The sequence below is a fragment of the Pseudomonas sp. 3296 genome (assembly GCF_031456615.1).
Taxonomy (GTDB): domain Bacteria; phylum Pseudomonadota; class Gammaproteobacteria; order Pseudomonadales; family Pseudomonadaceae; genus Aquipseudomonas; species Aquipseudomonas mucoides.
In genome coordinates this window covers 1-55,311 of the sequence record NZ_JAVDUY010000010.1, presented here as the reverse complement: position 1 = coordinate 55,311, position 55,311 = coordinate 1, and the positions used below count along the sequence as shown (strand labels likewise).

The window sequence follows — 55,311 nt, the reverse complement described above, 5'->3', positions numbered from 1 at the left end:
GGCGGTGGCCGACATTCATCACTTCGCGCTGCTGCAATGCGGGCGCCCGGCCCGTGCCAAATACTGGTGGCAACGACGCCGGCAGCGGCGCTCGGAATTGGCCTTCAACGATCATGACGGTCAGGTTCGGCTGGTGTACCGCGACAACGGCGACCACCGTACCGACATCGAAGAGGTTTACCGACGGGTGCTGCGCACCGCCAAGCGTCGGGTGGTCATCGCCAACGCCTACTTCTTTCCCGGTTATCGCTTGCTGCGCGAGATCCGCAACGCGGCGCGCCGTGGCGTCGACGTACGGCTGATCCTGCAAGGGCAGCCGGACATGCTGGTGGCCAAGCTCGCGGCGCGCATGACCTACGACTATCTGCTCAAGTCAGGCGTGCAGATTCACGAGTATTGCGAGCGGCCGCTGCACGGCAAAGTCGCGCTGGTCGATGAGGACTGGAGCACCGTCGGTTCGAGCAACCTCGACCCGCTGAGCCTGTCGATGAACCTGGAAGCCAACGTGCTGATCCGCGACCGCGCGTTCAATCGCACGCTGTTCGAACGTCTTGAATACCTGAGCGACAACCACTGCAAAGCGATGTCCGTCGACACCGCCCCGCGCGGACGAGTCTGGCACATGACGGTCGGCTTTCTGGTGTTTCACTTCCTGCGGCATTTCCCGGCGTGGGCGGGTTGGCTGCCGGCCCACAAGCCGCGCCTGAAACCCTTTAGCCAACCTAACGGGAGTGATCACCATGTCCCGCGCTGAAGCTCATTCGACCCCACACACCGAGCACCCGGCGAAAACCCGTTGGAGCCGTTGGAAGCGTCCCTTGACGATGCTGTTTTTCCTGGCGCTGATCGTTCTGCTGACGATGCTCGCCCAGCGTCTCGAATGGAATGAAGTGTTCGACACCCTGGCGGATTTCAAGGTGCGCACGCTGGTCATCGCCTCTGGACTGACGCTGGTGAGTTTTCTGGTGTACGCCTGTTTCGACCTGATCGGCCGCACCTACATTCGCCAGGACCTGACGTGGAAACAGATCCTGCCGGTGGGGATCATCAGTTACGCCTTCAACCTCAATTTGAGTGCGTGGGTGGGCGGCATCGCCATGCGCTATCGGCTGTACTCACGGCTGGGCGTGAGTAAGGGCAACATCGCAAAAATCCTCGGCTTGAGCCTGGCGACTAACTGGTTCGGCTACATGGTGATTGCCGGCGCAGTGTTCAGCAGCGGCCTGGTGCGCATGCCGCCCGGCTGGAAACTCAGCAGCGATGCATTGCAAGGCGTCGGTGTGGTGCTGCTGTTGGTGAGTGCAGGTTATCTGGTCGCTTGCCGGTTTTCCAAGCGTCGGGAATGGGCGATTCGCGGGGTGGAAATCAACCTGCCATCGCTGCGCATGGCGGTGCTGCAACTGGCACTGGGGGCGCTGAACTGGTCGTTGATGGCGGCGGTGATTTTTACTTTGTTGCCGAGCAAGCTGGACTATCCGCTGGTGCTGGGTGTGCTGCTGATCAGCGCCATCGCCGGGGTCATCACGCATATCCCGGCAGGGCTTGGGGTGCTGGAGGCGGTGTTTGTGGCGCTGCTGCAACATGAGGTTTCGCGCGGGAGCCTGGTGGCGGGATTGCTGGCGTATCGGGCGATTTATTTCATCTTGCCGTTATTGATTACGTTGGTGATGTATCTGGTGGTGGAAGCCAAGGCGAAGTCGTTGCGGATCTCGAAGAAACCTTCTTGAGGGAGGCGGTGAGCCTGCTCGCGAATGGTCTAAAGGACATTGCAAATCTCAAGTCGATTGAATAATGCTCAACCGCTCACCCACCACCATCTCGGTAATCCAGTCCACCAATATCGAGGTGTACGCCTGTTGTGAAACGGGGTCGCTCAAGGCGTGATCGGCACCGTCGATAATCCGGTGGGTCAGCGAGTGTGTCTGCTGACACGCCGCGCGGTAACTCATGATGGCTGCGTGGGGCACATAGTCGTCAGTCTCGGATTCAACCAGCAGCACATCACCGGTGAATTGCGAGCAGGCATGCAGTGCCCGGTTGCTGTCGGCGCGGATCAACGTGCTGCGGTAATCGCGCAGATCGGTCTTGTCCAGCTCACGCTTGGGTGTGTGCCACTGATCGTCGCGATACAGCGCCGGCACCCGCAGCGCCAGCCAGCGCACCGGACGTAATGACGTCAGTATCGCGGCCAGGTAACCGCCATAACTGGTGCCGACCACGGCGATGGCCGAAGTGTCGAGCGCCGGGTGCGCGAGCAGCCGGTCATACGCCGCCAGCAGGTCGCGCAAATTGTCTTCACGGGTGACGCGCGTCAGCGGGATTCCGGTGCCGCCGGTGTGACCGCGCAAGTCGAACGTCAGGCACACGCACCCCAGACCGGCGATGCCTTTGGCCCGCTCCAGATCCCGCTCCTGACTACCGCCCCAACCGTGCACGAACAGCACGCCGGGGACCTTGGATTTGGGGCTGAGAAAAGTCCCGCTCATCTGTTCATCGTCGATGTCGATCTGAATGGTTTCGCTTCTAGCCGTCATAGGATTTGACCGTTACGTACTTGAGAAGAAAGTCACTGTTTTCCGCCGGGCCGCGATACACCTCGATGGCGTCCGCCGGCAGCGGCTGGTCGGTGTAGATTTCTACCGAGGACACACGAATTGCGCGCATCCGCGGATCGTTGACGAAGCTCTGTAACGCGGCCACTTCCGCGCTGCTGGCACCGCCCATGCGCCAGGACTGCTCCAGCACACCGCTGCGCTGTTTACCATTGCTGTCCAGGCCTTGAGCAATATCGTAGTTGCGCCGGGACGCATAGAAACCGGGATAGGCCTCATCGGCGGCGCTGTCAAACACTTGCGCTTGGCGGATCGCCAATCGCACGTCATCCGGCAACGGCAGCTTGAGCAGGTCCTCGTAATAACCCGGCACCACCAGCAGGTTGGAGCCGCCGTACACCAGCTCACCCTGCCCGTCTTCGATCAAGTATTGATCACCGCAGTAACTCAGCACGGTGTCGCCGATAAAACTCTGACCGACGCTATGGGTGATCACATTGCTCAGGTCCTGCTCCAACACTACGCCTTCGGTGAACAGTTTGCTGGCCTCGGGTCTGGCGAGGATGGCGTCGAACTGGTCAAGGCTCTCGATCACTTCCTGTCCACGTCCGGCGCAGGCATGTACCGGTTTGAGGCGGATCGGGCCGTTGTTGAGCAGGTGTTCGGCTGCAGGCCGCGCATCGCCTAGGGAGAACACGCTGAGGCCATCCAGCACCACATTGCGCACGCGCTCGGAAAACAGCGGTGACCAGCCGGGTGGCGCGTAAGCATTCTGGTTGAGCAAACCATGGCTGATGGCTTTGGTGCAGATGAAATCGTGGTCGACGTAGCCGCCCCACAAATCTTCCGGTCCCTTGACGCCCATTTGCCGGGCGGCAGCGGCGCCTATCAGGGTCTGCGTCGGCAGCAGGTAGAGATCGCGGCCGTTATGCAGTTCCTGATCAAAACTACCGCCATATTTAAGGCCCAGAATCTGCGCCAGCCAACGGGCAAGGGCGCGATTGGTTTCGACCTCATGCTGTGGCGCATTGGGGTGCACGGAATGGGCGACCACCAGTTTTTTGCGGCTTGTTGGGGTCATGCGTCCCCCTTCAATTGGCGCTTGATGAGTGTTGAGGGGAAGGTGCAGAGATCAGGCCAAGCGGTGGGCGCCGGGAACGACTTTTAAAACAGTTAGTTGCGCAAAGGGTAATGGCATCAGGCCTGTTTTATTCTGCACGACAGCCGATTCATCTCCTGCATTTTGCACGATGACCTTGTGGGAACGATGGCGTTCTGACATTCAACAGTGATGTGTCTGATACATCGCCATCGCGAGCAAGCTCGTCTCCCACAGGACTATGTTGTGATCTGGCTACCTTGGGGTTGCAGCCGTCGGCGACACACCAAACCGCGTCCGATAATCACTCGGCGCCAGTCCGGTAATTTTCTTGAATGTCGCCCGAAACGCACTCGGATCCTGATACCCCACGGTCCAGGCAATGTGATCAATGGTGCCGTTGGTAAACTCGAGCATTTCCCGCGCCTTGCCGACCCGCAGGTGCTGGCAGTATTCGGTCGGTTTGAGCCCGGTCGCCGCGCGAAAGCGACGCAGGAACGTGCGCTCCTCCAGCCCGGCCCGCTCGGCCATGGCGGTCAGCGACACATCGGTCGCACCGGTACTTTGCAGCCAATGCTGGACCTTGAGAATCGAAGCGTCCCCATGACTGAGAATCGGTGCAAAGTTACTGCCGCACTCGCTTGCGCTATCGCTGTGTTCCACCACCAGAAAGCGTGCGGTGCCGGTCGCAATGCTCGGCCCCAGCAAACGGTCCACCAGGCGCAGCCCCAACTCGGACCAGGCCATCAGCCCGGCCGTGGTGATCAGGTCGCCGTCGTCGACAATCGGCGTTTCAGCCTTGAGCTTGATCGCCGGGTAACGCTCGGCGAAGGTTTTGGCCGAGGTCCAGTGCGCGGTGGCGCTGCGGCCATCGAGCAGGCCACTTTCAGCCAAAAGAATCGAGCCCACACAGACGCCACCGAGGGTCGCGCCGTTCGCGTGCTGCTGACGAACCCACTGGAGCAATGCCTGCGGCACCTGACCGGCGTAAAAACTGGCGATCGACGGCGGGATCAATACCGCCACCAGGGCTGAGTCCGGCGCCGGATGGCTGTCGTAGACCCGAACCGGGGCCTGATCGCCCTCAACCTGCCAATGGCTGACCCGCAACAGCGGCAACCGCGCCGACTGATGCTCGGCGGCGATTCTGTTAGCCACATCGAACAGGTCCGTCAGCCCATGCACCGCCGCCATCTGCGCGCCGGGATAAATCAGCACGCCCAGTTCGGCGATTGCCCTTTCTGCGTCCATTGTCAGTTTTCCCCCTTCTATTGTCGGTGCGGCCAATCCTCGGACAGCCCGCCAGGCCCAATACTTCATTCCACACCCAAGCAGCATTTCGAGGAAACACTCATGGTCAAGCAAGCGCTCATCGTAGTTGATATCCAAAACGACTACTTCCCACAAGGCAAGTGGCCGCTGGTCGGCGCTGACGCCGCGGCAGATAACGCCGTACGTGTGCTCAAGGCCTTTCGTGAGGCTGGTGATTCAGTGGTGCACATCCGCCATGAATTCACCTCCGAAGAGGCACCGTTCTTTACCCCCGGTTCCGAAGGCGCAAAGCTGCACCCCAATGTGCTCAACCTCGACAATGAGCCCGTGGTCCTCAAGCACTTCGTCAACTCGTTCCGCGGAACCGAGCTGAAATCGATCCTCGATGAACAAGGAATCAAGGAATTGGTGGTGGTCGGCAGCATGAGCCACATGTGCATCGATGGCATCACCCGCGCGGCGGCGGATTTTGGCTACAACGTCACCGTGATTCATGACGCCTGTGCCACCCGAGACCTGGAATTCAACGGCGTTACCGTGCCGGCCGCCCATGTTCACGCGGCATTCATGTCGGCATTGGGCTTTGCCTACGCCAACGTGGTGTCCACTGATGAATTCCTTGCGTGACTAAACGCAGTAAATGTGTGCCGCCCAACCTTCATTAACGGTCGGGAAATACTTTGAAATACCACAGGGCCCGCCATGCAGCGGGCCTTTTGGCGCATGGCAGAAAAAACTCACGCGTGAGTCATTGATGACACTTAGGATTGGGCGTAGGGTTTCTCACGCGTGAGATTTTCACAACGGAGTCACTGCCATGCAAAGCCGCTCGAAACCGTCCGCGAAAAAACCATCGAGCTTCTACATGAAGCAGATGCGCGCAGGCTTGGCAGCCGCCGGTTATGTGAAACACGAATCTTGGGTGCTTCCCGAAAACCGAAGCTTGCTCAAGCAAATGGAGCAACAGTTACGCCAACCGATTCTGGCTGGCTCATTCATGTCGGAGAATTACATGAGCGCAGGCAACAACTGGAACATCGACAGCCTCTACAACGCCCTCAAGGCCCTTGATGAGGTGGCTTCGCAAGAGATCACGCTCTCCCTGATCCAGAGCGCCGAACCCAGCCTGAAGCTGGAGATGAACGAGTTTGGCGGTCTGCCGATTCACATCGCCGTGGCAGGTGAGCAAATCATCGTCGACACCGTTCTGGTCGACGTCGAGTCCATCCGCGACGTGCCAGCCTTCAACGATGCAGTGCTGCGCAGCCGGGAAATGTTCCCGCTGTCCTCGATCGGAATCGAGTCCATGCCCAACGGCCAGGTCGTTTACAACATGTTCGGCGCGCTGAGTTCCGACTCCAGCCTGACCAACGTGGTGACCGAGGTGAAAACCCTCGTCGACAACGTCCAGCGTGCCATCGAAGCCTTCGAACGCTTCTTCAAGTAATTATCAGGAAAGGAAAATCCAATGACTCAGTCCATCTGGAGCAAGTTGTTCACCGCACTGCGCGGCGGCGCCACTGAAGTGGGCGAATCCATCGTCGACCAGCAGGCCCTGCGCATCCTCGACCAGGAAATTCGCGATGCTGACAGCGCGCTGGCTAACGCCAAGCGTGAGCTGATCACCATCATGGCCAAGCACAAACTGTCGGCCGACCGCGTCAGCGAGTACAACGCCAAAATCAAGGACCTTGAATCCAAAGCTGTTGCCGCCCTGAATGCCGGCCGTGAAGACCTGGCGATGGAAGTGGCCGAAGCGATTTCGACCCTGACCAACGAACTCGATGTCGAGCAAAAGCAGGCCACCGAATTCGGCGGTTACGCCGAAAACATGCGCAAAGACATCACCAAGGCCGAAAACCGCATCAAGAGTCTGCGCCAACAAGTGGACATGGCCAAGGCCCGCGAAAGCGTGCAGAAAGCCCAGGTCAGCGCCTCCATCGCCAGCGGCGGCGCCAACGGCAAGCTGGAAACTGCCGTCGGCACCCTGAACCGTTTGCAGGCCAAGCAGCAGCAACGTGCCGCTGAACTGCAAGCTCAGGACGAACTGGCTGACGCATCGACCGGTACCGATCTGGAACGCAAACTGCGCGAAGCCGGCATCACGCCGAACGAAGGCAGCGCCAACGCGATCCTGGAACGCCTGAAGCAAAAATCGGCCGAGTAAAGCGGTCGGGGCAACACCAAAAACCCTGTGGGAGCGAGCTTGCTCCTCCCACAGGTGGGTTACCTGAACTGACTGAACTCATCGCCCTTATTTTTTGTAGAACCGAGGTCAAGGATGGATGCCCTGAAGGGTTTCAAGCTAATCGCCGGCCTGGCCATCTTCATGGTCGCATTGCAAGTGATCAACGCGGCGACCGGCTACAGCCTGGTGGCATTCGGCCTGATCCCGCGAAGCGTGCATGGACTGCTCGGCATCGTCACTTCACCTTTTTTACATGCGTCCTTCTCGCACCTGAGCGCCAACCTCGTGGCCTTTTTGGTCCTGGGCTCGCTGGTGATGGTCGAAGGGCTCAATCGGTTCATGGCGGTCAGCGCCATCATTATTCTGCTGGGCGGCTCGCTGGTCTGGCTGTTCGGTTTTGCAGGTGTACACATCGGTGCCAGCGGCTGGGTGTTCGGGCTGTGGGCGTACATTCTGGCGCGCGCCTGGTTCCAGAAGAGCTGGGGCAATGTGCTCACGGCGGGCGTCGTGGCGCTGTTATATGGCGGCCTGATCTTTGGCTTCCTGCCACGCCGGGGCATTTCCTTCGAAGGGCATCTGTTCGGGGCCTTCGCCGGATTTATCGCCGCCAAAGTACTGTTATCTGCACCACGCAGCAGGTTTAATGCCGCCCGGTAAGCGCAGTGAGCACTCAAGCGCCAACGCCATTACCTCGCAGGAACAAGTACCCCACGGAAGTCAGGGACCCCATGTCGATTTTTCTGTTATTGCGGATGTACGCCTCGTCCCTCTTCCACCGTTTTGGCTGGGCGGGCTTGCTGATTGCGCTGGGCGTACGCCGCCCCACCGCCCCGCCGCCCTCATCGGCTATCGCGTCAAAGGCGCGCAGCAACCTTCAATCAACCCGCCTTGCGCCACACGCGTTCAGGGCGGCGAACTCTTTTACATTGCCTCCACTCGCCTGAAGGAGATCTCCAATGGGATGGTTTAAACAGTTGATGGGGCTTGAGGCTCCGAACACGAACACAAACACCCCGTCGAAATGGACTGCCAACGAAACGCCGTCACCCGTCACTGGCCCATTGGGCCTGGCCTTGGGCAAAGGGGTGATGTTCGACACGACGCTGAAGTTGTTGCTCGACGGTAATTCCACGGTGACGATCCCGGGCTCCCAGCAAATCTGGAGCAACGGCACCATCGATCTCGGGCAGTCGACCTGGCTGTCGCGCTATTACATGAACGACGAAGAGTATTGGCTGCAAGTGCACACCACCGGCGATATCGCCGGCCAGGTCGAGTCGGTGATCCTGTTCAATTACCTCAGTTACATCACCATCAACAGCGAAGCAGAGCTGCGTCGGCTGGCCGGCCCGCAGAGCCTGATCGGGCTGCCGACCTACATCCACAACGGTGTCGAATACACCCGTGAATGGGGCACCGAGAACGGCCAGACGGAATTGGTCGAACTGAGCGAACAGCTGAAAAATCCGGAAGACAGCTACAGCATCGAGCACCGTTCAATGCTGTACGCCCGCGAAACCGGCCTGACAGACCGCCGGGAATTCCTGCTGTTTTCCGTCGAAGAAGACGCCGAAGGCACCATCAGCTTGAGCACCTCGCTGGGCGTCTCGCTGTACACCACTGACCTGAATACTTTTTAACAAGGAAGCCGTCCATGCTAGAAGCACTCTCCATCTCCCTGAACCCGGCGGCCGTACTCGGGTTTTTGTCGTACATCCTCGGCGCCGCCGTGCTGTTCGCGCTGTTCCAGTTCGTCTACACCCGCATCACCCCGCACAAGGAATTCGAACTGATCCGTTCAGGCAACGTGGCGGCTGCGATTGCCCTGGGTGGCGCGATCATCGGTTTCGCCATTCCAGCGAGCAATGTGATTGCCTATTCGATCAGCCTGCTGGACTTCGTCGTCTGGGCAGTCATTGCCGCGTTCGTGCAACTGCTGGCGTTCCTGATGACCAGCCTGGTGCTCAAAGGCACCTCGGAACGCATCAAGAAAGGTGAAATCGCGGCGGGCATTTATGTCGCGGCAGTGGCCATCAGCGTCGGCATGTTGAACGCCGCGTGCATGACCCCTTCCCAGAACTGATTGCGCAGCGGAGATCCTGATGAAACGAAGCAAGTACGTTCAGCTCTCGCTGGCCGCATCGGTCGCCATGGCGATATCCGGTTGCGGGCCAACGGAAAAAACCTACGCGGTGCAGAAGAAGTACAACTTCCAGTCCGTTCAACAATGCGCCGATGAAAAGCTCCCGGTGGACGTCTGCTCGGACGCCTACATGACAGCCATGACCGAACATCGCCGCATTGCGCCGGTGTACGACAACCAGGCCGATTGTGACGCCGACTTTGTCGCCGACTGGTGCCAGCAGGACTCGACCGGCAAGTTCATTCCCCGGCTCGGCGGCTTCGAGCTGAGCGCCGATGGCGAGGTGACGCAGTCCCAGGTCGACGCCGCCAAGGCGCAACTGCCGGCATCGGAAGCCAACACCGGCGGTTCGGGCTTCTCCACCAGCAGCCTGCTGACCGGACTGTTGATCGGCAACATGCTGAGCAACAACCGCAACAGCTATTACTCACAGCCGGTGTACCGCTACCGCGATGATCGCGGTAACTACGGCAACTCAACGCTCAGCCAGCGCGTCGCCAACGGTTCAACGTTTGGCCGCTCCAACCAGGCGCGATCCGGCAGCAGCTACAGCTCCACCATCAGCAAATCGGCCAGCAAGCCGGTTTCTTCCGTTGCCTCGTCGACGTCGCGTGGCGGCTTTGGCAGCAAGGCCAGTGCGCGCAGCGGCTGGGGCGGCGGGTCGAGCAGTTAAGGAAACCGGGCCATGAAGAAAATCCAATGCGCAGAGCGTCATGACTGGAAACAGACCGCCGAAGGTCTCGGCTTTCTGTTTCACACCATCGACAACGAACCCTACTGGGACGAGAGCGCGTATTACCAGTTCACGCTCAAGCAGATCGAAAACGATCTGGAAGACCCGACCACCGAGATCCATGAGATGTGCATGGACATGGTTGCCCGGGTGGTGCAGAACGAGCAATTGCTGGAGCGCCTGAGTATTCCCCCGGCGTTCTACGACATGATTCGCACGTCATGGCTCGAAGGCCACCCGCACCTGTATGGGCGCATGGATTTTTCCTACAACGGCACCGGGCCGGCCAAGTTGCTGGAACTCAACTACGACACCCCGACCAGCCTGTATGAGGCTGCGGCGTTTCAGTGGGGCTGGCTGGAGCAATGTATCGAACGCGGCTTGCTGCCCAAGCAGGCTGACCAGTTCAACAGCATCGACACCAAACTGCATCAGGCCTTCGCCCAGTTGCAGTTGAAGCAGCCGTTCTATTTCGCCTCGATGAAACACTCGGTCGAAGACAAGGGCACCACCGATTACCTGCGGCTGGTCGCGGAGAAGGTCGGCATCGAATCGCGGCACATCGACATAGAAGACATTGGCCTCACCAGTGACGGCCGCTTCGTCGATCTGGAAGATCGCTGGATTCCTCACCTGTTCAAGCTGCACGCCTGGGAGTTCATCTTCCATGAGCCCTTCGGTGCAGCGATTGCCCAGTGTGATACGCAGTTTTTTGAGCCCGCGTGGAAATCCATTATTTCCAACAAGGGCATCCTGCCGTTGCTGTGGGAATTCAATAAAGGTCACCCGAACCTGCTCGCTGCGCATCTGGACACGGATCCGAACAAAGCCGTGCCCAAGGGCTGGGTGCGCAAACCCTTCTTCTCCCGCGAAGGCGCCAACATCGAGCTGCAAACGGCCGACGGTCTGATCGTGAAAGAGGACGGCCCCTACACCGACGCGCCGTTTATCCTTCAGGAATTTGCGCCGCTGCCTAAATTTGGCGACAGCTATACGCTGATCGGCTCTTGGGTGATCGGCGATCAGGCGGCCGGGATTGGTGTGCGGGAAGACAACAGCTTGATCACCAAGGATTCGAGCCGCTTTTTGCCACACCTGATCCTCGACTGAGCAGCAGATCGCTCATTGAACGCCCGATACCGTGTATCGGGCGTCAGGTTGAAACAGGCGTAAACCAGGCTCTGGATCCGACAACGACAAGACATACGCCTGAAAAGCCGGATAATGGCGGCCAATTCGTCTAGCCCGTTATTCTGGTAATCCCCCATGGAAATCAAGGTCAACTTTCTCGACAACCTTCGGCTTGAAGCAAAGTTCGATGACTTCACCGTGGTCGCCGATCAACCTATCCGCTACAAGGGCGATGGCTCGGCACCGGGTCCGTTCGACTACTTCCTCGCTTCATCGGCGTTGTGTGCGGCCTATTTCGTGAAGTTGTACTGCGACACTCGCAGCATTCCCACCGAAAACATCCGCCTGTCGCAGAACAACATTGTTGACCCGGAAAACCGCTACAACCAGATTTTCAAGATCCAGGTCGAGTTGCCGGCGGACATTTCCGACAAGGACCGCCAGGGCATCCTGCGCTCCATCGACCGTTGCACCGTGAAAAAAGTGGTGCAGGCTGGCCCTGAGTTTGTGATCGAAGAAGTGGACAACCTCGACGCCGATGCCCAGGCGTTGCTGATGCCGGCCTCCAGTTCCGAGGCGCACACCTATATCGCGGGCAAGGATCTGCCGCTGGAGCAGACCATCGCCAACATGTCGGCCATTCTGGCGGACCTGGGCATGAAGATTGAAATCGCTTCGTGGCGCAATATCGTGCCCAACGTGTGGTCGCTGCACATCCGCGATGCGCACTCGCCGATGTGTTTCACCAACGGCAAAGGCGCCACCAAAGAAAGCGCGTTGGCATCGGCGCTGGGCGAGTTTATCGAGCGCCTGAACTGCAACTTCTTCTACAACGACCAGTTCTGGGGCGAAGACATCGCCAACGCGCCGTTTGTGCATTACCCGGACGAGCGCTGGTTCAAGCCTGGCCGCAAGGACGCGCTGCCCACGGAAATTCTCGACGAATATTGCCTGAAGATTTACAACCGCGACGGCGACCTGCGCGGCTCCCATCTGATCGACACCAACTCGGGCAATGAAGAGCGCGGAATCTGCTCACTGCCGTACGTGCGTCAGTCGGACGGCGAGGTGGTGTATTTCCCGTCCAACCTGATTGAAAACCTGTTCCTGAGCAACGGCATGAGCGCCGGTAACACGCTGGCCGAAGCCCAGGTTCAGTGCCTGTCGGAGATCTTCGAGCGCGCGGTCAAACGCGAAATCATCGAAGGCGAATTTGCCCTGCCGGATGTGCCGGCCGAGGTGCTGGCGAAGTACCCCGGCATACTGGCTGGTATTCAGGCGCTGGAAGAGCAAGGCTTCCCGGTGCTGGTGAAGGATGCGTCCCTGGGCGGTGAATTCCCGGTGATGTGCGTCACGCTGATGAACCCACGCACCGGCGGCGTGTTCGCCTCGTTCGGCGCGCACCCTAGCCTGGAAGTGGCACTGGAACGCAGCCTCACCGAATTGTTGCAGGGCCGCAGTTTCGAAGGCCTCAATGACCTGCCGCAGCCGACGTTTGAAGGGCATGCGGTGACCGAGCCGAACAACTTCGTCGAGCACTTTATCGACTCCAGCGGTGTGGTGTCGTGGCGCTTCTTCAGCTCCAGGTCGGATTACGAATTCGTCGAGTGGGACTTCTCCGGCCAGGGTGAAAACTCGAATGCCGAGGAAGCCGCGACCTTGTTCGGCATCCTCAAAGGCATGGGCAAAGAAGTGTACATGGCGGTCTACGAGCACATCGGCGCAACGGCATGCCGCATCCTCGTACCGGACTATTCGGAAATCTATCCGGCGGACGATCTGATCTGGGATAACACCAACAAGGCACTGTTCTTCCGCGCAGATATCCTCAACCTGCATCGTCTGGACGAAGAAGAATTGCAATCGCTGGTTGAGCGTCTGGTGGAAAGTGAACTGGACGACTACACCGACATTACCTCCTTGATTGGCATCGAGTTCGACGACAACACGGCGTGGGGTCAGTTGACGATCCTGGAGTTGAAACTGCTGATCTATCTCGCCTTGCAGCAATATGAAGAGGCGAAAGAGGCGGTAGAAATGTTCCTGCAGTACAACGACAACACGGTTGAACGTGGTTTGTTCTACCAGGCCGTCAATGTGGTGCTGGAGATGAAGCTGGACGAAGACCTGGAACTGGAAGACTACGAGGCCAATTTCCGTCGGATGTTTGGCAACGAGCGCACCGACGCCGCCATCGGATCGGTGGACGGCAGCGTGCGCTTCCATGGCTTGACGCCGACCAACATGAAACTGGAGGGGCTCGACAGGCACCTGCGGTTGATCGAAAGCTACAAGAAACTGCACTCGGCACGGGCCAACGTCACCACGTTATCCCGTTAATAGCGCCCACAAAAAAAGCGAAGCCTGATGGCTTCGCTTTTTTTATTACTGACTGGATCGCCGCTTTTTAGAACGGGATATCGTCATCAAAGCTGTCGAAATCCGGAGCCGGCTGAGGCGCGGCCTGCTGCTGTGGAGCCGGACGCGACTGCTGCGGTGCCGACGACTGCTGGGGACGTGGAGCCTGCTGGCGTGGAGCCGGGGCGGACTGCTGGTAGTTGTTGCCCCCGCCTTGTTGGTCGCCCTGTTGTGGACGGCCGCCCAGCAATTGCATGGTGCCTTGCATGTCGACCACGATTTCAGTGGTGTAACGCTTGATACCGTCTTTTTCCCACTCGCGGGTCTGCAGCTTGCCTTCGATGTACACCTGCGAACCTTTACGCAGGTATTCGCCGGCGATTTCCGCAACCTTGCCGAACATCGACACACGGTGCCATTCGGTCTTCTCGACCTTCTGACCGGTTTGCTTGTCGGTCCATTGTTCGCTGGTCGCCAGACTCAGGTTGGTCACGGCGTTACCGTTAGGCAAGTAGCGAACTTCGGGATCCTGGCCGCAAGTGCCGACCAATATGACTTTGTTAACCCCACGGGCCATAACGTTCTCCTAGGCTACGCACGCTGCCTCGGGCGGGTTGTTCACCAGGCGCTCGAGGGTGGTGCGATCCAATAGTTCGGTGTCCAATTTGATGTAAATAGCCGCTTCGTCTGCGACGATCACTGCATCTGTTACCCCTACGACAGCCTTCAGGCGCTCGACCAGACCCGCTTCGCGGATCGCCTCAGGCGACAGCGGCAAGCGCAGACTCGTCACGTAGGGAGGTTCGCGCATGGTAACAGCAAAGGCCAGCCAGAGGGCAGCCAGACCGGCGCATCCCAGGAACACAACCGACAGACCGCCATGCTGGAACATCCAGCCGCCGAGAATACCGCCGAGCGCAGAACCGAGGAACTGACTGGTGGAATAAACCCCCATCGCCGTGCCTTTGCCGCCTGCCGGTGAAACCTTGCTGATCAGCGAAGGCAACGAAGCCTCCAGCAGATTGAACGCGGTGAAAAACACCACCGTCCCGATCACCAGAGCCCGCAAGCTATCGCCGAACTGCCAGAAGAATAGCTCAGTGAGCATCAGCGTCAGCACGGCGCCCAATAAAACTCGTTTCATTTTGCGTTTCTTCTCGCCATAGATAATGAACGGGATCATGGCGAAGAAGGAGATCAGCAGCGCGGTGAGGTAGACCCACCAGTGCTGTTCTTTAGGCAGGCCGGCTTTTTCGACCAGCGCCAGGGGCAAGGCAACGAAGCTCGACATCAACATCGCGTGCAACACAAAAATGCCGAGGTCCAGGCGCAGCAGGTCCGGGTGCTTGAGCGTCGGGATCAGCGCCTGGCGCGCGACACCGGACTCGCGGTGCTGTAACGGCCCGGTGGATTTCGGCACCATGAACATCACAATCACGATACCGAACAGCGCCATGCCGCCAGTGGCGAGGAACAATCCGGACAGGCCGAAGGCACGGGTCAACAACGGTCCTACAACCATCGCGACCGCGAACGACAGACCAATCGTCATGCCGATCATGGCCATGGCTTTAGTCCGATGCTGTTCGCGGGTCAGGTCTGACAGCAAGGCCATGACGGCGGCAGAAATCGCCCCGGCGCCCTGCAGGATTCGTCCGGCGATCACCCCCCAGATCGAATCGGCATTGGCCGCCAGCACGCTACCGAGGGCGAAGATGATCAGCCCCAGGTAAATCACCGGGCGACGACCGATGCGGTCGGAAATGAAACCGAAAGGAATCTGGAAGATCGCCTGGGTCAGGCCGTAGGCGCCAATCGCCAGGCCGATGAGGGCCGGTGTCGCGCCTGCCAGATCCATCCCATAGGTCGCCAGAACCGGCAACACCATGAACATGCCAAGCATACGGAAGGCGAACACCAGGGCCAGACCGCTTGCTGCGCGGGTCTCACTGCCACTCATGCGTTCGCTGTGGGGATCGTGCATGGAAAAACCTCATGTGAACCGGCGGCGATTCTACCAGTCCCATCGATTGACAGGGTATATCGCGACGCTTTGACGCGCTCCGCTGACAGACTCTTCATGTAAGACATCAACCCGCTCGTTTGATAGTGTGCATCCATCCAGTATTTGGCCGTATACTCCTACGTTTTCGACGCCCGCCAAGCGAGGCCACTTTGGACAAGATCCTGATTCGTGGGGCCCGGACCCACAACCTGAAGAACATCGACCTGACCCTGCCACGGGACAAGCTGATCGTCATCACCGGCCTGTCCGGGTCGGGCAAATCGTCCCTGGCATTCGACACGCTGTACGCCGAAGGCCAGCGTCGCTATGTCGAATCGCTGTCGGCCTATGCCCGCCAGTTTCTGTCGATGATGGAAAAGCCTGACGTCGACACCATCGAAGGTTTGTCGCCCGCCATTTCGATCGAACAGAAGTCGACCTCGCACAACCCGCGTTCGACGGTCGGCACCATCACTGAAATCTACGACTACCTGCGCCTGCTATATGCACGCGTGGGTATTCCGCGCTGCCCGGATCACGACATTCCGCTGGAAGCGCAGACCGTCAGCCAGATGGTCGACCTGGTCCTCGCCCAACCGGAAGGCAGCAAACTGATGCTGCTGGCGCCGGTGATCCGCGAGCGCAAGGGCGAACATCTGTCGGTGTTCGAAGAATTGCGCGCGCAAGGTTTTGTGCGCGCCCGGGTCAATGGCCGGCTCTGCGAACTGGACGAGCTGCCGAAGCTGGATAAACAGAAGAAGCACTCGATCGATGTCGTGGTCGACCGTTTCAAGGTCCGCGCCGATCTGCAACAGCGTCTGGCTGAATCGTTCGAGACCGCGCTGAAGCTGGCGGACGGTATTGCACTGGTTGCACCGATGGACGACGAGCCGGGTGAAGAGATGATCTTCTCCGCCCGCTTCGCCTGCCCGATTTGCGGCCATGCCATCAGCGAGCTGGAACCCAAGCTGTTCTCCTTCAACAACCCGGCCGGCGCCTGCCCGACCTGCGATGGCCTGGGCGTGAAGCAGTTTTTCGACATCAAGCGCCTGGTCAATGGCGAGCTGACGCTGGCCGAGGGCGCGATTCGCGGATGGGACCGGCGCAACGTCTATTACTTCCAGATGCTCGGGTCGTTGGCGTCTCACTACAAATTCAGCCTGGAAGTGCCGTTCAACGAACTGCCGGCCGATCAGCAGAAGTTCATCCTGCACGGCAGCGGCTCGCAGAACGTCGATTTCAAATACCTGAACGACCGTGGCGACATCGTCAAACGCTCGCATCCGTTCGAAGGCATCGTGCCGAACCTTGAACGCCGCTACCGCGAAACCGAGTCCGCTTCGGTGCGTGAAGAGCTGGCCAAGTTTCTCAGCACGCAGCCTTGCCCGGATTGCCGTGGCACCCGCCTGCGTCGTGAGGCGCGGCATGTCTGGGTAGGCGAGAAAACCCTGCCAGCCGTCACCAATCTGCCGATTGGCGACGCCTGTGAATACTTCGGTGTGTTGAAGCTGACGGGCCGTCGTGGCGAGATCGCCGACAAGATTCTCAAGGAAATCCGCGAGCGCCTGCAGTTCCTGGTCAACGTGGGTCTCGACTACCTGTCACTGGATCGCAGTGCCGACACCCTGTCCGGCGGTGAAGCGCAGCGGATTCGTCTGGCCAGCCAGATTGGCGCCGGCCTCGTGGGCGTCCTGTACATCCTCGACGAACCATCGATTGGTCTGCACCAACGGGACAATGATCGACTGCTGGGCACGCTCAAGCACCTGCGCGACATCGGCAACACGGTAATTGTGGTCGAGCACGACGAGGACGCAATTCGCCTGGCGGACTACGTGGTGGATATCGGCCCGGGCGCCGGTGTACACGGCGGGCATATCGTCGCCGAAGGTACTCCGGCCGAGGTCATGGCTCACCCTGACTCGTTGACCGGCAAATACTTGTCGGGCCGGGTGAAGATCGCTGTTCCGGCCAAGCGCACCCCGCGTAACAAGAAGCTGTTGCTGTCCCTCAAGGGTGCTCGCGGTAACAACTTGCGCAACGTCGACCTGGAGATTCCCATCGGCCTGCTGACCTGCGTGACCGGCGTGTCCGGTTCCGGCAAGTCGACGCTGATCAACAACACGCTGTTCCCGTTGAGCGCGACGGCTCTCAACGGCGCCACGACGCTTGAGGCCGCCGCGCACGACAGCATCAAGGGCCTGGAGCATCTGGACAAGGTCGTCGACATCGACCAAAGCCCGATCGGCCGGACGCCGCGTTCCAACCCTGCCACCTACACCGGGCTGTTCACACCAATTCGCGAACTGTTCGCCGGCGTACCGGAGTCTCGCTCACGGGGTTATGGTCCGGGACGGTTCTCCTTCAACGTGAAGGGCGGACGGTGCGAAGCCTGCCAGGGCGATGGGTTGATCAAGGTGGAAATGCACTTCCTGCCAGACATCTACGTCCCGTGCGACGTCTGCAAGAGCAAGCGCTACAACCGTGAAACCCTTGAAATCAAGTACAAGGGCAAGAGTATCCATGAAACCCTCGAGATGACTATCGAGGAAGCCCGGGTGTTCTTCGACGCGGTTCCAGCGCTGGCACGCAAACTTCAGACGCTGATGGATGTTGGCTTGTCGTACATCAAGCTGGGGCAATCGGCGACCACGCTGTCCGGTGGTGAGGCACAACGGGTGAAACTGTCCCGTGAACTGTCCAAGCGCGATACCGGCAAGACCCTGTATATCCTCGATGAGCCAACGACTGGCCTGCACTTCGCGGATATTCAGCAACTGCTTGATGTACTGCATCGACTGCGCGACCACGGCAACACGGTGGTGGTGATCGAGCACAACCTGGACGTGATCAAGACCGCCGATTGGTTGGTGGACCTTGGACCAGAAGGCGGTTCCAAGGGCGGGCAGATTATTGCCGTCGGTACACCGGAAGAAGTATCGGAGATGAAGCAGTCTCATACCGGCTTCTACCTCAAGCCGCTGCTGGCTCGCGACAAGGCCTGAATCACGGCCATGAAAAAGCCCCTGTCACTTTCTCGGTGACAGGGGCTTTTTTGTCTTCATGGAATCAGGTGTGCGATTGCAGGTAATTTTCCAGACCGATCAGTTTGATCAGGCCTAGCTGCTTTTCGAGCCAGTAGGTGTGATCTTCTTCGGTGTCGTTCAATTGGATTCGCAGCATCTCACGGCTGACGTAATCTCCGTGCTGCTCGCAGAGTTCGATGCCTTTGCACAGAGCGGCCCGGACTTTGTATTCCAGTCGCAGGTCAGCGGCAAGCATGTCCGGCACGGTGGTGCCGACATCAAGGTCGTCCGCACGCATGCGCGGCGTGCCTTCGAGCATCAGAATCCGGCGCATCAAAGCATCAGCGTGCCCGGCTTCTTCTTCCATCTCGTGGTTGATACGTTCGTAGAGCTTGGTGAAACCCCAGTCCTCATACATCCGCGAATGGACGAAATATTGATCACGCGCCGCCAGTTCGCCGGTCAGCAACGTGTTGAGGTAATCGATTACGTCTGGGTGGCCTTGCATCGCCCTACATCTCCCTGCTTGAAAGTCTGTAGTTTGAACCACGAAGACTGATTGGTCACTCCGCTAGCGCGATAAAAGCGAAGATATTCCGAGAAAATTGGTTCAAATAACGCAAAAACCGCCCAATCGAGGGCGGTTCTGCTTCTCATTTAGACTTCGTTAAGCTGTACGTTGAGCAGCGTTGCGATTGCTTCTCCGTACGCCGGATCCGCTTTATAGAAATGCTGCAATTGACGGTCAACCACATCGCTGGATACTCCCGCCATGGCACCGGCAATGTTGCTGACCAGCAGCGCTTTCTGCTCGTCGCTCATCAAGCGGAATAACGCACCGGCGTGGCTGTAGTAGTCGGTATCTTCGCGGTGATCGTAACGATCAGCTGCACCGCTCAGTGCCAATGGCGGTTCCGCATAACGAGGCGCTTGCTTCGGCGCATCAACGTAGCTGTTCGGCTCGTAATTGGGAGCCGCACCGCCGTTACTGCCAAACGCCATCGAACCGTCGCGCTGGTAGCTGTTCACGGGGCTGCGAGGCGCGTTCACCGGCAATTGCTGGTGATTGGTGCCGATACGGTAGCGGTGAGCATCCGCGTAAGCAAAAACGCGACCTTGCAGCATGCGGTCAGGCGACAAGCCGACACCAGGGACCATGTTGCTCGGACCGAACGCCGCTTGCTCGACTTCAGCAAAGTAATTCAGCGGATTGCGATTGAGCTCCAGTTCACCGACTTCGATCAGTGGAAACTCTTTCTGCGACCAGGTTTTGGTGACATCGAAAGGATTCTCGTAGTGAGCCGCAGCTTGAGCCTCGCTCATGATCTGGATGCACACGCGCCATTTCGGGAAATCACCGCGTTCGATCGCGCTGAACAGATCGCGCTGAGCATAATCCGGATCGGTACCCGCCAGACGCGCCGCTTCTGCCGGAGCGAGGTTTTTGATTCCTTGCTTGGTTTTGTAGTGCCATTTCACCCAGTGCCGCTCGCCACTGGCGTTAATCAGGCTGTAGGTGTGGCTGCCAAAGCCGTGCATGTGACGGTAGCCATCAGGAATGCCGCGATCGGAAAACAGGATCGTGACCTGGTGCAGCGCCTCAGGCGAATGCGACCAGAAGTCCCACATCATCTGCGCACTTTTCAGGTTGCTTTGCGGCAGGCGCTTTTGCGTGTGGATAAAGTCCGGAAATTTCAACGGATCACGGATGAAGAACACGGGCGTGTTGTTGCCAACAATGTCCCAGTTGCCTTCTTCGGTGTAGAACTTCAGGGCAAAACCCCGTGGATCGCGCTCGGTATCGGCAGAACCACGCTCACCGCCAACGGTGGAGAACCGCAGGAAAGTGGAGGTTTGCTTGCCGACGGACTCAAACAGTTTGGCGCTAGTGTACTCGGTGATATCCCGCGTGACGGTGAACGTACCGTAAGCACCCGAGCCCTTGGCGTGTACACGGCGTTCCGGGATGTTTTCGCGGTTGAAGTGGGCAAGCTTCTCGATCAGGTGAAAGTCGTCGAGCAGCAGCGGGCCACGGGGGCCGGCGGAACGGGAATTCTGGTTATCGGCGACAGGAGCGCCACTGGCGGTGGTAAGCGTTTTACTTTGGCTCATGCGATCTCTTCCTTTGTCAGTCTATAGCTGCCGGCTAATCGGCTTGGGACGGAGTATTGACCATTGATCAAGAAGGCTACAAATTCATTAATTTGCAGAGATCAATAGAAAAATACTACCAACGAATGCCGTTAACAGAATGAAGGCATGAAACGCAGAAAAGCTTGTATAAACCGCGCGTTTCTTACAGGCACAAAAAACCGGGCACTAGGCCCGGTTTTTCGTTTCAGACTGACGTCTTACTCGGCGGATACAGCTTCGCCGGCAGTAGCACGATCAACCAACTCGACGTACGCCATAGGCGCGTTGTCGCCAGTGCGGAAGCCGCACTTGAGGATGCGCAGGTAGCCACCCTCACGGGTAGCGTAACGCTTGCCCAGGTCGTTGAAGAGCTTGCCAACGATAGCTTTCGAACGAGTACGGTCGAAAGCCAGACGGCGGTTAGCCAGGCTGTCTGTCTTGGCCAAAGTGATCAGCGGCTCAGCAACGCGACGCAGTTCTTTAGCTTTCGGCAGTGTAGTTTTGATCAGCTCGTGCTCGAACAGCGACACTGCCATGTTTTGAAACATGGCCTTGCGGTGCGAGCTAGTGCGGCTCAGGTGACGACCACTTTTACGATGACGCATGGTTCATTCCTTACCAAACACGACGTTCGGTGATTACGACGATCAGGCAGTCGCCTTGTCGTCCTTCTTAAGACTTGCAGGCGGCCAGTTGTCGAGGCGCATGCCGAGGGACAGACCGCGGGAGGCCAGAACGTCCTTGATTTCAGTCAAGGATTTCTTGCCAAGGTTCGGAGTCTTCAACAGCTCTACTTCGGTACGCTGAATCAGGTCACCGATGTAGTAGATGTTTTCCGCCTTAAGGCAGTTAGCCGAACGTACAGTCAGTTCCAGATCGTCAACCGGGCGAAGCAGGATCGGATCGATCTCGTCTTCCTGCTCGACAACCACTGGCTCACTGTCACCTTTGAGATCGACGAACGCAGCCAACTGCTGTTGCAGAATGGTTGCAGCGCGGCGGATAGCCTCTTCAGGATCCAGGGTACCGTTGGTTTCCAGATCAATAACCAGCTTGTCCAGGTTAGTACGCTGTTCGACACGGGCGTTTTCCACCACGTATGCGATACGGCGAACCGGGCTGAACGAAGAGTCAAGCTGCAAGCGACCGATGCTGCGGCTTTCGTCTTCATCGCTCTGACGCGAGTCTGCCGGTTCATAACCACGACCACGAGCTACGGTGAGCTTCATGTTCAGGGCGCCGTTAGACGCCAGGTTAGCGATTACGTGATCGGGGTTAACGATCTCGACATCATGATCCAGCTGAATATCGGCAGCGGTAACCACCCCCGAACCCTTCTTCGACAAGGTCAGCGTAACTTCGTCACGACCGTGCAGCTTGATAGCCAGACCTTTAAGGTTCAACAGGATTTCAATTACGTCTTCCTGTACGCCTTCGATGGCGCTGTACTCATGGAGTACACCGTCAATCTCGGCCTCGACTACTGCACAGCCGGGCATTGAGGACAACAGGATGCGGCGCAGCGCGTTGCCCAGGGTGTGGCCGAAACCACGCTCGAGAGGCTCGAGAGTGATCTTGGCGCGGGTTGGACTGACAACCTGCACATCAATGTGGCGGGGTGTCAGGAACTCATTTACCGAAATCTGCATGGATGCACCTATTTTCTAGCCCTTACTTGGAGTAGAGCTCGACAATCAGGCTTTCGTTGATGTCGGCGGACAGATCACTGCGAGCTGGAACGTTCTTGAAAACGCCCGACTTCTTCTCAGTGTCTACTTCTACCCATTCTACGCGGCCACGTTGGGCACACAGATCGAGAGCTTGGACAATGCGAAGTTGGTTCTTTGCTTTCTCGCGAATCGCGACCACGTCACCAGCACGAACCTGGTAAGACGGTACGTTTACGGTCTGACCGTTAACGCTGACGGATTTGTGCGATACCAGCTGACGGGATTCGGCACGAGTAGAGCCAAAACCCATACGGTATACAACGTTGTCCAGACGGCATTCGAGCAGTTGCAGCAGGTTTTCACCGGTTGCACCCTTCTTGCCAGCAGCTTCTTTGTAGTAGCCGCTGAATTGACGCTCGAGAACGCCGTAGATACGACGGACCTTCTGCTTTTCACGCAGTTGGGTGCCGTAATCGGACTGGCGACCGCGGCGTTGGCCGTGGATACCAGGTGCTGCTTCAATGTTGCACTTCGATTCGATCGCGCGCACGCCGCTCTTCAGAAAGAGATCGGTGCCTTCGCGACGAGCGAGTTTGCATTTTGGACCAATGTAACGAGCCATTCTTTACAATCTCCTGGATTACACGCGGCGCTTCTTCGGCGGACGGCACCCGTTGTGCGGGATTGGCGTCACGTCGGTGATGCTGGCGATCTTGTAGCCACAGCCGTTCAAAGCGCGGACTGCAGATTCACGACCTGGGCCTGGACCTTTGACGTTAACGTCGAGGTTTTTCAGACCGTATTCCAGCGCAGCTTGACCAGCACGTTCAGCAGCTACTTGAGCAGCAAACGGGGTGGACTTGCGGGAACCGCGGAAACCCGAACCACCGGAGGTAGCCCAGGAAAGAGCGTTGCCTTGACGGTCGGTGATGGTCACGATTGTGTTGTTAAAAGATGCATGAATGTGGGCGATGCCATCAACCACTGTCTTTTTAACTTTTTTACGAGGACGAGCAGCAGGTTTTGCCATGATAATTTTCCTGTCGATTCGCGGGGGCGATTACTTGCGGATCGGCTTACGCGGACCTTTACGGGTACGCGCGTTAGTCTTGGTACGCTGACCGCGCACTGGAAGACCACGACGATGACGCAGACCGCGATAGCAACCGAGGTCCATCAAACGCTTGATTTTCATGTTGATTTCGCGACGCAGGTCACCTTCAGTGGTGAACTTCGCCACTTCGCCACGCAGCTGTTCAATCTGCTCGTCGCTCAGATCTTTGATCTTTGCGGCTGGGTTTACCCCAGTCACTGCACAGATCTTCTGTGCAGTAGTGCGACCAACACCATAGATGTAGGTCAGCGAGATAACAGTATGCTTGTTATCTGGAATGTTAACGCCTGCAATACGGGCCATTCAGTGGGACTCCAATTGACAGCTACCTACGCCCCGGAAGCCAAGAAATAGGGCGCGAGATAATATCGCTGTAATAACAAATAATCAACCCGGTAGCGCACTAGCTACCGGGCTTGAAGCACAATCACACTCAGCCTTGGCGCTGTTTGTGACGCGGTTCCGCGCTGCAAATTACTCGAACGACACCTTCGCGGCGAATAATTTTGCAGTTACGGCACAGCTTTTTCACCGATGCACGAACTTTCATCACCAACTCCTCGAACCTTATGGGTACTCAGCGCAACATGCCGCTGCCGTAACCCTTCAGGTTGGCTTTCTTCATCAGGGATTCGTACTGGTGCGAAACGAGGTGCGATTGTACTTGGGACATGAAGTCCATCACAACCACGACGACGATCAGCAACGAGGTCCCGCCAAGGTAGAACGGTACGTTTGCTGCAACCACCAGGAACTGGGGCAACAAGCACACGGCCGTCATGTAAAGAGCACCGAACATGGTCAAGCGGGTCAGAACGCCGTCAATGTAGCGCGCAGACTGCTCACCTGGACGGATGCCCGGAATAAAGGCACCGGACTTCTTCAGGTTTTCCGCTACGTCTTTCGGATTGAACATCAACGCCGTATAGAAGAAGCAGAAGAAAATAATCCCTGCACTAAACAGCAGAATATTCAACGGCTGACCAGGAGCGATCGACTGCGAGATGTCCTGCAACCAGCCCATACCTTCAGACTGACCAAACCAGGCACCCAACGAAGCCGGGAACAGCAAAATGCTGCTCGCGAAAATGGCCGGAATAACACCGGCCATGTTCACCTTCAGCGGCAAGTGGCTAGTCTGCGCAGCAAAGACCTTACGGCCCTGCTGACGCTTGGCGTAGTGAACAGCAATGCGACGCTGACCACGCTCAATGAACACCACGAAACCGATAATCGCTACTGCCAGCAAACCGATGGCAACCAGGGCGAAGATGTTGATATCACCCTGACGTGCAGACTCGAAAGACTGCCCGATCGCTCTCGGAAGACCGGCGACGATACCCGAAAAAATCAACATCGAGATACCGTTGCCAACACCACGCTCAGTAATCTGCTCACCCAGCCACATCATGAACATCGCACCAGCCACAAAAGTGGATACCGCGACGAAATGGAAGCCAAAGTCACCAGTGAACGCAACGCCCTGCCCTGCCAGACCAATGGACATGCCAATTGCCTGAACGAGAGCGAGGACGACAGTGCCGTAGCGGGTGTACTGGCTGATCTTGCGACGGCCAGCTTCACCTTCCTTCTTCAACTGTTCCAGCTGCGGGCTGACGGCGGTCATCAGTTGCATGATGATCGATGCCGAAATGTACGGCATGATTCCCAGTGCAAAGATGCTCATCCGTTCCAGCGCGCCGCCGGAAAACATGTTGAACAAGCTAAGAATGGTCCCCTCATTCTGTCGAAACAGGTCCGCGAGTCGGTCCGGGTTGATACCTGGAACCGGGATGTGTGCGCCTATTCGGTAGACGATAATCGCCAGGAACAGAAAACGCAGACGAGCCCAGAGTTCAGACATACCGCCTTTGCCGAGCGCAGAGAGAGCACCTTGCTTAGCCATTTATTCCTCGAACTTGCCGCCAGCTGCTTCGATAGCCGCACGCGCACCTTTGGTGGCGCCGATTCCCTTTCCGATGGTGACAGCGCGAGTAACTTCGCCGGACAGCATGATTTTCACACGCTGAACGTTGACGTTGATCACGTTGGCATCTTTCAGGGACTGCACGGTGACGATGTCGCCTTCCACTTTAGCCAGTTCGGACAGACGCACTTCTGCGCGATCCATGGCTTTCAGGGAAACGAAACCGAACTTCGGCAGGCGACGATGCAGCGGCTGTTGACCGCCTTCAAAGCCTGGAGCAATGGTGCCACCGGAGCGGGAGGACTGACCTTTGTGGCCACGGCCACCGGTCTTGCCCAAACCACTACCGATACCACGGCCCGGACGATGCTTTTCGCGACGGGAACCCGGCGCTGGACTCAGATCATTGAGTTTCATCGATTAACCCTCGACACGCAGCATGTAGTAAGCCTTGTTGATCATCCCGCGATTCTCGGGAGTATCAAGTACTTCTACAGTGTGACCGATGCGACGCAGACCCAGACCCTTAACGCACAGTTTGTGGTTAGGGATACGGCCGGTCATGCTTTTGATCAGCGTTACTTTAACGGTAGCCATGATCAGAAGATCTCCTTGACGCTTTTGCCACGCTTGGCGGCAATGGATTCAGGAGACTGCATAGCTTTCAAACCTTTGAAAGTGGCGTGAACCACGTTTACCGGGTTAGTCGAGCCGTAGCACTTGGCCAGAACGTTCTGAACGCCAGCAACTTCGAGGACAGCACGCATAGCGCCGCCAGCGATGATACCGGTACCTTCAGAAGCAGGCTGCATGTACACCTTCGAAGCGCCGTGACCGGACTTCATTGCGTACTGCAGAGTGGTGCCGTTCAGATCAACTTGGATCATGTTGCGGCGAGCAGCTTCCATTGCCTTCTGGATCGCAGCAGGCACTTCACGCGACTTGCCACGGCCGAAGCCAACACGCCCTTTACCATCACCAACCACGGTCAACGCGGTGAAAGTGAAGATACGGCCGCCTTTAACGGTTTTGGCTACGCGGTTAACTTGAACCAGCTTCTCGATGTAGCCTTCGTCGCGCTTTTGGTCGTTATTTGACATAACTTAGAACTCCAGCCCAGCTTCACGAGCAGCATCAGCCAGCGCCTTGACGCGGCCGTGGTACTTGAAGCCAGAGCGGTCGAAAGCCACCTGCGAGACGCCAGCGGCTTTAGCACGCGTAGCGACCAGCTGGCCAACCTTAGTGGCCGCGTCGATGTTGCCAGTGGCGCCATCACGCAGTTCTTTATCCAAAGTCGAGGCAGATGCCAGGACTTTGTTGCCGTCGGCCGAAATGACCTGGGCGTAGATGTGCTGCGACGAGCGGAACACGCAGAGACGCACGACTTCGAGTTCGTGCATTTTCAGGCGTGCTTTGCGAGCGCGACGCAGTCGAGTAACTTTTTTGTCGGTCATTTGCTATGCCCTACTTCTTCTTGGCTTCTTTACGACGGACGACTTCGTCCGCGTAGCGCACACCTTTGCCTTTGTACGGCTCTGGTGGACGGAAGTCGCGGATCTCGGCGGCCACTTGACCTACCAGCTGCTTATCGATGCCCTTGATCAGGATATCGGTCTGGCTAGGAGTCTCAGCGGTGATGCCTTCCGGCAGTTCATAATCCACTGGGTGCGAGAAGCCAAGAGCCAGGTTCAGCACTGTGCCTTTTGCTTGCGCTTTGTAACCAACACCGACCAGCTGGAGCTTGCGCTCGAAGCCTTGGCTTACGCCTTGGACCATGTTGTTTACCAACGCACGAGTGGTACCAGCCATTGCGCGAGTTTGTTGATCGCCATTGCGAGCAGCGAAACGCAGCTCACCAGCTTCTTCAACGATCTCAACGGACGAATGGATGTTCAGTTCGAGAGTGCCCTTGGCACCCTTCACCGAAAGCTGTTGGCCTGCGAATTTGACTTCGACACCGGCTGGCAGCTTAACGGGGTTCTTAGCGACGCGTGACATGCTTATCCCCCCTTAGAACACAGTGCAAAGAACTTCGCCGCCGACACCGGCAGCGCGCGCAGCACGATCCGTCATCACACCTTTGTTGGTGGAGACGATAGACACACCGAGACCGCCACGAACTTTTGGCAGATCATCGACGGACTTGTACTGACGCAGGCCTGGACGGCTAACGCGCTTCACTTCCTCGATGACCGGACGGCCTTCGAAGTACTTCAGCTCGATGGACAGCAGTGGTTTGATTTCGCTGCTGATCTGATAACCCGCAATGTAACCTTCGTCCTTCAGGACTTTGGCAACAGCTACCTTCAAAGTAGAAGATGGCATGCTTACGACGGACTTTTCAGCCATCTGGGCATTACGGATTCGAGTTAGCATGTCCGCTAACGGGTCCTGCATACTCATGGGCTAGACGCTCCTAATACAAAAAAATTAGCCTTGCGGCTACTACTTGTCGCCGAGCTCATCCATGCGGAAAAAGCACGGGCTCAGGCGAGCCGGGTATTCTAGACACACCCCACAAATGAATCAAGCCCCAAAAGGGGCTTGATTCAAGTTCAAGGTCACCGGTGGTCAGGATCTTGCGATCCCAAACACCGAGACTTTGATAGTGCTTACCAGCTGGCTTTAACCAGACCAGGTACGTCACCACGCATTGCAGCTTCACGCAGCTTGTTACGGCCGAGGCCGAACTTGCGGTAAACGCCGTGTGGACGACCGGTCAGGCGGCAGCGGTTACGCATGCGCGAGGCGCTTGCGTCACGTGGCTGCTTCTGCAGAGCTACTGTAGCTTCCCAACGTGCTTCTGGACTTGCGTTCAGATCAACGATGATAGCTTTCAGTGCTGCACGCTTTTTGGCGTACTTGGCAACCGTGAGCTGACGCTTCAGCTCGCGGTTTTTCATGCTCATCTTGGCCATTTTCCTACTCCAATCAGTTGCGGAACGGGAATTTGAAAGCACGCAACAGGGCGCGACCTTCATCATCGTTCTTGGCAGTGGTGGTCAGGGTAATGTCCAGACCGCGGAGAGCATCGATCTTGTCGTAGTCGATTTCCGGGAAGATGATCTGCTCTTTAACGCCCATGCTGTAGTTACCACGACCATCGAAGGACTTGGCATTCAGGCCGCGGAAGTCGCGAACCCGAGGCAGGGAGATCGACAGCAGACGATCCAGGAACTCGTACATACGCTCACGGCGCAGGGTCACTTTGACGCCGATCGGCCAACCTTCACGGACTTTAAAGCCAGCGATGGATTTCCGAGCGTAGGTCACAACGACTTTCTGGCCGGTGATCTTTTCCAGGTCGGCAACAGCGTGCTCGATGACTTTTTTGTCACCGACTGCTTCGCCCAGACCCATGTTCAGGGTGATTTTTGTAACGCGTGGAACTTCCATCACGTTCGAAAGCTTAAGTTCTTCCTTAAGTTTCGGTGCGATTTCCTTCCAGTAAATCTCTTTTAGTCGTGCCATGGTCTTCTACCTAGCAGTGTTCAAGCATCAACCGCTTTTTGGGTCGACTTGAAGACACGAATTTTCTTGCCGTCTTCTACCTTGAAACCAACGCGGTCAGCCTTGTTGGTTTCGCCGTTGAAAATGGCGACGTTAGAAGCGTCCAGTGGAGCTTCTTTTTCGACGATACCGCCTTGCACGCCCGACATCGGGTTAGGCTTGGTATGACGCTTAACCAGGTTCAGACCGCCAATAACCAGACGGTTGTTAGCGAGAACCTTAAGCACCTTACCGCGCTTACCTTTGTCTTTGCCGGCGATCACGATGATCTCGTCGTCACGACGAATCTTTTGCATGTCGGATCTCCTTACAGCACTTCTGGGGCGAGCGAGACGATCTTCATGAACTTCTCAGTACGAAGTTCACGGGTCACTGGCCCAAAGATACGGGTGCCGATCGGCTCTTGCTTGTTGTTCAGAAGAACAGCAGCGTTGCCATCAAAGCGGATAATGGAGCCATCAGCACGACGTACGCCGTGACGAGTGCGGACTACAACAGCAGTCATCACTTGGCCTTTTTTCACTTTACCGCGAGGAATTGCTTCCTTCACGGTAACTTTGATGATGTCACCGATACCAGCGTAACGACGATGGGAGCCACCCAGCACCTTGATGCACATAACACGGCGAGCGCCGCTGTTATCGGCCACATCGAGCATGGATTGAGTCTGAATCATATAATTTCTCCGACCCCTAGTCCTTAGACTTCCACAGCGCGTTCGAGAACATCAACCAGCGCCCAAGACTTGGTCTTGGCCAAAGGACGAGTTTCACGAATAGTGACTTTGTCGCCGATGTGGCACTGATTGGTTTCGTCGTGCGCGTGCAGCTTAGTCGAACGCTTAACGTATTTACCGTAGATCGGGTGCTTAACGCGACGCTCGATCAGTACGGTGATGGTTTTGTCCATCTTGTCGCTGACAACACGGCCAGTCAGCGTACGGACAGTTTTTTCGGCTTCAGCCATGATTACTTACCTGCCTGCTGGTTGAGCACAGTCTTCACGCGAGCGATGTCACGCTTAACTTGCGAGAGCAGATGAGACTGCCCCAACTGGCCAGTTGCTTTCTGCATACGCAGATTGAACTGGTCGCGCAGCAAGCCGAGCAGTTGCTCGTTCAGCTGCTGTGCGGATTTTTCACGAAGTTCATTCGCTTTCATCACATCACCGTCCGTTTAACAAAGGCGGTGGCGAGCGGCAGCTTTGCAGCAGCCAGGGCAAAAGCCTCACGCGCCAGCTCTTCAGAAACACCCTCGATTTCATACAGGACTTTGCCTGGCTGAATCTGGGCAACCCAGTACTCCACACTACCCTTACCTTTACCCATACGAACTTCGAGGGGCTTTTTGGAAATAGGCTTGTCCGGGAATACACGGATCCAGATCTTGCCGCCACGTTTAACGTGACGGGTCAGAGCACGACGCGCTGACTCGATCTGACGAGCGGTGAGACGACCACGAGCTACAGACTTCAGCGCATATTCGCCGAAGCTGACTTTGCTACCGCGCTGTGCCAGACCACGGTTGTGGCCTGTCATCTGCTTGCGGAACTTCGTACGCTTTGGTTGCAACATTTGGCGTACCCCTTACTTAGCAGCTTTTTTACGAGGCGCTGGTGCTTGTGGTTTCAGTTCTTCTTGGCGACCACCAATTACTTCGCCTTTGAAGATCCAAACCTTTACACCGATCACACCGTAAGTGGTGTGAGCTTCGTAGTTGGCATAGTCGATGTCGGCACGCAGGGTGTGCAGTGGCACACGACCTTCGCGATACCATTCAGTACGTGCGATTTCAGCACCGCCGAGACGACCGCTCACTTGGATTTTGATGCCTTTGGCACCAATGCGCATGGCGTTCTGAACAGCGCGCTTCATAGCGCGACGGAACATTACGCGACGCTCCAGCTGCTGAGCTACGCTCTGCGCAACCAGCATACCGTCGAGCTCCGGCTTGCGGATCTCTTCGATATTGATGTGCACAGGCACACCCATTTGCTTGGTCAGGTCCTGACGCAGCTTCTCAACATCTTCACCTTTCTTCCCGATAACGATACCTGGACGAGCGGTGTGGATGGTGATACGTGCAGTCTGAGCCGGACGATGGATATCGATACGGCTTACGGACGCGCTTTTTAGTTTGTCTTGGAGATACTCACGCACCTTCAGATCAGCGAACAAATAGTCCGCATAAGTCCGACCGTCTGCGTACCAGACGGAGGTGTGCTCCTTGACGATTCCCAGGCGAATGCCAATGGGATGTACTTTCTGACCCATCTCTTCGACTCCGTTACTTGTCAGCAACCTTGACAGTGATATGGCAAGACCGCTTGACGATGCGATCAGCACGGCCTTTGGCACGTGGCATGATGCGCTTCAGCGAACGCCCTTCGTTGACGAAAACGGTGCTGACTTTAAGGTCATCAACGTCTGCGCCTTCGTTATGCTCGGCGTTGGCTACGGCCGACTCCAGCACTTTCTTCATGATCTCGGCGGCTTTCTTACTGCTGAAAGCCAACAAGTTGAGCGCTTCGCCCACCTTCTTCCCGCGGATCTGGTCGGCGACCAAGCGGGCTTTCTGGGCGGAGATTCGAGCGCCCGACAACTTAGCGGCTACTTCCATTTCCTAACCCCTTAACGCTTGGCTTTCTTGTCTGCCACGTGCCCACGATAAGTGCGGGTACCGGCGAACTCGCCCAGTTTGTGGCCGACCATGTCTTCGTTAACGAGAACTGGGACGTGTTGACGACCGTTGTGTACTGCGATGGTCAAACCGACCATTTGTGGCAGGATCATCGAACGACGCGACCAGGTTTTCACCGGTTTGCGATCATTCTTTTCCGCCGCCACTTCGATCTTCTTCAGTAGGTGAAGATCGATAAAAGGACCTTTTTTCAGAGAACGTGGCACTGTCGTATCCCTCTATTTACTTGCGACGACGGACGATCATTTTGTCGGTACGCTTATTACCACGAGTCTTCGCGCCCTTAGTCGGGAAGCCCCATGGCGATACCGGATGACGACCACCAGAGGTACGACCTTCACCACCACCATGTGGGTGGTCAACCGGGTTCATGGCAACACCACGAACGGTTGGGCGAACGCCACGCCAGCGTTTGGCACCAGCTTTACCCAGCGAACGCAGGCTGTGCTCGGAGTTCGAGACTTCGCCCAGGGTCGCGCGGCATTCAGCCAGCACTTTACGCATCTCACCAGAACGCAGACGCAGGGTCACGTAGACACCTTCACGAGCGATCAGCTGAGCCGAAGCACCAGCGGAACGAGCGATCTGTGCGCCTTTACCTGGCTTCAATTCGATGCCGTGTACGGTGCTACCAACTGGAATGTTACGCAGTTGCAGAGCGTTGCCCGGCTTGATCGGTGCCAGAGCACCTGCGATCAGCTGGTCACCAGCACTCACGCCTTTTGGGGCGATGATGTAGCGACGCTCGCCATCTGCGTACAGCAGCAGAGCGATGTGAGCAGTACGGTTTGGATCGTATTCAATACGCTCGACAGTGGCAGAGATGCCATCTTTGTCGTTGCGACGGAAATCGACCAGACGATAATGCTGCTTATGGCCACCACCGATGTGACGAGTGGTAATGCGACCATTGTTGTTACGACCACCAGTCTTCGATTTTTTCTCGAGCAGCGGTGCGTGAGGAGCGCCTTTATGCAGCTCCTGGTTGACCACCTTGACCACAAAACGGCGGCCAGGGGAAGTCGGTTTGCATTTAACGATTGCCATGATGCACCCCTTCCTTACTCAGCACTGCTGCTGAAATCGAGATCTTGGCCTGGCTGAAGGGAGATAACCGCCTTCTTCCAGTCATTACGCTTGCCCAGACCGCGAGCAGTGCGCTTGCTCTTACCCAGAACATTCAGGGTAGTAACACGCTCTACTTTCACGCTGAACAGGCTTTCGACGGCCTTCTTGATTTCCAGCTTGGTTGCGTCAGTTGCAACCTTGAAAACGAACTGGCCTTTCTTGTCAGCCAGAACCGTAGCCTTCTCGGAAACGTGCGGGCCAAGCAGAACTTTAAATACGCGTTCCTGGTTCATCCCAGCAGCTCCTCGAATTTCTTCACGGCCGACACGGTGATCAACACCTTGTCGTATGCGATCAGACTAACTGGATCGGAACCTTGCACGTCACGTACATCAACGTGTGGCAGGTTACGAGCAGCCAGGTACAGGTTCTGATCAACGACTTCAGACACGATCAAGACGTCAGTCAAGCCCATGCCGGTCAGCTTGTTCAGCAGATCTTTGGTCTTCGGTGCATCAACAGCGAAGTCCTGAACCACTACCAGACGATCAGTACGCACCAGCTCAGCAAGGATGGAACGCATTGCTGCGCGATACATCTTCTTGTTCAGCTTCTGGGTGTGATCCTGAGGACGAGCTGCGAAAGTGGTACCGCCGCCACGCCAGATTGGGCTACGGATAGTACCGGCACGAGCACGGCCAGTACCTTTCTGACGCCATGGGCGCTTACCGCCACCACGAACGTCGGAACGGGTCTTTTGCTGCTTGGAACCCTGACGGCCGCCGGCCATGTAGGCCACGACTGCTTGGTGAACCAGCGTCTCGTTGAATTCGCCGCCAAATGTCAGTTCGGAAACTTCGATCGCTTGAGCGTCATTTACATTTAATTGCATGTCAGCTTCCCCTTAACCGCGAGCCTTGGCTGCTGGACGTACAACCAAGTTGCCGCCAGTAGCGCCAGGAACAGCGCCCTTGACCAACAACAGATTGCGTTCAGCGTCCACGCGCACTACTTCGAGGGACTGCACGGTCACGCGCTCAGCGCCCATATGACCGGACATTTTTTTGCCCTTGAATACACGACCAGGAGTCTGGCACTGGCCGATAGAGCCTGGAACGCGGTGGGACACGGAGTTACCGTGGGTATTATCTTGCCCGCGGAAGTTCCAACGCTTGATCGTACCCTGGAAGCCTTTACCCTTGGACTGACCGGTTACATCAACCAGTTGACCAGCAGCGAAGATTTCAGCGTTGATCAGATCGCCGGCCTGGTACTCGCCTTCTTCAAGGCGGAATTCCATTACGGTGCGACCAGCGGCAACGTTCGCTTTAGCGAAGTGGCCAGCTTGAGCAGCTGTAACACGCGAAGCACGACGCTCGCCTACAGTGACTTGCACTGCACGATAGCCATCGGTCTCTTCAGTTTTGAACTGGGTGACGCGATTCGGTTCGATCTCAATGACCGTGACCGGAATGGAGACACCTTCTTCGGTGAAAATACGGGTCATACCGCATTTACGACCGACTACACCAATAGTCATGTTGTAAACCTCATGAGTGTACGGGGCTTTCACCCGCTATGGCCGCCCATTTCAGAGCGTTACACGACTAAGACCGAGTCTTAGCCGAGGCTGATCTGCACTTCCACACCGGCCGCAAGATCAAGCTTCATAAGAGCATCAACGGTTTTATCCGTTGGCTGGACGATGTCCAGAACGCGCTTATGAGTACGGATCTCGTACTGGTCACGCGCGTCTTTGTTGACGTGCGGGGAGACCAGAACGGTGAACCGCTCTTTACGGGTAGGCAGTGGAATTGGACCACGCACTTGAGCACCAGTACGTTTCGCGGTTTCCACGATTTCCTGGGTGGATTGGTCGATCAGGCGATGGTCAAAAGCCTTCAACCTGATACGGATTTGCTGATTTTGCATTGGATTTCAGACTCCGGCTGCTATTCCCACCGAGCGCAATACGCCCGTTAAAAGGAGGCGCAATTCTATAGACGCCCCAGATAGGTGTCAACCCAATAAAAAAGGCCCCCGCTAAGCGGGGGCCCTCTCAAAAAAATCGAGCTATCTCAGAAGAGATAATTACTCGATGATTTTAGCTACAACGCCAGCACCAACGGTACGGCCGCCTTCACGGATAGCGAAGCGCAGACCGTCTTCCATTGCGATGGTTTTGATCAGGGTAACAGTCATTTGAATGTTATCGCCTGGCATTACCATTTCAACGCCTTCTGGCAATTCGCAGTTACCGGTCACGTCAGTAGTACGGAAGTAGAACTGTGGACGGTAGCCTTTGAAGAACGGAGTATGACGGCCGCCTTCTTCCTTGCTCAGAACGTAAACTTCTGCGGTGAACTTGGTGTGCGGCTTAACCGAACCCGGCTTAACCAGAACTTGGCCACGCTCAACGTCGTCACGCTTGGTGCCGCGCAGCAGCACGCCGCAGTTCTCGCCAGCACGACCTTCGTCGAGCAGCTTGCGGAACATTTCAACACCGGTGCAGGTGGTGACGGTAGTGTCACGCAGACCAACGATTTCCAGTGGATCCTGAACGCGAACGATACCGCGCTCGATACGACCAGTCACAACAGTACCGCGACCGGAGATCGAGAATACGTCTTCGATTGGCATCAGGAACGGCTTGTCGGTCAGACGAACTGGTTCTGGGATGTAGCTGTCCAGAGTCTCAACCAGTTTACGAACGGCAGTGGTGCCCATTTCGTTGTCGTCTTTGCCTTCCAGAGCCATACGCGCCGAACCGATGATGATCGGAGTGTCGTCGCCAGGGAAGTCGTAAGTGCTCAGCAGATCGCGCACTTCCATCTCAACCAGTTCCAGCAGCTCAGCGTCGTCTACCAGGTCAGCCTTGTTCAGGAAAACCACGATGTACGGAACGCCTACCTGACGGGACAGCAGGATGTGCTCACGGGTTTGTGGCATCGGACCATCAGCGGCCGAACAAACCAGGATAGCGCCGTCCATCTGGGCAGCACCAGTGATCATGTTCTTCACATAGTCAGCGTGACCTGGGCAGTCAACGTGAGCGTAGTGACGGATCTTCGAGTTGTACTCGACGTGCGCGGTGTTAATGGTGATACCACGAGCTTTTTCTTCTGGCGCGCTGTCGATTTTATCGAAATCAACGATGGCCGAACCGAATACTTCGGAGCAGACGCGAGTCAGAGCTGCAGTCAGAGTGGTTTTACCGTGGTCAACGTGACCGATGGTGCCAACGTTGACGTGCGGTAGGGAACGATCAAATTTTTCTTTAGCCACGACAATTAACTCCTTGCCTAAAGGGCTGAATCAGCCTTGTTTTTTGGTAACAGTTTCGACGATGTGCGACGGAGCTGTATTGTATTTTTTGAATTCCATAGAGTAGCTTGCGCGACCCTGGGACATGGAACGAACGTCGGTCGCATAACCGAACATCTCGCCCAGCGGAACTTCGGCGCGAATTACTTTGCCGGAGACCGTGTCTTCCATACCCAAAATCATGCCGCGACGACGGTTAAGGTCGCCCATCACGTCACCCATATAGTCTTCAGGCGTAACAACCTCTACCGCCATGATCGGCTCGAGCAACTCACCACCGCCCTTCTGGGCCAGTTGCTTGGTCGCCATGGAAGCAGCCACCTTAAACGCCATCTCGTTGGAGTCGACGTCGTGGTAAGAACCATCAAACACGGTAGCCTTCAGGCCGATCAGCGGATAGCCGGCAACAACGCCGTTCTTCATCTGCTCTTCGATACCCTTCTGGATCGCCGGGATGTATTCCTTAGGAACCACACCACCCACGACTTCGTTCACGAATTGCAGACCTTCCTGACCTTCGTCAGCAGGAGCAAAACGAATCCAGCAATGGCCGAACTGACCACGACCGCCGGATTGACGAACGAATTTGCCTTCGATTTCACAGTTCTTCGTGATGCGCTCACGATAGGAAACCTGAGGCTTACCAATGTTGGCTTCGACGTTGAACTCACGGCGCATCCGGTCAACCAGGATGTCCAGGTGCAGCTCGCCCATGCCGGAGATGATCGTTTGACCAGTCTCTTCATCGGTTTTGACGCGGAAAGATGGATCTTCCTGAGCAAGCTTGCCCAGAGCGATACCCATTTTTTCCTGGTCATCCTTGGTCTTAGGCTCTACGGCAACCGAAATAACCGGCTCCGGGAAGTCCATACGAACCAGGATGATTGGCTTGTCAGCGTTGCACAAAGTCTCACCAGTGGTGACGTCCTTCATGCCGATCAAGGCCGCGATGTCACCAGCGCGCACTTCCTTGATTTCTTCACGGGCGTTTGCGTGCATTTGCACCATACGACCCACGCGCTCTTTCTTGCCCTTAACCGAGTTGATCACGCCGTCGCCGGAGGCCAACACGCCCGAGTAAACTCGAACAAAGGTCAAGGTACCCACGAATGGGTCGGTAGCGATCTTGAACGCCAGAGCCGAAAACGGCTCGCTGTCGTCTGCGTGACGCTCCATTTCCTTGGTCTCGTCATCCGGGTCAGTACCCTTGATGGCAGGAATGTCGGTTGGAGCAGGCAGGTAGTCGATAACGGCGTCGAGAACCAGGGGAACACCCTTGTTCTTGAAGGAAGAACCGCAAACAGCCAGAACGATCTCACCAGCGATAGTACGCTGACGCAGAGCCGCTTTGATTTCCGCGTTGGTGAGCTCTTCACCTTCGAGGTACTTGTTCATCAGCTCTTCGCTGGCTTCTGCCGCAGCTTCAATCATGTTGCCGCGCCATTCGTTAGCCAGCTCCTGCAGTTCAGCAGGGATAGGCTTACGAACTGGAACCATGCCTTTGTCAGAGTCATTCCAGTAAACAGCTTCCATAGCCATCAGATCGATCTGACCCTGGAAGTTGTCTTCGGAACCGATGGCCAATTGAATCGGCACCGGAGTGTGACCCAGACGCTGCTTGATCTGGCCGATCACACGCAGGAAGTTGGCACCAGCACGGTCCATCTTGTTTACGTAAACAAGACGTGGAACGCCGTATTTGTTGGCTTGACGCCATACGGTTTCCGACTGAGGCTCAACACCCGAGGTGCCGCAGAACACAACGACCGCGCCGTCGAGAACACGCAGGGAACGCTCAACTTCAATAGTGAAGTCAACGTGGCCCGGGGTGTCGATGACGTTGAAACGGTATTGGTCCTTGTGCTGCTTCTCGGAACCCTGCCAGAAGGCGGTAATAGCAGCAGAAGTAATGGTAATACCACGCTCCTGCTCCTGCACCATCCAGTCTGTGGTCGCGGCGCCGTCATGCACCTCGCCCATCTTGTGGCTTTTGCCAGTGTAAAAAAGGACGCGCTCGGTGGTGGTGGTTTTACCAGCATCCACGTGAGCAACGATACCAATGTTACGGTAGCGGTTAATCGGTGTAGTACGAGCCATAAAGCCCTCGCAAAATTAGTGACGCTAAAATTAGAAGCGGTAGTGCGAGAAAGCCTTGTTGGCTTCAGCCATACGGTGCACGTCTTCACGCTTCTTAACTGCAGCACCTTTACCTTCAGCGGCGTCCAACAGTTCGCCAGCCAAACGCAGAGCCATAGACTTCTCGCCGCGCTTGCGGGCGAAGTCTACCAACCAGCGCATTGCCAGAGCGTTACGACGGGACGGACGAACTTCGACCGGAACCTGGTAAGTAGCACCGCCTACACGGCGCGACTTTACTTCGACCAGCGGAGCGATGGCGTCGAGAGCTTTCTCGAAGATTTCCAGGGGATCGCTGTTCTTGCGTTCTTTAACTTTTTCCAGCGCGCCATAAACGATACGTTCGGCAACGGCTTTCTTGCCGCTTTCCATAACGTGGTTCATGAACTTGGCCAGGATCTGGCTGCCGTACTTTGGATCGTCAAGCACTTCGCGCTTGGCTGCTACGCGTCTTCTTGGCATGGATAAGCCCTCAAACGGTCTTCAGGTTCGCTCGGAATCGGTGCCCTTGCGGGACGCCTCCGACCTTACTCTTATCGACTCAGAAAAATAGAAAATCAGTTTTTACAAAAAGCCGCTACTACTTAGGCTTCTTGGTACCGTACTTCGAACGACCCTGGTTACGACCTTTAACGCCGGAAGTATCCAGAGAACCGCGTACGGTGTGGTAACGAACACCTGGCAAGTCTTTTACACGACCGCCGCGGATCAGTACCACGCTGTGCTCTTGCAGGTTGTGGCCTTCACCGCCGATGTACGAGGAAACCTCGAAACCGTTGGTCAGACGCACACGGCATACTTTACGCAGTGCCGAGTTAGGTTTTTTCGGCGTGGTGGTATACACACGGGTGCATACGCCACGACGTTGCGGGCAGTTCTGCAGCGCAGGCACGTCGGATTTCTCGACGATACGCTTACGCGGCTGACGTACCAGCTGGTTGATAGTTGCCATCTACTAGCTCCACTGTTGTCTTGCGACGCTATTGTCTTGCAAGAAAAGCAAAATGGCAGGAACGAATTCCCGCCAAATTTAGGGGTACAAGAGTCTAAAGAGGATCTTGTCCCCAGTCAAGGCAAGGCCCCGACCTCCCCACCCATCCAACCTCGACAAATTGTCTCGATTCGATGAACGGAGCAGCCAGGGCCTTACGCTCATTTATCGCAGAACTCAGTTACCGCTAGAGTTCAGCGCTTCGGTCAGTGCAGCTTCCACTTCACTGGCGCTTACGCGCAACGGTTTGTCAGCATCACGGCGACGCTTGCGCTCGCTGTGATAAGCCAGACCGGTACCCGCCGGGATCAGACGACCCACGACCACGTTTTCTTTCAGGCCGCGCAGGTAATCGCGCTTGCCGGTTACCGCCGCTTCGGTCAGTACGCGAGTGGTTTCCTGGAAGGAAGCCGCCGAGATGAACGATTCGGTGGACAACGACGCCTTGGTGATACCCAACAGCACGCGAGTGAACTTGGAAACGAATTTCTCGTCGCCAGCCAGACGCTCGTTCTCTACCAGAACGTGAGTCAATTCCATCTGGTCGCCCTTGATGAAACTGGAATCGCCGGATTCAGCGATTTCAACTTTACGCAGCATCTGACGCAGGATGGTCTCGATGTGCTTATCGTTGATCTTCACGCCTTGCAGACGGTAAACGTCCTGGATCTCGTTCACGATGTACTTGGCCAGCGCACTCACACCCAGCAGACGCAGGATGTCGTGTGGATCGCTCGGGCCGTCGGAGATAACTTCGCCGCGGTTTACCTGTTCGCCTTCGAAGACGTTCAGGTGACGCCACTTCGGAATCAGCTCTTCGTACGGATCGCTACCGTCGTTCGGGGTAATGACCAGACGACGCTTGCCTTTGGTCTCTTTACCGAACGCGATGGTGCCGCTGACTTCAGCCAGAATCGAGGCTTCTTTCGGACGACGTGCTTCGAACAAGTCGGCAACACGCGGCAGACCACCGGTGATGTCACGGGTCTTCGAAGTCTCTTGCGGAATACGAGCGATAACATCACCGATCGCGATTTTCGCACCGTCCGCTACACCGACCAGGGCGTTAGCAGGCAGGAAGTACTGAGCAATTACATCGGTACCCGGCAGCAAGAGATCCTTGCCATTGTCATCAACCATCTTCACAGCAGGACGGATATCTTTACCGGCAGCTGGACGATCTTTGGCGTCGAGTACTTCAATGTTGGTCATACCGGTCAATTCGTCAGTCTGACGTTTGATCGTGATGCCTTCTTCCATGCCCACGTAGGTCACGGTACCTTTCATTTCGGTAACGATTGGGTGAGTGTGCGGATCCCACTTGGCCACGATTGCGCCAGCGTCGACCTTGTCACCTTCTTTAACCGAAATCACAGCACCGTACGGCAGCTTGTAACGCTCGCGCTCACGACCGAAGTCATCAGCGATCGCCAGCTCACCGGAACGGGACACAGCAACCAGGCAACCATCCACTCGCTCAACGTGCTTCAGGTTGTGCAGACGGACGGTACCGCCATTCTTCACCTGAACGCTATCAGCTGCGGAGGTCCGGCTTGCCGCACCACCGATGTGGAACGTACGCATGGTCAGCTGGGTACCCGGCTCACCGATGGACTGGGCAGCGATAACGCCGACCGCTTCACCGATGTTCACCTGGTGGCCACGAGCCAGATCACGGCCGTAGCACTTGGCGCAAATGCCGTAGCGGGTTTCGCAGCTGATCGGCGAACGCACGATCACTTCGTCGATGCTGTTCAGCTCGATGAACTCGACCCACTTCTCGTCTACCAGCGTGCCGGCAGGAACGATGATTTCTTCAGTACCTGGCTTGAACACGTCACGGGCAATAACACGACCCAATACGCGCTCACCCAACGGCTCAACAACGTCACCGCCTTCAATGTGCGGAGTCATTACCAGGCCATGCTCGGTGCCGCAATCGATCTCGGTTACTACCAGATCCTGCGCCACGTCTACCAGACGACGAGTCAGGTAACCGGAGTTCGCAGTTTTCAACGCGGTATCCGCCAAACCTTTACGAGCACCGTGAGTGGAGATGAAGTACTGAAGTACGCTCAAACCTTCACGGAAGTTCGCAGTAATCGGCGTTTCAATGATGGAACCGTCCGGCTTGGCCATCAGGCCACGCATACCGGCGAGCTGACGGATCTGCGCAGCAGAACCCCGTGCGCCCGAGTCGGCCATCATGTACATCGAGTTGAAAGATTCCTGGTCGACTTCGACGCCATGACGGTCGATGACCTTCTCTTTCGAGAGGTTGGCCATCATCGCCTTGGAAACTTCGTCGTTCGCCTTGGACCAAAGGTCGATCACTTTGTTGTACTTCTCGCCCTGGGTTACCAGGCCGGAGGCGTACTGACTTTCGATCTCTTTCACTTCGTCGGTGGCTGCACCGATGATGCGGGCTTTTTCATCCGGGATAACGAAGTCGTTAACACCGATGGAAACGCCGGAGATGGTCGAATAAGCAAAACCGGTGTACATCAACTGGTCAGCGAAAATCACGGTCTCTTTCAAACCAACCACGCGGTAGCACTGGTTGATCAGCTTGGAGATCGCCTTTTTCTTCATCGGCTGGTTGACGACATCGTACGACAGGCCAGGTGGAACAACCTGGAACAACAGCGCACGGCCGACGGTGGTGTCGACGATACGGGTGTTCTTGACGCTGCCACCATCACGATCGTTGACGGTTTCGTTGATCCGCACTTTGACTTTAGCGTGCAGTGCGGCTTCGCCGGCACGGAACACACGGTCAACTTCCTGCAGATCCGCGAACACACGACCTTCGCCCTTGGCGTTGATCGCTTCACGAGTCATGTAGTACAGACCCAATACAACGTCCTGCGAAGGAACGATGATTGGCTCACCGTTGGCTGGCGACAGAATGTTGTTGGTCGACATCATCAACGCACGCGCTTCCAACTGGGCTTCCAGTGTCAGCGGTACGTGCACGGCCATTTGGTCGCCGTCGAAGTCGGCGTTGTACGCAGCACAGACCAGAGGGTGCAGCTGGATAGCCTTACCTTCGATCAGTACCGGTTCAAACGCCTGGATACCCAGACGGTGAAGGGTCGGTGCACGGTTGAGGAGAACCGGGTGTTCGCGAATCACTTCAGCGAGAACGTCCCAAACCTCTGGCAGTTCGCGCTCGACCATTTTCTTGGCCGCTTTGATGGTGGTCGCGAGACCGCGCATTTCCAGCTTGCCGAAGATGAATGGCTTGAACAGCTCGAGTGCCATCTTCTTAGGTAGACCGCACTGGTGCAGACGCAGGGTCGGACCTACGGTAATTACCGAACGACCGGAGTAGTCAACCCGCTTACCGAGCAAGTTCTGACGGAAACGACCTTGCTTACCCTTGATCATGTCAGCCAGGGATTTCAGAGGACGCTTGTTGGAACCGGTGATAGCGCGGCCACGACGACCGTTGTCGAGCAGTGCGTCGACGGCTTCCTGCAACATACGCTTTTCGTTGCGCACGATGATGTCCGGAGCGGACAGATCAAGCAGGCGCTTCAAGCGGTTGTTACGGTTGATCACTCGACGATACAGATCGTTGAGGTCGGAAGTCGCGAAGCGACCGCCATCCAGCGGGACCAGTGGACGCAGATCTGGCGGCAGAACCGGCAGAACGGTCAGCACCATCCACTCAGGAAGGTTGCCGGAACCCTGGAAGGCTTCCATCAACTTCAGACGCTTGGACAGCTTCTTGATTTTGGTTTCGGAGTTGGTTTGCGGAATTTCTTCACGCAGACGGCCAATCTCGTGTTCCAGGTCGATAGCGTGCAGCAGTTCACGGACAGCTTCGGCACCCATGCGGGCATCGAAATCGTCGCCGAACTCTTCCAGCGCTTCGAAGTACTGCTCGTCGTTGAGCAGCTGACCTTTTTCAAGGGTGGTCATGCCTGGATCGATAACGACATAGCTCTCAAAGTAGAGAACGCGTTCGATATCACGCAGGGTCATGTCCATCAGCAAGCCGATACGCGACGGCAGCGATTTCAGGAACCAGATGTGGGCAACTGGCGAGGCCAGTTCGATGTGCGCCATGCGCTCACGACGAACTTTAGCCAGCGCGACTTCAACGCCGCACTTCTCGCAGATCACACCACGGTGCTTCAAGCGCTTGTACTTACCGCACAGGCACTCGTAATCCTTTACCGGGCCAAAGATCTTGGCGCAGAACAGGCCGTCACGTTCAGGTTTGAACGTACGGTAGTTAATGGTTTCCGGCTTTTTAACTTCACCGAACGACCACGAACGGATCATCTCAGGCGATGCCAATCCAATACGGATGGCGTCGAACTCTTCGACTTGACCCTGGTTTTTCAGCAAATTCAGTAGGTCTTTCAAGGCCTTTCCTCCTGGCGGAGCAGAGAGCGGGCAATCCTGCCCCGCTCTCGATTCGCGTCACGTGTTATTCGGTTTCCAGATCGATATCGATGCCGAGGGAACGAATTTCCTTGATCAACACGTTGAAAGACTCGGGCATGCCCGGCTCCATACGGTGATCGCCATCCACGATGTTTTTGTACATCTTGGTACGGCCGTTCACATCGTCCGACTTCACTGTGAGCATTTCTTGCAGAGTGTAAGCGGCACCGTAAGCTTCCAGTGCCCAGACCTCCATCTCCCCGAAACGCTGACCACCGAACTGCGCCTTACCACCCAGCGGCTGCTGGGTAACCAGGCTGTACGAACCGGTAGAACGAGCGTGCATCTTGTCGTCTACCAAGTGGTTCAGCTTCAGCATGTACATGTAGCCAACAGTAACCGGGCGCTCGAACTTGTTGCCGGTACGGCCGTCGGTCAGCTGCATCTGGCCGCTTTCTGGCAGGTCTGCCAGTTTCAGCATGGCCTTGATTTCGCTTTCCTTGGCGCCGTCGAACACTGGAGTGGCCATTGGAACGCCGCCACGCAGGTTCTTCGCCAGATCCAGGATTTCCTGGTCGGAGAAGCTATCCAGATCTTCGTTACGACCGCCGATCTGGTTGTAGATCTCGTCCAGGAAGGTACGAAGCTCAGCCACTTTGCGCTGCTCTTCGATCATCCGGTTGATCTTCTCGCCCAGACCTTTGGCCGCGAGGCCGAGGTGGGTTTCAAGGATCTGACCAACGTTCATACGCGAAGGTACGCCCAACGGGTTGAGGACAACGTCGACCGGGGTGCCATTGGCATCGTGCGGCATGTCTTCAACCGGCATGATCACGGAGACCACACCTTTGTTACCGTGACGACCGGCCATCTTGTCGCCCGGCTGGATGCGGCGACGGATTGCCAGGTAAACCTTGACGATTTTCAGCACGCCTGGAGCCAGGTCATCGCCCTGCTGCAGTTTGCGCTTCTTGTCTTCGAACTTGTCGTCCAGCAGACGGCGACGATCAACGATGTAGGCTTGAGCCTTCTCGAGCTGCTCGTTCAGAGCATCTTCAGCCATGCGCAGTTTGAACCACTGACCATGCTCAAGACCGTCGAGAACTTCGTCGGTGATGTCCTGACCTTTCTTCAGACCGGCGCCGCCTTCGGCTTTGTGGCCGACCAGAGCGGAACGCAGACGTTCGAAAGTTGCGCCTTCAACGATACGGAACTCTTCGTTCAGATCCTTGCGGATCTCGTCGAGTTGAGTCTTCTCGATCGACAGTGCACGAGCATCACGCTCAACGCCGTCGCGGGTGAAGACCTGTACGTCGATGACGGTACCCTTGGTGCCAGTAGGCACGCGCAGGGAGGTGTCTTTAACGTCGCTGGCTTTTTCACCGAAGATGGCACGCAACAGCTTCTCTTCCGGAGTCAGTTGAGTCTCGCCTTTCGGAGTGACCTTACCGACCAGAATGTCGCCTGCGCCAACTTCAGCACCTACGTAAACGATACCGGCTTCGTCCAGTTTGTTCAGTGCAGCTTCACCCACGTTCGGGATGTCTGCAGTGATTTCCTCTGGCCCAAGCTTGGTGTCACGCGCCACACAGGTCAGTTCCTGAATGTGGATCGTGGTGAAGCGATCTTCCTGAACCACACGCTCGGACAGGCAGATGGAGTCTTCGAAGTTGAAGCCGTTCCATGCCATGAACGCAATGCGCATGTTCTGACCCAGAGCCAGTTCACCCATGTCGGTGGACGGACCGTCAGCCATGATGTCGCTACGCTGAACCCGATCACCTTTACGCACCAGCGGACGCTGGTTGATGCAGGTGTTCTGGTTGGAGCGGGTGTACTTGGTCAGGTTGTAGATGTCGACACCAGCTTCGCCGGTTTCAACTTCGTCATCAGCAACACGAACCACGATACGGCTGGCGTCGACGGAATCGATAACACCGCCACGACGAGCCACGACGCAAACGCCGGAGTCACGAGCTACGTTACGCTCCATGCCGGTACCGACCAGCGGCTTGTCAGCGCGCAGGGTTGGTACAGCTTGACGCTGCATGTTCGAACCCATCAACGCACGGTTGGCGTCATCGTGCTCAAGGAACGGGATCAGCGACGCAGCAACCGAAACTACCTGCTTCGGTGATACGTCCATCAAGGTGACGTCTTCAGGCGCCTTGACGGTGAACTCGTTCAAGTGACGAACAGCTACCAGCTCGTCGATCAGGACTTTCTTATCATTCATCGTGGCCGAAGCCTGAGCGATCACGTGATCAGCTTCTTCGATGGCGGACAGGAATACGATCTCGTCGGTGACCAGAGCGTCTTTCACCACACGGTACGGGCTCTCGAGGAAGCCGTACTGGTTGGTGCGCGCATAAGCGGCCAGGGAGTTGATCAGACCGATGTTCGGACCTTCCGGCGTTTCAATCGGGCATACACGACCGTAGTGAGTCGGGTGTACGTCACGAACTTCAAAGCCGGCACGCTCACGAGTCAAACCGCCAGGGCCGAGTGCAGAAACACGACGCTTGTGGGTGATCTCGGACAGCGGGTTGTTCTGGTCCATGAACTGGGACAGCTGGCTGGAACCGAAGAACTCTTTCACCGCCGCAGCCACTGGCTTGGCGTTGATCAGGTCTTGCGGCATCAGGCCTTCGCTTTCAGCCATCGACAGACGCTCTTTGACCGCACGCTCAACACGTACCAGGCCAACGCGGAACTGGTTCTCGGCCATTTCGCCTACGCAGCGAACACGACGGTTACCCAAGTGGTCGATGTCATCGACGATGCCTTTACCGTTACGGATGTCGACCAGAGTCTTCAATACCGCAACGATGTCTTCTTTGCACAACACGCCCGAACCTTCGATCTCGGTACGACCGATACGACGGTTGAACTTCATCCGGCCGACCGCAGACAGGTCATAGCGCTCAGGGCTGAAGAACAGGTTGTTGAACAGGGTCTCGGCAGCGTCTTTGGTAGGCGGCTCGCCTGGACGCATCATGCGATAGATCTCGACCAGCGCTTCCAATTGGTTGCTGGTGGAGTCGATCTTCAGCGTATCGGAGACAAACGGACCGCAGTCGATATCGTTGGTGTACAGAGTTTCGATGCGAACAACCTGAGCCTTGGCGATTTTCGCCAGGATCTCGGTGTTCAGCTCGGTGTTGCACTCTGCCAGGATTTCGCCGGTTGCCGGATGCACGATGGCCTTGGCGGTAGTGCGACCCAGGACGTAGTCCAGAGGCACTTCCAGGGTCTTGAGACCGGCTTTTTCGATCTGGTTGATGTGGCGCGCAGTAATACGGCGACCAGCCTCAACGATGACCTTGCCCTTCTCATCCTGAATATCAAGAACAGCGATTTCACCACGTAGACGCGAAGCAATCAGTTCCAGACTGAGGGTTTCGCCGCTCAGGTGGAAAACGTTGGTGGTGTAGAACGCGTCGAGCACTTCTTCAGTGGTATAGCCGAGCGCGCGCAGCAGTACCGATGCAGGCAGCTTGCGACGACGGTCGATACGCACGAACACGCAGTCTTTCGGGTCGAACTCGAAGTCCAGCCACGAACCGCGGTAAGGAATGATGCGCGCGGAGTACAGCAGTTTGCCGGAGCTGTGCGTCTTGCCACGGTCGTGGTCGAAGAACACGCCCGGGGAACGGTGCAGCTGGGAAACGATTACACGCTCGGTACCGTTGATTACGAAGGTACCGTTCTCAGTCATCAGGGGGATTTCACCCATGTAGACTTCTTGCTCTTTAATGTCCTTGATCGCTTTGTTCGACGATTCTTTGTCGAAAATGATCAGGCGCACTTTTACCCGCAAAGGTACGGCGTAAGTTACACCGCGCAATACGCATTCTTTGACATCAAATGCCGGTTCGCCCAGGCGATAACCGACGTACTCCAGCGCAGCATTGCCGGAGTAGCTGATGATCGGGAAAACGGATTTGAAGGCCGCATGCAGGCCCACGTCGCGGAACTGATCTTTAGTCGCTCCCGCTTGCAAGAATTCACGATACGAATCCAGCTGGATGGCCAGGAGGTACGGCACATCCATGACGTCCGGCAACTTGCTAAAGTCCTTGCGGATACGTTTTTTCTCAGTATATGAGTAAGCCATCAGCGTTCCCCAGCTTGGTCACCTGCTTGTTTGGCCCCTCCCGACGGGAGCAGCCAGAAAATCGTGCAAACCCCATGGTTTGCGCCACCACATCGGGTGGTTACAGCTCGTGATCAGCACCGACCCAGTCGGCTGCCAATAACGGAAAAAGGCCGGTGGCAAGAGCCACCAGCCATCAGCCTTTCGCTTTACGCTCGGGCTGGAGGAGCAAAGTCGATGCTTACTTCAGCTCGACTTTAGCGCCTGCTTCTTCCAGAGTAGCTTTGGCTTTGTCAGCTGCGTCTTTCGAAACAGCTTCCAGAACCATGGCAGGAGCGCCGTCAACTACAGCCTTGGCTTCTTTCAGGCCCAGACCGGTCAGTTCACGTACTGCCTTGATCACGTTTACTTTCTTCTCGCCAGCTTCGGTCAGCATGACGTTGAATTCGGTTTGCTCTTCAACAACAGCGGCAGCAGCAGCTGGACCAGCCGATGCAGCAGCAGCGGAAACACCGAATTTTTCTTCGAAAGCTTTGATCAGCTCAACAACCTGCAGAACCGACATTTCAGCTACGGCGTTGAGGATATCTTCTTGGGAGATAGACATTACTGTATTTCCTGAATTGGGGGACGGCCTACGCGGCCATCGAAATAAACAAAAATACGCGAAAGGAGATACTCAGCCTTAGGCTGCAGCAGCTTCTTTTTGCTCGCGAACTGCAGCCAGAGTACGAGCCAACTTGCTGGTAGCGCCTTGAATCACGCTCATCAGCTGAGAAATTGCTTCGTCACGGGTCGGCAGTGTTGCCAGTACGTCGATTTGGTTAGCTGCGAGGAACTTGCCCTCGAACGCAGCTGCCTTGATCTCGAACTTATCCTGACTCTTGGCGAATTCCTTGAACAAACGGGCAGCAGCGCCAGGATGATCCTTGGAGAACGCGATCAGAGTCGGGCCGGTGAACACGTCGTTGAGGACACTGTATTCAGTGTCAGCAACAGCGCGCTTGAGCAGGGTGTTACGTACAACACGTACATAAACGCCAGCTTCACGAGCCTCTTTACGGAGTCCGGTCATCGCGCCTACTGTTACGCCACGGGCATCAGCCACGACAGCGGACAGAGCGACTTTGGCAGCCTCGTTGACTTCAGCGACGATGGCCTTCTTGTCTTCGAGATTAATTGCCACGGGTTTAACTCCTGCTTGTTACCGTTTCATCTGGCCGAAGCCGGATGTCGTTTTGGTGTCTGATTCGGTAAGGAACCGGGAGCACCATCTGCGTAGGCTTGAGGTTTAAGACTTGCGTCGCCTACGGTCTTGGATAGCCCCCGCCAGGCAGGGACCCCAATCTTTCAATTGGCGCGATCGCTCGCGCCAACCTGTGTCTTACGCGTCGAGCGAGCTCTGGTCGATGACCAGACCTGGGCCCATAGTGGTGCTCAGGGTAACGCGCTTGACGTAAATGCCTTTCGAGGAAGCTGGCTTGATACGCTTCAGGTCAGCGATCAGGGCTTCAACGTTTTCCTTCAGCTTGACGGCGTCGAAGCCGATCTTGCCAACGGAAGTGTGGATGATGCCGTTTTTGTCGGTGCGATAACGAACCTGACCAGCTTTGGCGTTTTTAACCGCGGTAGCTACGTCTGGAGTTACGGTGCCAACTTTAGGGTTAGGCATCAGGCCGCGTGGACCGAGGATCTGACCCAGCTGACCAACAACGCGCATAGCATCCGGGGATGCGATAACTACGTCATAGTTCAGGTCGCCGCCTTTCATTTCGGCAGCCAGGTCATCCATACCTACACGGTCAGCGCCGGCAGCCAGAGCGGCCTCAGCAGCTGGACCCTGGGTGAACACAGCAACGCGAACGGTCTTGCCAGTGCCGTGTGGCAGCACAGTAGCGCTACGAACAACCTGGTCAGATTTACGCGGATCAACACCCAGGTTAACAGCAACGTCGAACGACTCGCTGAACTTGACAGTCGACAGCTCAGCCAGCAGAGCAGCAGCGTCTACAAAGTTGTAGGCCTTGCCTGCTTCGATTTTGCCGGCGATAGCCTTTTGACGCTTGGTCAACTTAGCCATTACACACCCTCCACGTTAAGGCCCATGCTACGAGCAGAACCGGCGATAGTACGCACGGCTGCTTCCATATCAGCTGCAGTCAGATCCGCGTTTTTGGTTTTCGCGATTTCTTCCAGCTGAGCACGGGTCACGGTGCCAACCTTAACGGTGTTCGGACGAGCGGAACCGCTAGTCAGACCAGCAGCCTTCTTCAGCAGAACCGAAGCAGGGGTGGACTTGGTTTCAAAAGTGAAGCTACGGTCGCTGTAGACAGTGATGATCACTGGAGTCGGCAGACCTGGCTCAAGACCCTGAGTACGGGCGTTGAAGGCCTTGCAGAATTCCATGATGTTCACGCCGTGCTGACCCAGAGCAGGACCAACAGGTGGGCTTGGGTTAGCCTGAGCGGCCTTCACTTGCAGCTTGATGTAAGCGGTAATTTTCTTGGCCATGAGGCACTCCAATTACGGGTTCAAACGCCTCGAAAGGCTCCCCGGTTACTTGCGCGTTTATCCCAGTGACGACAAAACCCCACAGCCTAGGGCTGCGGGGTTGGGATGCTTGCTCAGCTAGACCTTTTCGACCTGGCTGAACTCTAGCTCTACCGGGGTAGAGCGACCGAAAATGAGCACTGCCACTTGGATCCGGCTCTTCTCGTAATTAACTTCTTCAACCGTGCCGGTAAAATCAGCAAACGGCCCGTCATTGACCCGTACCGACTCGCCCGGCTCGAACAATGTCTTCGGCTTCGGCTTATCACTACCATCAGCGACGCGACGCAGAATTGCTTCTGCCTCTTTATCTGTAATTGGCGCAGGCTTATCGGCAGTACCACCAATGAAGCCCATCACCCGAGGCGTATCCTTGACCAAGTGCCAAGTACCCTCGTTCATATCCATCTGTACCAGCACGTAACCTGGGAAGAACTTGCGCTCGCTTTTGCGCTTCTGGCCATTACGCATTTCAACCACTTCTTCAGTGGGAACCAGAATTTCGCCGAAGCCATCTTCCATGCCAGCCAGCTTTACGCGCTCTACCAACGAGCGCATGACATGCTTCTCGTAACCGGAGTAAGCATGCACAACGTACCAACGCTTAGCCACGGGACACCCTTAGCCGACAATCAAGGAAACAAGCCAGCCGAGGAGGGAATCAAGCCCCCACAACAGCAACGCCATAACCAGAACAACAGCCACAACAATCAACGTGGTCTGCGTGGTTTCTTGGCGAGTTGGCCATACGACTTTACGAATCTCGGTGCGAGCTTCCTTAACCAGTACAAAGAAAGACTTGCCCTTGACTGTCTGCAGGCCTACAAAGGCAGCTACAGCAGCAATGACGAGCAGTGCAAGTACACGGTACAGGATCGGCGAAGCAGAGTAATACTGATTGCCAACAACGCCAACAACCACCAAAGCGACTACTACTAGCCACTTGAGCAGATCGAAGCGAGAGCCTTGAGCTTCAGCTTTAGGAGTCATCTATGAAGATCCTGTGAAAAGAAAGCCAGACACACCAAGTGAATCTGGCAGGTCAGGAGGGAATCGAACCCCCAACCTACGGTTTTGGAGACCGTCGCTCTGCCAATTGAGCTACTGACCTAAAACAAAATCAGGCCGACCATTATGCCGGCCCGAAAAAGACATTACAACAATTTACTCGATGATTTTGGCTACGACACCAGCGCCGACGGTACGACCGCCTTCACGGATAGCGAAACGCAGACCATCTTCCATCGCGATGGTTTTGATCAGGGTAACAGTCATCTGAATGTTGTCACCTGGCATTACCATTTCAACGCCTTCTGGCAATTCGCAGTTACCGGTCACGTCAGTAGTACGGAAGTAGAACTGTGGACGGTAGCCTTTGAAGAACGGAGTATGACGGCCGCCTTCTTCCTTGCTCAGAACGTAAACTTCTGCGGTGAACTTGGTGTGCGGCTTAACCGAACCCGGCTTAACCAGAACCTGGCCACGCTCAACGTCGTCACGCTTGGTGCCGCGCAGCAGCACGCCGCAGTTCTCGCCAGCACGACCTTCGTCGAGCAGCTTGCGGAACATTTCAACACCGGTGCAGGTGGTGACGGTAGTGTCACGCAGACCAACGATTTCCAGTGGATCCTGAACGCGAACGATACCGCGCTCGATACGACCAGTCACAACAGTACCGCGACCGGAGATCGAGAATACGTCTTCGATTGGCATCAGGAACGGCTTGTCGGTCAGACGAACTGGTTCTGGGATGTAGCTGTCCAGAGTCTCAACCAGCTTACGAACGGCAGTGGTGCCCATTTCGTTGTCGTCTTTGCCTTCCAGAGCCATACGCGCCGAACCGATGATGATCGGAGTGTCGTCGCCAGGGAAGTCGTAAGTGCTCAGCAGATCACGCACTTCCATCTCAACCAGTTCCAGCAGCTCAGCGTCGTCTACCAGGTCAGCCTTGTTCAGGAAAACCACGATGTACGGAACGCCTACCTGACGGGACAGCAGGATGTGCTCACGGGTTTGTGGCATCGGACCATCAGCGGCCGAACAAACCAGGATAGCGCCGTCCATCTGGGCAGCACCAGTGATCATGTTCTTCACATAGTCAGCGTGACCTGGGCAGTCAACGTGAGCGTAGTGACGAATCTTCGAGTTGTACTCGACGTGCGCGGTATTGATGGTGATACCACGAGCTTTTTCTTCTGGCGCGCTGTCGATTTTATCGAAATCAACGATGGCCGAACCGAAAACCTCGGAGCAAACGCGAGTCAGAGCAGCAGTCAGCGTAGTCTTACCATGGTCAACGTGACCAATAGTACCAACGTTAACGTGCGGCAGCGAACGATCGAACTTTTCCTTAGCCATCGAAACAACCCCCAACAAAAGAATTGAGCAAGTAATATCAACCATTAAAACAAAGGCAGATATTTTCATATCTGCCTTGTTATATGGAGCTCTTGAGCGGATTTGAACCGCTGACCTCACCCTTACCAAGGGTGTGCTCTACCAACTGAGCTACAAGAGCGTAACACTTTGCAGGATCTGCAAACTTGGAGCGGGTAGCGGGAATCGAACCCGCATCATCAGCTTGGAAGGCTGAGGTTCTACCACTAAACTATACCCGCGGAGCTTGCAGCTCTCGCTAAAATTGGTGGAGGGGGAAGGATTCGAACCTTCGAAGTCGTAGACGTCAGATTTACAGTCTGATCCCTTTGGCCGCTCGGGAACCCCTCCTAAGCGAGCCGGCATTCTACATCATGCCAGCCTTCTGTCAAGCACTTTTCTCATTAAAAACCTGAGGTTAGCTGCGTTGACGCCGCTTTCGCATTGCTGACCGCTAAAGGTCTTCACTGCGAAGCGGGCGCCATTCTATGCAAACTATTCAGCCGGTGCAACCCCCTCACACGGCATTATTTTATGTTTTAACTCATTGAATTCTTTAGAAAGGTTTAGCAGCTGCAAATCATCCAGCAAACGCTGGCTTTCGGGAGCTACGCGGACCCAATAACCAGACGACTCGACGGCATCTTTCGGCAAAGACTGATACTTGACACCTACCTCTCCCAGGCGGCGTCCTACCAGCAGGATGCTCTCCTGGCGAGCAACGCCCCCCAAATAGAGACAGCCATTACCTGCCTCTGCGGCTTTTCCTTTTTCTCGAGTCGTATCAGCCGCCTCGCTTAACAAGCGAATATCCTATTGCGCCCCTCTGTACAAGCTCAAAGGCGTAACATCTTTCGCCCGCAGCGGAGCCTCTTGTTGATGCCAAATGTAATAGAAGACGTTGAGTACGAGCAGCAAGAGGAACAACCAGCGCATAAAAACCTCAGGACAATGGACACGCCATCGCTAAACCGACAAAAATCAGGTCTGGAACCAGCCTGGCTTCGGGCACGACACCGGAAACCAGCGTCGCATCGCCCCCGGTAAGGAATACAGTAAACTCCCCCCCCCAGTAACTACGCGCCAACTCCAGCTGAGTCAGGACAAATCCCCTCAGCATAAGAGAGCACCCTCGCTCTACCGCTTCGACGGTTGTACGGCCAGGAGCGAGACTTTCGAGCGCGCGCTCGGCAGCCAGGTCACCGTATCGAATTTTACGCGTATGGGTTCGCAACTGATTGCGCATTAAGGGCATCCCAGGGCAGATAAAGCCACCGAGGTGCTCTCCGTCCGCTGCAATGAAGTCGGCCGTCACAGCGGTACCGAAATCAAGCACCAGACACGCACCGGAAGCCAGATGAAACCCTCCGAGCATCGCAAGCCAGCGATCGAGACCTAACCGTTCAAACTCCTCATACCCGTTGCGTACGCCGGCCATTTCGCGGGCTGGAGTCGCGCATACCACGGACACACCGAAAGCTTGGGTCAATATAGAAGCTAAAGCAGCGGTTTCTTCAGCCGTTCTAACGCTGACCAACCGACAATGCTTAAGTGCGAGCCCATCTAGATTACTCAAGCTCTCCAACAAAGCATCATCCGAATCAACCACACCTTCACTAAACACTCGCCGGACATCTGCACAGAGCACACGCCATTTGATAAAACTGTTTCCACAGTCGAGCTCAAGAATCATTGCGCAACCTCAAACTGAGCTCACCACCACTAAAGACTTTTTCAACGCCATTTACTTTCAAGCGCAAAGCCCCCTGACTGTCGATACCCAACACCTCACCATCTATCTGGCTTACGCCAGCAATCAAAGACACTGCCCGCCCCTGCCAAAGATGGTTTTGCTCCCACTCCGACTGGATAGAGGAAAATCCGTCTAGCTGGTGTCGAGCGAGGTATTTCTGGAGCATCGAGCCCAATTCCGAAACCAGGTGATTGCGATCAAAGGCCTTACCTGACTCCAGACGCATTGACGTCCATAGCTGATCAACCTCTTCAGTCATCTGCATATTGACGTTTATTCCGACACCCAACACTACGTGACAGACATCCGCAGGATCACCCACCAATTCAAGCAATATCCCGGCGATCTTTTTCTGCCCCACCAAAACATCGTTGGGCCATTTTAACCCTGCTCCCGGGACACCGAGCGCTCGCAATGTCTGCATGACAGCAAGACCGACAACGAGACTCAAACCCTCCAGCTGCCGCATTCCACCGTCAATGCGCAATACCAGGCTGTAATAGACGTTCTCTGCAAAAGGGCTGACCCACTTGCGCCCTCGCCGCCCGCGACCAGCCGTCTGGCGCTCAGCAAGCACTAAAAATGGCGCAGCCTGACCACGCTCGATAGCGCGCAAGGCCTCAGCGTTGGTGGAGTCTATTGAGTCGAAGAGCAAAATTGGCCAGCCACAAGCAGGCGCCTCGTCCGATATGGCGACAGGATCCAATAGCGTCAACGGTGCAGCCAGCTGATATCCGCGACCGCGCACCTTATGAACTGACAAGCCAAGCTCAGCCTCTAGATGCTGAAGCTGCTTCCACACCGCACTACGACTGATCCCCAGTGCAGCACCCAGGGTCTGGCCCGAATGGAACCGGCCATCTTTAAGAAGCTTTAACAACGTCAGCATGCAAGTCTCGCCTCACAATGAGGCCCGCATGATAGCCATGCCCCGAGCCGTTGCATAGAAAACCGACAAGACGGATTTCCTGCGGGCAAAACAAAACCCCTACCTGCATACGCAGATAGGGGTTTCGGAATTTAATCTTGACGATGACCTACTCTCACATGGGGAAACCC

62 protein-coding genes, 4 tRNA genes and 2 pseudogenes (1 of these 68 only partly in view) are annotated in these 55,311 nt (G+C 56.2%); 13 read left to right on the top strand and 55 right to left on the bottom strand.

Annotation, left to right across the window (positions count from 1 at the left end; all coding sequences use genetic code 11):
- On the top strand, positions 1-754 hold the 3' portion of the coding sequence (gene clsB / locus J2X66_RS25965; protein WP_310270350.1) for a cardiolipin synthase ClsB. 542 nt of this gene lie to the left of the window's left edge; only the last 754 of its 1,296 coding nucleotides appear in the window; the start codon falls outside the window, past its left edge; the stop codon is at positions 752-754.
- The gene (locus J2X66_RS25960) at positions 741-1,727 is read left to right on the top strand and encodes a lysylphosphatidylglycerol synthase domain-containing protein (RefSeq protein ID WP_310270348.1); all 987 of its coding nucleotides are present in this window, start codon (positions 741-743) and stop codon (positions 1,725-1,727) included. The genes clsB and J2X66_RS25960 overlap by 14 nt, the downstream gene beginning before the upstream one ends.
- 48 nt (positions 1,728-1,775) lie before the next feature.
- Here J2X66_RS25960 and J2X66_RS25955 read toward each other — a convergent pair whose 3' ends face one another.
- From J2X66_RS25955 to J2X66_RS25945, 3 genes are all read right to left on the bottom strand, one after another.
- Positions 1,776-2,534 (bottom strand): alpha/beta fold hydrolase, encoded by a 759-nt coding sequence (locus J2X66_RS25955; RefSeq protein ID WP_310270346.1) that lies wholly within the window; start codon positions 2,532-2,534, stop codon positions 1,776-1,778.
- Positions 2,524-3,633, bottom strand: a complete 1,110-nt coding sequence (locus J2X66_RS25950) for a DUF3182 family protein (protein WP_310270344.1) — start codon at positions 3,631-3,633, stop codon at positions 2,524-2,526. The genes J2X66_RS25955 and J2X66_RS25950 overlap by 11 nt, the downstream gene beginning before the upstream one ends.
- A gap of 273 nt (positions 3,634-3,906) precedes the next feature.
- A complete protein-coding gene (locus tag J2X66_RS25945; protein WP_310270342.1) occupies positions 3,907-4,902 on the bottom strand; it encodes a GlxA family transcriptional regulator in 996 nt (331 codons plus the stop codon).
- Between the two features lie 102 nt (positions 4,903-5,004).
- On the opposite strand from J2X66_RS25945, the gene J2X66_RS25940 reads away from it, so the two are divergent.
- The 10 genes and pseudogenes from J2X66_RS25940 to J2X66_RS25895 all read left to right on the top strand — a co-directional run bounded on the left by J2X66_RS25940 (position 5,005) and on the right by J2X66_RS25895 (position 13,458).
- The gene (locus tag J2X66_RS25940) at positions 5,005-5,550 is read left to right on the top strand and encodes a cysteine hydrolase family protein (protein WP_310270338.1); all 546 of its coding nucleotides are present in this window, start codon (positions 5,005-5,007) and stop codon (positions 5,548-5,550) included.
- Between the two features lie 238 nt (positions 5,551-5,788).
- Positions 5,789-6,370, top strand: coding sequence for a YjfI family protein (locus tag J2X66_RS25935; protein WP_027924365.1), 582 nt, complete (start codon positions 5,789-5,791; stop codon positions 6,368-6,370).
- A 21-nt stretch (positions 6,371-6,391) separates the two neighbouring features.
- Positions 6,392-7,090: a PspA/IM30 family protein gene (locus J2X66_RS25930; RefSeq protein ID WP_310270335.1), complete on the top strand. Its 699-nt coding sequence runs from the start codon at positions 6,392-6,394 to the stop codon at positions 7,088-7,090.
- Positions 7,091-7,204: 114 nt separating this feature from the next.
- The gene (locus J2X66_RS25925) at positions 7,205-7,768 is read left to right on the top strand and encodes a rhomboid family intramembrane serine protease (protein ID WP_310270332.1); all 564 of its coding nucleotides are present in this window, start codon (positions 7,205-7,207) and stop codon (positions 7,766-7,768) included.
- 175 nt (positions 7,769-7,943) lie between these two features.
- A pseudogene (locus J2X66_RS25920) lies at positions 7,944-8,081 on the top strand (potassium channel protein); the annotation flags it as partial.
- Entirely contained in the window at positions 8,068-8,751 is a 684-nt protein-coding gene (locus J2X66_RS25915) for a DUF2491 family protein (protein ID WP_310270329.1), read from the top strand. The pseudogene J2X66_RS25920 and the gene J2X66_RS25915, both read left to right, overlap by 14 nt.
- A gap of 14 nt (positions 8,752-8,765) precedes the next feature.
- Entirely contained in the window at positions 8,766-9,194 is a 429-nt protein-coding gene (locus J2X66_RS25910) for a DUF350 domain-containing protein (RefSeq protein WP_310270328.1), read from the top strand.
- Positions 9,195-9,213: 19 nt separating this feature from the next.
- Positions 9,214-9,927 (top strand): DUF1190 domain-containing protein, encoded by a 714-nt coding sequence (locus J2X66_RS25905; RefSeq protein ID WP_310270325.1) that lies wholly within the window; start codon positions 9,214-9,216, stop codon positions 9,925-9,927.
- 12 nt (positions 9,928-9,939) lie between these two features.
- Complete coding sequence (locus J2X66_RS25900; protein WP_310270322.1) at positions 9,940-11,097, top strand: glutathionylspermidine synthase family protein; 1,158 nt, start codon at positions 9,940-9,942, stop codon at positions 11,095-11,097.
- Between the two features lie 156 nt (positions 11,098-11,253).
- Entirely contained in the window at positions 11,254-13,458 is a 2,205-nt protein-coding gene (locus tag J2X66_RS25895) for an OsmC domain/YcaO domain-containing protein (RefSeq protein ID WP_310270320.1), read from the top strand.
- A 67-nt stretch (positions 13,459-13,525) separates the two neighbouring features.
- Here J2X66_RS25895 and J2X66_RS25890 read toward each other — a convergent pair whose 3' ends face one another.
- On the bottom strand, positions 13,526-14,053 hold the full coding sequence (locus J2X66_RS25890) for a single-stranded DNA-binding protein (protein ID WP_017341065.1): 528 nt from the start codon (positions 14,051-14,053) through the stop codon (positions 13,526-13,528).
- A gap of 9 nt (positions 14,054-14,062) precedes the next feature.
- Positions 14,063-15,460 carry an MFS transporter gene (locus tag J2X66_RS25885; RefSeq protein ID WP_310270315.1) on the bottom strand — a complete coding sequence of 466 codons (1,398 nt, stop codon included), beginning with the start codon at positions 15,458-15,460 and terminating at the stop codon, positions 14,063-14,065.
- A gap of 191 nt (positions 15,461-15,651) precedes the next feature.
- Here J2X66_RS25885 and uvrA point away from each other — a divergent pair, with 191 nt between their 5' ends.
- Positions 15,652-18,486, top strand: coding sequence for an excinuclease ABC subunit UvrA (uvrA, locus tag J2X66_RS25880; protein ID WP_310270312.1), 2,835 nt, complete (start codon positions 15,652-15,654; stop codon positions 18,484-18,486).
- 64 nt (positions 18,487-18,550) lie between these two features.
- On the opposite strand, the gene bfr is transcribed toward uvrA, so the two are convergent.
- From bfr to birA, 50 genes and pseudogenes are all read right to left on the bottom strand, one after another.
- Complete coding sequence (gene bfr, locus J2X66_RS25875; RefSeq protein ID WP_310270308.1) at positions 18,551-19,015, bottom strand: bacterioferritin; 465 nt, start codon at positions 19,013-19,015, stop codon at positions 18,551-18,553.
- A 149-nt stretch (positions 19,016-19,164) separates the two neighbouring features.
- Complete coding sequence (locus tag J2X66_RS25870) at positions 19,165-20,619, bottom strand: catalase (RefSeq protein WP_310270305.1); 1,455 nt, start codon at positions 20,617-20,619, stop codon at positions 19,165-19,167.
- A 239-nt stretch (positions 20,620-20,858) separates the two neighbouring features.
- On the bottom strand, positions 20,859-21,245 hold the full coding sequence (gene rplQ, locus J2X66_RS25865) for a 50S ribosomal protein L17 (RefSeq protein WP_007918448.1): 387 nt from the start codon (positions 21,243-21,245) through the stop codon (positions 20,859-20,861).
- Between the two features lie 42 nt (positions 21,246-21,287).
- Positions 21,288-22,289 (bottom strand): DNA-directed RNA polymerase subunit alpha, encoded by a 1,002-nt coding sequence (locus J2X66_RS25860; RefSeq protein WP_003186012.1) that lies wholly within the window; start codon positions 22,287-22,289, stop codon positions 21,288-21,290.
- 22 nt (positions 22,290-22,311) lie between these two features.
- Positions 22,312-22,932 carry a 30S ribosomal protein S4 gene (gene rpsD / locus J2X66_RS25855; protein ID WP_003210056.1) on the bottom strand — a complete coding sequence of 207 codons (621 nt, stop codon included), beginning with the start codon at positions 22,930-22,932 and terminating at the stop codon, positions 22,312-22,314.
- An 18-nt stretch (positions 22,933-22,950) separates the two neighbouring features.
- A complete protein-coding gene (gene rpsK, locus J2X66_RS25850; RefSeq protein WP_002555466.1) occupies positions 22,951-23,340 on the bottom strand; it encodes a 30S ribosomal protein S11 in 390 nt (129 codons plus the stop codon).
- Positions 23,341-23,370: 30 nt separating this feature from the next.
- Positions 23,371-23,727: a 30S ribosomal protein S13 gene (gene rpsM / locus J2X66_RS25845; RefSeq protein WP_003186020.1), complete on the bottom strand. Its 357-nt coding sequence runs from the start codon at positions 23,725-23,727 to the stop codon at positions 23,371-23,373.
- 130 nt (positions 23,728-23,857) lie between these two features.
- Positions 23,858-23,974: a 50S ribosomal protein L36 gene (gene rpmJ, locus J2X66_RS25840; protein WP_002555468.1), complete on the bottom strand. Its 117-nt coding sequence runs from the start codon at positions 23,972-23,974 to the stop codon at positions 23,858-23,860.
- Positions 23,975-24,001: 27 nt separating this feature from the next.
- The gene (gene secY / locus J2X66_RS25835; protein ID WP_003228718.1) at positions 24,002-25,330 is read right to left on the bottom strand and encodes a preprotein translocase subunit SecY; all 1,329 of its coding nucleotides are present in this window, start codon (positions 25,328-25,330) and stop codon (positions 24,002-24,004) included.
- Positions 25,331-25,768 carry a 50S ribosomal protein L15 gene (gene rplO, locus J2X66_RS25830; RefSeq protein WP_007896782.1) on the bottom strand — a complete coding sequence of 146 codons (438 nt, stop codon included), beginning with the start codon at positions 25,766-25,768 and terminating at the stop codon, positions 25,331-25,333.
- A 3-nt stretch (positions 25,769-25,771) separates the two neighbouring features.
- Entirely contained in the window at positions 25,772-25,948 is a 177-nt protein-coding gene (rpmD, locus tag J2X66_RS25825; RefSeq protein WP_003186033.1) for a 50S ribosomal protein L30, read from the bottom strand.
- Between the two features lie 2 nt (positions 25,949-25,950).
- A complete protein-coding gene (gene rpsE, locus J2X66_RS25820; RefSeq protein WP_007943782.1) occupies positions 25,951-26,451 on the bottom strand; it encodes a 30S ribosomal protein S5 in 501 nt (166 codons plus the stop codon).
- 3 nt (positions 26,452-26,454) lie between these two features.
- Complete coding sequence (rplR, locus tag J2X66_RS25815) at positions 26,455-26,805, bottom strand: 50S ribosomal protein L18 (RefSeq protein WP_003186037.1); 351 nt, start codon at positions 26,803-26,805, stop codon at positions 26,455-26,457.
- A 10-nt stretch (positions 26,806-26,815) separates the two neighbouring features.
- Positions 26,816-27,349, bottom strand: coding sequence for a 50S ribosomal protein L6 (rplF, locus tag J2X66_RS25810; protein WP_003176412.1), 534 nt, complete (start codon positions 27,347-27,349; stop codon positions 26,816-26,818).
- Positions 27,350-27,361: 12 nt separating this feature from the next.
- The gene (rpsH, locus tag J2X66_RS25805; RefSeq protein WP_003186040.1) at positions 27,362-27,754 is read right to left on the bottom strand and encodes a 30S ribosomal protein S8; all 393 of its coding nucleotides are present in this window, start codon (positions 27,752-27,754) and stop codon (positions 27,362-27,364) included.
- A gap of 209 nt (positions 27,755-27,963) precedes the next feature.
- Positions 27,964-28,269, bottom strand: a complete 306-nt coding sequence (rpsN, locus tag J2X66_RS25800; protein WP_003176414.1) for a 30S ribosomal protein S14 — start codon at positions 28,267-28,269, stop codon at positions 27,964-27,966.
- 13 nt (positions 28,270-28,282) lie between these two features.
- The gene (rplE, locus tag J2X66_RS25795) at positions 28,283-28,822 is read right to left on the bottom strand and encodes a 50S ribosomal protein L5 (RefSeq protein WP_003176415.1); all 540 of its coding nucleotides are present in this window, start codon (positions 28,820-28,822) and stop codon (positions 28,283-28,285) included.
- A 20-nt stretch (positions 28,823-28,842) separates the two neighbouring features.
- Positions 28,843-29,157, bottom strand: a complete 315-nt coding sequence (rplX, locus tag J2X66_RS25790; protein ID WP_003176416.1) for a 50S ribosomal protein L24 — start codon at positions 29,155-29,157, stop codon at positions 28,843-28,845.
- Positions 29,158-29,168: 11 nt separating this feature from the next.
- Positions 29,169-29,537, bottom strand: a complete 369-nt coding sequence (rplN, locus tag J2X66_RS25785) for a 50S ribosomal protein L14 (protein ID WP_002555479.1) — start codon at positions 29,535-29,537, stop codon at positions 29,169-29,171.
- A 23-nt stretch (positions 29,538-29,560) separates the two neighbouring features.
- The gene (gene rpsQ, locus J2X66_RS25780; protein ID WP_003176419.1) at positions 29,561-29,827 is read right to left on the bottom strand and encodes a 30S ribosomal protein S17; all 267 of its coding nucleotides are present in this window, start codon (positions 29,825-29,827) and stop codon (positions 29,561-29,563) included.
- A 2-nt stretch (positions 29,828-29,829) separates the two neighbouring features.
- Positions 29,830-30,021, bottom strand: a complete 192-nt coding sequence (gene rpmC / locus J2X66_RS25775) for a 50S ribosomal protein L29 (RefSeq protein WP_002555481.1) — start codon at positions 30,019-30,021, stop codon at positions 29,830-29,832.
- Positions 30,021-30,434: a 50S ribosomal protein L16 gene (gene rplP / locus J2X66_RS25770; protein WP_007943783.1), complete on the bottom strand. Its 414-nt coding sequence runs from the start codon at positions 30,432-30,434 to the stop codon at positions 30,021-30,023. The genes rpmC and rplP overlap by 1 nt, the downstream gene beginning before the upstream one ends.
- A gap of 12 nt (positions 30,435-30,446) precedes the next feature.
- Positions 30,447-31,133 (bottom strand): 30S ribosomal protein S3, encoded by a 687-nt coding sequence (rpsC, locus tag J2X66_RS25765; RefSeq protein ID WP_003176422.1) that lies wholly within the window; start codon positions 31,131-31,133, stop codon positions 30,447-30,449.
- A 13-nt stretch (positions 31,134-31,146) separates the two neighbouring features.
- Entirely contained in the window at positions 31,147-31,479 is a 333-nt protein-coding gene (gene rplV / locus J2X66_RS25760; protein WP_003103908.1) for a 50S ribosomal protein L22, read from the bottom strand.
- A gap of 11 nt (positions 31,480-31,490) precedes the next feature.
- A complete protein-coding gene (rpsS, locus tag J2X66_RS25755; RefSeq protein ID WP_002555486.1) occupies positions 31,491-31,766 on the bottom strand; it encodes a 30S ribosomal protein S19 in 276 nt (91 codons plus the stop codon).
- 16 nt (positions 31,767-31,782) lie between these two features.
- Positions 31,783-32,607, bottom strand: a complete 825-nt coding sequence (gene rplB / locus J2X66_RS25750) for a 50S ribosomal protein L2 (RefSeq protein WP_003176423.1) — start codon at positions 32,605-32,607, stop codon at positions 31,783-31,785.
- 14 nt (positions 32,608-32,621) lie between these two features.
- Positions 32,622-32,921 carry a 50S ribosomal protein L23 gene (gene rplW, locus J2X66_RS25745; RefSeq protein WP_002555488.1) on the bottom strand — a complete coding sequence of 100 codons (300 nt, stop codon included), beginning with the start codon at positions 32,919-32,921 and terminating at the stop codon, positions 32,622-32,624.
- Complete coding sequence (rplD, locus tag J2X66_RS25740; protein WP_007896707.1) at positions 32,918-33,520, bottom strand: 50S ribosomal protein L4; 603 nt, start codon at positions 33,518-33,520, stop codon at positions 32,918-32,920. The genes rplW and rplD overlap by 4 nt, the downstream gene beginning before the upstream one ends.
- A gap of 12 nt (positions 33,521-33,532) precedes the next feature.
- Positions 33,533-34,168, bottom strand: coding sequence for a 50S ribosomal protein L3 (gene rplC / locus J2X66_RS25735; RefSeq protein ID WP_003186059.1), 636 nt, complete (start codon positions 34,166-34,168; stop codon positions 33,533-33,535).
- Between the two features lie 80 nt (positions 34,169-34,248).
- The gene (rpsJ, locus tag J2X66_RS25730) at positions 34,249-34,560 is read right to left on the bottom strand and encodes a 30S ribosomal protein S10 (RefSeq protein ID WP_003186070.1); all 312 of its coding nucleotides are present in this window, start codon (positions 34,558-34,560) and stop codon (positions 34,249-34,251) included.
- A 159-nt stretch (positions 34,561-34,719) separates the two neighbouring features.
- Positions 34,720-35,913 (bottom strand): elongation factor Tu, encoded by a 1,194-nt coding sequence (tuf, locus tag J2X66_RS25725; protein WP_027924378.1) that lies wholly within the window; start codon positions 35,911-35,913, stop codon positions 34,720-34,722.
- A 30-nt stretch (positions 35,914-35,943) separates the two neighbouring features.
- Positions 35,944-38,049 carry an elongation factor G gene (gene fusA / locus J2X66_RS25720; RefSeq protein WP_027926089.1) on the bottom strand — a complete coding sequence of 702 codons (2,106 nt, stop codon included), beginning with the start codon at positions 38,047-38,049 and terminating at the stop codon, positions 35,944-35,946.
- A gap of 30 nt (positions 38,050-38,079) precedes the next feature.
- Complete coding sequence (gene rpsG, locus J2X66_RS25715) at positions 38,080-38,550, bottom strand: 30S ribosomal protein S7 (protein ID WP_002555493.1); 471 nt, start codon at positions 38,548-38,550, stop codon at positions 38,080-38,082.
- Between the two features lie 118 nt (positions 38,551-38,668).
- A complete protein-coding gene (gene rpsL, locus J2X66_RS25710; protein ID WP_002555494.1) occupies positions 38,669-39,040 on the bottom strand; it encodes a 30S ribosomal protein S12 in 372 nt (123 codons plus the stop codon).
- A 216-nt stretch (positions 39,041-39,256) separates the two neighbouring features.
- Positions 39,257-43,456, bottom strand: coding sequence for a DNA-directed RNA polymerase subunit beta' (rpoC, locus tag J2X66_RS25705; RefSeq protein ID WP_007896632.1), 4,200 nt, complete (start codon positions 43,454-43,456; stop codon positions 39,257-39,259).
- A 64-nt stretch (positions 43,457-43,520) separates the two neighbouring features.
- Positions 43,521-47,594, bottom strand: coding sequence for a DNA-directed RNA polymerase subunit beta (gene rpoB / locus J2X66_RS25700; RefSeq protein WP_007946139.1), 4,074 nt, complete (start codon positions 47,592-47,594; stop codon positions 43,521-43,523).
- Between the two features lie 220 nt (positions 47,595-47,814).
- Complete coding sequence (rplL, locus tag J2X66_RS25695) at positions 47,815-48,180, bottom strand: 50S ribosomal protein L7/L12 (RefSeq protein ID WP_310270296.1); 366 nt, start codon at positions 48,178-48,180, stop codon at positions 47,815-47,817.
- A 78-nt stretch (positions 48,181-48,258) separates the two neighbouring features.
- The gene (gene rplJ / locus J2X66_RS25690; RefSeq protein WP_060541898.1) at positions 48,259-48,759 is read right to left on the bottom strand and encodes a 50S ribosomal protein L10; all 501 of its coding nucleotides are present in this window, start codon (positions 48,757-48,759) and stop codon (positions 48,259-48,261) included.
- A gap of 198 nt (positions 48,760-48,957) precedes the next feature.
- Complete coding sequence (gene rplA / locus J2X66_RS25685; protein WP_003186095.1) at positions 48,958-49,653, bottom strand: 50S ribosomal protein L1; 696 nt, start codon at positions 49,651-49,653, stop codon at positions 48,958-48,960.
- Entirely contained in the window at positions 49,653-50,084 is a 432-nt protein-coding gene (rplK, locus tag J2X66_RS25680) for a 50S ribosomal protein L11 (RefSeq protein WP_007933726.1), read from the bottom strand. The genes rplA and rplK overlap by 1 nt, the downstream gene beginning before the upstream one ends.
- Before the next feature lie 117 nt (positions 50,085-50,201).
- On the bottom strand, positions 50,202-50,735 hold the full coding sequence (gene nusG / locus J2X66_RS25675) for a transcription termination/antitermination protein NusG (protein ID WP_007896622.1): 534 nt from the start codon (positions 50,733-50,735) through the stop codon (positions 50,202-50,204).
- A 9-nt stretch (positions 50,736-50,744) separates the two neighbouring features.
- Positions 50,745-51,113 (bottom strand): preprotein translocase subunit SecE, encoded by a 369-nt coding sequence (secE, locus tag J2X66_RS25670; RefSeq protein ID WP_007896620.1) that lies wholly within the window; start codon positions 51,111-51,113, stop codon positions 50,745-50,747.
- A gap of 45 nt (positions 51,114-51,158) precedes the next feature.
- Positions 51,159-51,234: transfer RNA gene (locus tag J2X66_RS25665), tRNA-Trp, on the bottom strand.
- Positions 51,235-51,287: 53 nt separating this feature from the next.
- Positions 51,288-52,481, bottom strand: a complete 1,194-nt coding sequence (gene tuf, locus J2X66_RS25660) for an elongation factor Tu (protein WP_027924378.1) — start codon at positions 52,479-52,481, stop codon at positions 51,288-51,290.
- A gap of 84 nt (positions 52,482-52,565) precedes the next feature.
- Positions 52,566-52,641, bottom strand: a tRNA-Thr gene (locus J2X66_RS25655).
- Between the two features lie 26 nt (positions 52,642-52,667).
- A tRNA-Gly gene (locus J2X66_RS25650) sits at positions 52,668-52,741 on the bottom strand.
- A gap of 24 nt (positions 52,742-52,765) precedes the next feature.
- A tRNA-Tyr gene (locus J2X66_RS25645) sits at positions 52,766-52,850 on the bottom strand.
- Positions 52,851-52,994: 144 nt separating this feature from the next.
- Positions 52,995-53,435 (bottom strand): annotated as a pseudogene (locus J2X66_RS25640) (hypothetical protein).
- A gap of 7 nt (positions 53,436-53,442) precedes the next feature.
- Positions 53,443-54,192: a pantothenate kinase gene (locus J2X66_RS25635; RefSeq protein ID WP_310270290.1), complete on the bottom strand. Its 750-nt coding sequence runs from the start codon at positions 54,190-54,192 to the stop codon at positions 53,443-53,445.
- Positions 54,182-55,141: a bifunctional biotin--[acetyl-CoA-carboxylase] ligase/biotin operon repressor BirA gene (gene birA / locus J2X66_RS25630; RefSeq protein ID WP_310270287.1), complete on the bottom strand. Its 960-nt coding sequence runs from the start codon at positions 55,139-55,141 to the stop codon at positions 54,182-54,184. The genes J2X66_RS25635 and birA overlap by 11 nt, the downstream gene beginning before the upstream one ends.
- Positions 55,142-55,311: the final 170 nt, after the last annotated feature.

What these genes read in the sequence shown, in the direction of transcription:
- rplC (WP_003186059.1), bottom strand. Translation starts at nt 34,168, where the DNA reads ATGACTATTGGTGTAGTCGGTCGTAAATGCGGTATGACCCGTATTTTC.
- J2X66_RS25960 (WP_310270348.1), top strand. Translation starts at nt 741, where the DNA reads ATGTCCCGCGCTGAAGCTCATTCGACCCCACACACCGAGCACCCGGCG.
- J2X66_RS25915 (WP_310270329.1), top strand. Translation starts at nt 8,068, where the DNA reads ATGGGATGGTTTAAACAGTTGATGGGGCTTGAGGCTCCGAACACGAAC.
- rplD (WP_007896707.1), bottom strand. Translation starts at nt 33,520, where the DNA reads ATGCAATTAAATGTAAATGACGCTCAAGCGATCGAAGTTTCCGAACTG.
- rplN (WP_002555479.1), bottom strand. Translation starts at nt 29,537, where the DNA reads ATGATTCAGACTCAATCCATGCTCGATGTGGCCGATAACAGCGGCGCT.
- rpsN (WP_003176414.1), bottom strand. Translation starts at nt 28,269, where the DNA reads ATGGCCAAGATGAGCATGAAAAACCGCGAGCTGAAGCGTCAGCTCACG.
- rpsL (WP_002555494.1), bottom strand. Translation starts at nt 39,040, where the DNA reads ATGGCAACTATCAACCAGCTGGTACGTCAGCCGCGTAAGCGTATCGTC.
- J2X66_RS25925 (WP_310270332.1), top strand. Translation starts at nt 7,205, where the DNA reads ATGGATGCCCTGAAGGGTTTCAAGCTAATCGCCGGCCTGGCCATCTTC.
- rpsM (WP_003186020.1), bottom strand. Translation starts at nt 23,727, where the DNA reads ATGGCCCGTATTGCAGGCGTTAACATTCCAGATAACAAGCATACTGTT.
- rpsC (WP_003176422.1), bottom strand. Translation starts at nt 31,133, where the DNA reads ATGGGTCAGAAAGTACATCCCATTGGCATTCGCCTGGGAATCGTCAAG.
- rplR (WP_003186037.1), bottom strand. Translation starts at nt 26,805, where the DNA reads ATGACCGACAAAAAAGTTACTCGACTGCGTCGCGCTCGCAAAGCACGC.
- J2X66_RS25955 (WP_310270346.1), bottom strand. Translation starts at nt 2,534, where the DNA reads ATGACGGCTAGAAGCGAAACCATTCAGATCGACATCGACGATGAACAG.
- rpoB (WP_007946139.1), bottom strand. Translation starts at nt 47,594, where the DNA reads ATGGCTTACTCATATACTGAGAAAAAACGTATCCGCAAGGACTTTAGC.
- rpsK (WP_002555466.1), bottom strand. Translation starts at nt 23,340, where the DNA reads ATGGCAAAACCTGCTGCTCGTCCTCGTAAAAAAGTTAAAAAGACAGTG.
- rpsG (WP_002555493.1), bottom strand. Translation starts at nt 38,550, where the DNA reads ATGCCAAGAAGACGCGTAGCAGCCAAGCGCGAAGTGCTTGACGATCCA.
- fusA (WP_027926089.1), bottom strand. Translation starts at nt 38,049, where the DNA reads ATGGCTCGTACTACACCGATTAACCGCTACCGTAACATTGGTATCGTT.
- rplV (WP_003103908.1), bottom strand. Translation starts at nt 31,479, where the DNA reads ATGGAAGTAGCCGCTAAGTTGTCGGGCGCTCGAATCTCCGCCCAGAAA.
- bfr (WP_310270308.1), bottom strand. Translation starts at nt 19,015, where the DNA reads ATGCAAGGCCACCCAGACGTAATCGATTACCTCAACACGTTGCTGACC.
- secY (WP_003228718.1), bottom strand. Translation starts at nt 25,330, where the DNA reads ATGGCTAAGCAAGGTGCTCTCTCTGCGCTCGGCAAAGGCGGTATGTCT.
- J2X66_RS25945 (WP_310270342.1), bottom strand. Translation starts at nt 4,902, where the DNA reads ATGGACGCAGAAAGGGCAATCGCCGAACTGGGCGTGCTGATTTATCCC.
- rplW (WP_002555488.1), bottom strand. Translation starts at nt 32,921, where the DNA reads ATGAACCAGGAACGCGTATTTAAAGTTCTGCTTGGCCCGCACGTTTCC.
- rplO (WP_007896782.1), bottom strand. Translation starts at nt 25,768, where the DNA reads ATGAAACTCAATGATCTGAGTCCAGCGCCGGGTTCCCGTCGCGAAAAG.
- rpmC (WP_002555481.1), bottom strand. Translation starts at nt 30,021, where the DNA reads ATGAAAGCGAATGAACTTCGTGAAAAATCCGCACAGCAGCTGAACGAG.
- J2X66_RS25890 (WP_017341065.1), bottom strand. Translation starts at nt 14,053, where the DNA reads ATGGCCCGTGGGGTTAACAAAGTCATATTGGTCGGCACTTGCGGCCAG.
- J2X66_RS25930 (WP_310270335.1), top strand. Translation starts at nt 6,392, where the DNA reads ATGACTCAGTCCATCTGGAGCAAGTTGTTCACCGCACTGCGCGGCGGC.
- rplB (WP_003176423.1), bottom strand. Translation starts at nt 32,607, where the DNA reads ATGGCAATCGTTAAATGCAAACCGACTTCCCCTGGCCGCCGTTTTGTG.
- rpsE (WP_007943782.1), bottom strand. Translation starts at nt 26,451, where the DNA reads ATGTCAAATAACGACCAAAAGCGCGACGAAGGCTACATCGAGAAGCTG.
- rplL (WP_310270296.1), bottom strand. Translation starts at nt 48,180, where the DNA reads ATGTCTATCTCCCAAGAAGATATCCTCAACGCCGTAGCTGAAATGTCG.
- J2X66_RS25860 (WP_003186012.1), bottom strand. Translation starts at nt 22,289, where the DNA reads ATGCAGATTTCGGTAAATGAGTTCCTGACACCCCGCCACATTGATGTG.
- J2X66_RS25935 (WP_027924365.1), top strand. Translation starts at nt 5,789, where the DNA reads ATGAAGCAGATGCGCGCAGGCTTGGCAGCCGCCGGTTATGTGAAACAC.
- rplK (WP_007933726.1), bottom strand. Translation starts at nt 50,084, where the DNA reads ATGGCCAAGAAAATTACCGCTTACATCAAGCTGCAAGTGAAGGCCGCT.
- J2X66_RS25895 (WP_310270320.1), top strand. Translation starts at nt 11,254, where the DNA reads ATGGAAATCAAGGTCAACTTTCTCGACAACCTTCGGCTTGAAGCAAAG.
- J2X66_RS25940 (WP_310270338.1), top strand. Translation starts at nt 5,005, where the DNA reads ATGGTCAAGCAAGCGCTCATCGTAGTTGATATCCAAAACGACTACTTC.
- rpsD (WP_003210056.1), bottom strand. Translation starts at nt 22,932, where the DNA reads ATGGCTCGTTACATTGGTCCAAAATGCAAACTCGCTCGTCGCGAAGGC.
- J2X66_RS25885 (WP_310270315.1), bottom strand. Translation starts at nt 15,460, where the DNA reads ATGCACGATCCCCACAGCGAACGCATGAGTGGCAGTGAGACCCGCGCA.
- J2X66_RS25905 (WP_310270325.1), top strand. Translation starts at nt 9,214, where the DNA reads ATGAAACGAAGCAAGTACGTTCAGCTCTCGCTGGCCGCATCGGTCGCC.
- rplE (WP_003176415.1), bottom strand. Translation starts at nt 28,822, where the DNA reads ATGGCACGACTAAAAGAGATTTACTGGAAGGAAATCGCACCGAAACTT.
- J2X66_RS25870 (WP_310270305.1), bottom strand. Translation starts at nt 20,619, where the DNA reads ATGAGCCAAAGTAAAACGCTTACCACCGCCAGTGGCGCTCCTGTCGCC.
- J2X66_RS25950 (WP_310270344.1), bottom strand. Translation starts at nt 3,633, where the DNA reads ATGACCCCAACAAGCCGCAAAAAACTGGTGGTCGCCCATTCCGTGCAC.
- rpsJ (WP_003186070.1), bottom strand. Translation starts at nt 34,560, where the DNA reads ATGCAAAATCAGCAAATCCGTATCAGGTTGAAGGCTTTTGACCATCGC.
- rplF (WP_003176412.1), bottom strand. Translation starts at nt 27,349, where the DNA reads ATGTCACGCGTCGCTAAGAACCCCGTTAAGCTGCCAGCCGGTGTCGAA.
- rpsQ (WP_003176419.1), bottom strand. Translation starts at nt 29,827, where the DNA reads ATGGCTGAAGCCGAAAAAACTGTCCGTACGCTGACTGGCCGTGTTGTC.
- J2X66_RS25910 (WP_310270328.1), top strand. Translation starts at nt 8,766, where the DNA reads ATGCTAGAAGCACTCTCCATCTCCCTGAACCCGGCGGCCGTACTCGGG.
- rplX (WP_003176416.1), bottom strand. Translation starts at nt 29,157, where the DNA reads ATGCAAAAGATTCGTCGTGACGACGAGATCATCGTGATCGCCGGCAAA.
- J2X66_RS25900 (WP_310270322.1), top strand. Translation starts at nt 9,940, where the DNA reads ATGAAGAAAATCCAATGCGCAGAGCGTCATGACTGGAAACAGACCGCC.
- rpmD (WP_003186033.1), bottom strand. Translation starts at nt 25,948, where the DNA reads ATGGCTACCGTTAAAGTAACGCTGATCAAAAGCATGACCGGCCGTATC.
- secE (WP_007896620.1), bottom strand. Translation starts at nt 51,113, where the DNA reads ATGACTCCTAAAGCTGAAGCTCAAGGCTCTCGCTTCGATCTGCTCAAG.
- rplQ (WP_007918448.1), bottom strand. Translation starts at nt 21,245, where the DNA reads ATGCGTCATCGTAAAAGTGGTCGTCACCTGAGCCGCACTAGCTCGCAC.
- J2X66_RS25635 (WP_310270290.1), bottom strand. Translation starts at nt 54,192, where the DNA reads ATGATTCTTGAGCTCGACTGTGGAAACAGTTTTATCAAATGGCGTGTG.
- rplA (WP_003186095.1), bottom strand. Translation starts at nt 49,653, where the DNA reads ATGGCTAAGTTGACCAAGCGTCAAAAGGCTATCGCCGGCAAAATCGAA.
- rplP (WP_007943783.1), bottom strand. Translation starts at nt 30,434, where the DNA reads ATGTTGCAACCAAAGCGTACGAAGTTCCGCAAGCAGATGACAGGCCAC.
- rpsH (WP_003186040.1), bottom strand. Translation starts at nt 27,754, where the DNA reads ATGAGTATGCAGGACCCGTTAGCGGACATGCTAACTCGAATCCGTAAT.
- birA (WP_310270287.1), bottom strand. Translation starts at nt 55,141, where the DNA reads ATGCTGACGTTGTTAAAGCTTCTTAAAGATGGCCGGTTCCATTCGGGC.
- rpmJ (WP_002555468.1), bottom strand. Translation starts at nt 23,974, where the DNA reads ATGAAAGTTCGTGCATCGGTGAAAAAGCTGTGCCGTAACTGCAAAATT.
- tuf (WP_027924378.1), bottom strand. Translation starts at nt 52,481, where the DNA reads ATGGCTAAGGAAAAGTTCGATCGTTCGCTGCCGCACGTTAACGTTGGT.